Annotated in this window: 31 protein-coding genes and 1 pseudogene; 15 read left to right on the plus strand and 17 right to left on the minus strand. The window is 48.3% G+C overall.

The window, feature by feature from the left end:
- Positions 1–828, plus strand: a pseudogene (locus B3A20_RS03075) (biotin attachment protein); the annotation flags it as partial.
- A gap of 128 nt (positions 829–956) precedes the next feature.
- On the opposite strand, the gene B3A20_RS03080 reads toward B3A20_RS03075, so the two are convergent.
- The 4 genes from B3A20_RS03080 to B3A20_RS03095 all read right to left on the minus strand — a co-directional run bounded on the left by B3A20_RS03080 (position 957) and on the right by B3A20_RS03095 (position 6,986).
- Positions 957–1,721, minus strand: coding sequence for a hypothetical protein (locus B3A20_RS03080; RefSeq protein ID WP_290761693.1), 765 nt, complete (start codon positions 1,719–1,721; stop codon positions 957–959).
- Between the two features lie 68 nt (positions 1,722–1,789).
- Complete coding sequence (locus B3A20_RS03085; RefSeq protein WP_290761695.1) at positions 1,790–4,279, minus strand: hypothetical protein; 2,490 nt, start codon at positions 4,277–4,279, stop codon at positions 1,790–1,792.
- Entirely contained in the window at positions 4,279–5,550 is a 1,272-nt protein-coding gene (locus B3A20_RS03090; RefSeq protein ID WP_290761697.1) for a hypothetical protein, read from the minus strand. Before B3A20_RS03090 ends, B3A20_RS03085 begins: the two co-directional genes overlap by 1 nt.
- A gap of 176 nt (positions 5,551–5,726) precedes the next feature.
- Positions 5,727–6,986 (minus strand): sensor histidine kinase, encoded by a 1,260-nt coding sequence (locus tag B3A20_RS03095; RefSeq protein WP_290761699.1) that lies wholly within the window; start codon positions 6,984–6,986, stop codon positions 5,727–5,729.
- A gap of 134 nt (positions 6,987–7,120) precedes the next feature.
- On the opposite strand from B3A20_RS03095, the gene B3A20_RS03100 reads away from it, so the two are divergent.
- The 7 genes from B3A20_RS03100 to B3A20_RS03130 all read left to right on the plus strand — a co-directional run bounded on the left by B3A20_RS03100 (position 7,121) and on the right by B3A20_RS03130 (position 14,789).
- Positions 7,121–7,972, plus strand: coding sequence for a sigma-70 family RNA polymerase sigma factor (locus B3A20_RS03100; RefSeq protein ID WP_290761701.1), 852 nt, complete (start codon positions 7,121–7,123; stop codon positions 7,970–7,972).
- Between the two features lie 117 nt (positions 7,973–8,089).
- A complete protein-coding gene (locus B3A20_RS03105) occupies positions 8,090–9,874 on the plus strand; it encodes a S41 family peptidase (protein ID WP_290761703.1) in 1,785 nt (594 codons plus the stop codon).
- Positions 9,875–9,895: 21 nt separating this feature from the next.
- Positions 9,896–10,669: an MlaE family ABC transporter permease gene (locus tag B3A20_RS03110; RefSeq protein ID WP_290761705.1), complete on the plus strand. Its 774-nt coding sequence runs from the start codon at positions 9,896–9,898 to the stop codon at positions 10,667–10,669.
- A gap of 18 nt (positions 10,670–10,687) precedes the next feature.
- Positions 10,688–11,011, plus strand: coding sequence for a DUF721 domain-containing protein (locus B3A20_RS03115; protein WP_290761707.1), 324 nt, complete (start codon positions 10,688–10,690; stop codon positions 11,009–11,011).
- Positions 11,012–11,032: 21 nt separating this feature from the next.
- A complete protein-coding gene (gyrB, locus tag B3A20_RS03120) occupies positions 11,033–12,973 on the plus strand; it encodes a DNA topoisomerase (ATP-hydrolyzing) subunit B (RefSeq protein WP_173561388.1) in 1,941 nt (646 codons plus the stop codon).
- Positions 12,974–13,978 (plus strand): polyprenyl synthetase family protein, encoded by a 1,005-nt coding sequence (locus B3A20_RS03125; RefSeq protein WP_290761710.1) that lies wholly within the window; start codon positions 12,974–12,976, stop codon positions 13,976–13,978.
- A gap of 124 nt (positions 13,979–14,102) precedes the next feature.
- Positions 14,103–14,789 carry a hypothetical protein gene (locus B3A20_RS03130; RefSeq protein ID WP_290761712.1) on the plus strand — a complete coding sequence of 229 codons (687 nt, stop codon included), beginning with the start codon at positions 14,103–14,105 and terminating at the stop codon, positions 14,787–14,789.
- Between the two features lie 118 nt (positions 14,790–14,907).
- Here the strand turns inward: B3A20_RS03130 and B3A20_RS03135 are convergent, their stop codons facing one another.
- The 4 genes from B3A20_RS03135 to B3A20_RS03150 all read right to left on the minus strand — a co-directional run bounded on the left by B3A20_RS03135 (position 14,908) and on the right by B3A20_RS03150 (position 22,239).
- Positions 14,908–15,840: a magnesium transporter CorA family protein gene (locus tag B3A20_RS03135; RefSeq protein ID WP_173561382.1), complete on the minus strand. Its 933-nt coding sequence runs from the start codon at positions 15,838–15,840 to the stop codon at positions 14,908–14,910.
- Positions 15,841–16,054: 214 nt separating this feature from the next.
- Entirely contained in the window at positions 16,055–18,661 is a 2,607-nt protein-coding gene (gene secD / locus B3A20_RS03140) for a protein translocase subunit SecD (protein WP_290761715.1), read from the minus strand.
- Between the two features lie 254 nt (positions 18,662–18,915).
- Positions 18,916–20,175, minus strand: a complete 1,260-nt coding sequence (locus tag B3A20_RS03145; protein WP_290761717.1) for a glycoside hydrolase family 13 protein — start codon at positions 20,173–20,175, stop codon at positions 18,916–18,918.
- 90 nt (positions 20,176–20,265) lie between these two features.
- Entirely contained in the window at positions 20,266–22,239 is a 1,974-nt protein-coding gene (locus tag B3A20_RS03150; RefSeq protein WP_290761719.1) for a 4-alpha-glucanotransferase, read from the minus strand.
- A 668-nt stretch (positions 22,240–22,907) separates the two neighbouring features.
- Between B3A20_RS03150 and B3A20_RS03155 the strand changes: the two genes are divergently transcribed.
- Together B3A20_RS03155 and B3A20_RS03160 are read left to right on the plus strand one after the other, a co-directional pair.
- Positions 22,908–24,725: a BatD family protein gene (locus B3A20_RS03155; protein ID WP_290761721.1), complete on the plus strand. Its 1,818-nt coding sequence runs from the start codon at positions 22,908–22,910 to the stop codon at positions 24,723–24,725.
- Positions 24,726–24,835: 110 nt separating this feature from the next.
- Entirely contained in the window at positions 24,836–25,606 is a 771-nt protein-coding gene (locus B3A20_RS03160; RefSeq protein WP_290761723.1) for a tetratricopeptide repeat protein, read from the plus strand.
- On the opposite strand, the gene B3A20_RS03165 is transcribed toward B3A20_RS03160, so the two are convergent.
- From B3A20_RS03165 to B3A20_RS03180, 4 genes are all read right to left on the minus strand, one after another.
- Positions 25,607–26,020: a hypothetical protein gene (locus B3A20_RS03165; RefSeq protein ID WP_290761725.1), complete on the minus strand. Its 414-nt coding sequence runs from the start codon at positions 26,018–26,020 to the stop codon at positions 25,607–25,609.
- 86 nt (positions 26,021–26,106) lie between these two features.
- The gene (gene mnmA, locus B3A20_RS03170; protein ID WP_290761727.1) at positions 26,107–27,174 is read right to left on the minus strand and encodes a tRNA 2-thiouridine(34) synthase MnmA; all 1,068 of its coding nucleotides are present in this window, start codon (positions 27,172–27,174) and stop codon (positions 26,107–26,109) included.
- Positions 27,175–27,187: 13 nt separating this feature from the next.
- Positions 27,188–34,393 carry a cell surface protein SprA gene (sprA, locus tag B3A20_RS03175; RefSeq protein ID WP_290761729.1) on the minus strand — a complete coding sequence of 2,402 codons (7,206 nt, stop codon included), beginning with the start codon at positions 34,391–34,393 and terminating at the stop codon, positions 27,188–27,190.
- Positions 34,394–34,515: 122 nt separating this feature from the next.
- Positions 34,516–36,408 carry an AIPR family protein gene (locus B3A20_RS03180; RefSeq protein ID WP_290761731.1) on the minus strand — a complete coding sequence of 631 codons (1,893 nt, stop codon included), beginning with the start codon at positions 36,406–36,408 and terminating at the stop codon, positions 34,516–34,518.
- Between the two features lie 253 nt (positions 36,409–36,661).
- On the opposite strand from B3A20_RS03180, the gene B3A20_RS03185 reads away from it, so the two are divergent.
- From B3A20_RS03185 to B3A20_RS03195, 3 genes are all read left to right on the plus strand, one after another.
- A complete protein-coding gene (locus B3A20_RS03185) occupies positions 36,662–37,414 on the plus strand; it encodes a leucine-rich repeat domain-containing protein (protein WP_290761733.1) in 753 nt (250 codons plus the stop codon).
- Between the two features lie 127 nt (positions 37,415–37,541).
- Positions 37,542–38,870 carry a S41 family peptidase gene (locus tag B3A20_RS03190; protein ID WP_290761735.1) on the plus strand — a complete coding sequence of 443 codons (1,329 nt, stop codon included), beginning with the start codon at positions 37,542–37,544 and terminating at the stop codon, positions 38,868–38,870.
- Complete coding sequence (locus B3A20_RS03195) at positions 38,819–40,225, plus strand: S41 family peptidase (protein WP_290761737.1); 1,407 nt, start codon at positions 38,819–38,821, stop codon at positions 40,223–40,225. Before B3A20_RS03190 ends, B3A20_RS03195 begins: the two co-directional genes overlap by 52 nt.
- A gap of 10 nt (positions 40,226–40,235) precedes the next feature.
- Here the strand turns inward: B3A20_RS03195 and B3A20_RS03200 are convergent, their stop codons facing one another.
- Positions 40,236–41,543, minus strand: coding sequence for a M23 family metallopeptidase (locus B3A20_RS03200; RefSeq protein ID WP_290761739.1), 1,308 nt, complete (start codon positions 41,541–41,543; stop codon positions 40,236–40,238).
- Between the two features lie 192 nt (positions 41,544–41,735).
- Positions 41,736–42,548 carry an FKBP-type peptidyl-prolyl cis-trans isomerase gene (locus tag B3A20_RS03205; RefSeq protein ID WP_290761742.1) on the minus strand — a complete coding sequence of 271 codons (813 nt, stop codon included), beginning with the start codon at positions 42,546–42,548 and terminating at the stop codon, positions 41,736–41,738.
- 128 nt (positions 42,549–42,676) lie between these two features.
- On the opposite strand from B3A20_RS03205, the gene glmS reads away from it, so the two are divergent.
- The gene (gene glmS, locus B3A20_RS03210) at positions 42,677–44,506 is read left to right on the plus strand and encodes a glutamine--fructose-6-phosphate transaminase (isomerizing) (RefSeq protein WP_290761744.1); all 1,830 of its coding nucleotides are present in this window, start codon (positions 42,677–42,679) and stop codon (positions 44,504–44,506) included.
- A 169-nt stretch (positions 44,507–44,675) separates the two neighbouring features.
- Here glmS and B3A20_RS03215 read toward each other — a convergent pair whose 3' ends face one another.
- The 3 genes from B3A20_RS03215 to B3A20_RS03225 form a co-directional block, all read right to left on the minus strand.
- On the minus strand, positions 44,676–45,266 hold the full coding sequence (locus B3A20_RS03215; RefSeq protein WP_290761747.1) for a hypothetical protein: 591 nt from the start codon (positions 45,264–45,266) through the stop codon (positions 44,676–44,678).
- 366 nt (positions 45,267–45,632) lie between these two features.
- Positions 45,633–47,057: an MBOAT family O-acyltransferase gene (locus tag B3A20_RS03220; RefSeq protein WP_290761748.1), complete on the minus strand. Its 1,425-nt coding sequence runs from the start codon at positions 47,055–47,057 to the stop codon at positions 45,633–45,635.
- 2 nt (positions 47,058–47,059) lie between these two features.
- Positions 47,060–48,076, minus strand: a complete 1,017-nt coding sequence (locus B3A20_RS03225; protein ID WP_290761750.1) for a hypothetical protein — start codon at positions 48,074–48,076, stop codon at positions 47,060–47,062.
- Positions 48,077–48,507: 431 nt separating this feature from the next.
- On the opposite strand from B3A20_RS03225, the gene rhuM reads away from it, so the two are divergent.
- The gene (gene rhuM / locus B3A20_RS03230) at positions 48,508–49,452 is read left to right on the plus strand and encodes a RhuM family protein (RefSeq protein WP_290761752.1); all 945 of its coding nucleotides are present in this window, start codon (positions 48,508–48,510) and stop codon (positions 49,450–49,452) included.
- Positions 49,453–49,558: the final 106 nt, after the last annotated feature.

Consider the following 49,558-nt stretch of genomic DNA (forward strand, 5'->3'; position numbering starts at 1 on the left):
CAGCCGGACCTCTTCTCCATGTTCCACGCCCTCAAGGGTACGGAATACAAGCTCGCCCTCGGTGAAGACAGCATCGTCGACGATCACATTCCGGAACTCATGGAAGCAAACAACGTCGCTGTTGAATGCCTCAAGGACTACAACTTCCCGCCTGAAGCACGTCAGATCACGACCGACGTTATCTTCAGCCCGATGCCGGGTGGCGCTCTCACGGCCAACACGCTCATGATGCGCGAAACCAAGACCTTCCACCTCTTCCCGAAGGTTATCGAAAACATGAGTGAATGCGTCCGCCGCGGTGGTTTCGCATCCTCTGTGACGCCGGTTTCTCAGTTCTACTTCCAGCAGGCTTACATGAACACCTTGAACCAGGCTGCAGGCCGCGGTACTTGGTTCAAGATGACCGAAGGCTACGGCAAGATGCTCCTCGGTTACCAGGGCAAGACTCCTTGCGAACCGGATCCGGAACTCGTGAAGATTGCTGCCGACCAGTTCAACATGAAGCCGTTCAAGGAAGCCTATCCGGGCGTCCAGTGCGCAGAAGAAATCCTCGAACCGGGCATTCCGAAGGCCAAGGCTCTCCTCGAAGAAAATGGTCTGCCGGTTACCGACGAAACCATCTTCATCACGGGCTGCCTCCAGACGAAGGCTGGCAACAAGGGTATCGAATTCCTCAAGGGCAACCGCCACATTGGCGTTCCCAAGAAGGACCCGAACGCAGCACCTGCTGTCGACACCAAGAACATGAAGGCTGGCGCTGCAAGCACCTACCGCATCGCCCTCGGCAACCAGAGCTGGGACGTTCAGGTTCAGACCCTCAGCAAGTAAGCTTTCGCGAAAGTCAAAAGACTTCGCCCCAAGCACTGAAAAGGCTTCGAGCATCCGCTCGAAGCCTTTTTTACACCATTCAAACAAAGCTCACAAACCAGCCGAAGGGAGCATTTTCTCTCTACAGACTAGAAGCTAAACGTCTTGCCGAAGTTCACACCGAAGCCGACTTTGTCAGCAGCAAAGACGCCACCATGGAATCCGGAAGGATGATAGTAATTCAGCATCACGCCGATGTTCAATGTCTTGAGCCACATGAAATCTGTATTGAGCGCAATTACACCATTTTGTCCGAGCCTAGCTCCAACGCGCGCCGAAGAATAAAGTTTGACACCATAACCTTCATCGTCGTTATCTGCAAGACTCTTTCCAAGATAGTCACGCATATCGTCAAAATCGCCACCACCTTCAAAAATTTGGACGCCGAAGCCAAGGCCCAAAATAACAGGACCTACGTTAAAGTCAGCGCCCAATGCGATGCGTTCCTGCAAGCTCCAAAATGAATATTTTTCCTTTCCAGCCTTACTTCCCAGCCAGACGAGGTAGCCGTCATTGCACTTGCTCGCTTCAGTGCAGTCAAACGAAGCCTGCCCGCCCTTGCCACCAAAGGCTGCTTCCACGTAGAATGGATTCGAGAATCCAAACGGCCTGTAATTCAAGGCCGCCGTTCCACCTGCAGCAAACCCATCATCAATACTACGGCCAAACATTTTAGCGCCGCCAAAAGCATCGACAGACAAGGTCATAGAAGAGGAATCCCCGTTAACAGCGAGTCTCGGCTGGTGAGCGACAATCATCTGAGAAGCGCCCATCGAGCTTAAGTGTGGATTAATACAGCCACACAAAGTCAAAAAAGCCACAGATATAATACTGAAAAGAATTGATTTTTTCATTTTGTTCTCCTTCATGTTTTCAATGCTCCTTTAATATACCATAAAACGTCCATTACAACAAGGTGCCGTCACTGCAACGTAATTGATTTGACAACACAGCGTTCATTGGGCACAACAGACTGCAAATTCAAGCGGCGAGCGGACTTTGAGCCATGCGGAGTAACATCCGTATCTATAATTTCACTCAAAGGTAAAATTTTACGTACAAATCCATTTTGCAATCTACCGTTATCAAGGTTCGCGTCGGTCAACTTTTTCGAGTCAAAATAGGCAATCGTCCGCTGGCATGTTCCCGGCCAATAATCCACAACAAGATTGCTGTAATCGTCCATCGAAACAGCATTCCCAAAGTCAAAATGAACACCACGACGAGCCTTGTCAAACGCAAACTCAAGACCTGCCCCCAGTTCATCCACGTAAGGTGTTCCACGAACTTCATTCGTCCACGGGAAAAACTCATAACGTCCCGGATAAATGCTTGCAGAGCCTATATTTGGCGGGACCATCTGGTCACTTTGCGTGTTCAAGATGAGGGACACGTCTGACACAGTCACATCGCCACCATCCGAATTCAGCACTAGACGGAACCAGTGCATTCCGTTAAGCGCGCCATCATTGGCAGGCATCTGCCAACGCAACGTATGCTTTTTGCCATCGACAGGGACAGAATATTCATTCAACTGCAAATGTCCGGAACAACCCTTCAGGCGGCACACAAGAAGTTCGGCCTTCATCCAGTTGCCCTTCGGATTATCAACCTTGACACTCACTTCAAATGAAGTATTCGGCTGGATGTTTTCACCATAGTTCCAAGTAGCGACCTTCTTCCAGCCAGCCGGAACGCTAAACTTCACAGAAGTTTCTCGCTCAGTCGCATCGATATTGTAGTCGTATCGCGCATAGGCAAACGGCACCTTTCTATAAAGCCCCACATTATTGATAATGTCCGGCATCTTGGAAGCATCCATACATGATGTATTCGGTGCAAAATATCCGATAAGCTTCGGATTTCGGAACTGCCCTAATTCATAATCGTAATCATGCTTCGCAACCTCGCACAAGATGCGCCACAAATCATACTTCATGCCATCAAGCACGGACTTTCCCACCGTTGATTCTAAAGGCAACTCGATATGGCGACCGCTTATGGCTTCTGCATAGCGCGGGTGAGACGGATCTACCGCAAAAGCAGCCGTTGCAGTACTCCTATTCCCCGGATTTTCAAACGGGAATCCAACGGAAGACTGCGTAAAGCCACAATCTGAACGAATCGCCAAGTCTCCATTGCACTTCATGTCCATAGCGCTAACAGTCGGGATGAACGTACTACGGTCCTGCGTCAGCTCATCCGCACCCCAATATGTATTCAGCTTAATACTGAAAAGGAACACTTTTTCTTTCATGTTCGTGGGCATAGCATCATAAAAGCCTTCACGAAGTGAATTGTAGATAGTCGCCGCAAACGGATATGTTGAGCCTTGAATAAAGTCATACTTGGACACGCCCTTGTAATCGTCAAGCACAGCGTCATCCGTCGTCTCCTTTTTACGATTACGAGCAACCGTACCATTATTTTCAGAATAGTGCATACGGCTTACTGCAGATCCCAGCGTAAGTGGTCCCTTTTCAACATGGCGCTCCAAGTGGTAATAATTATTCTTGTGCTCAGGGCTAAAGCCCTTCAACTGTCCTTGAGAAACAAGCACTGTCGGGAATCCCTTATATTCAGCGGCCTTGCGGTAATCTTCAAAAAGGAACCTCCCCTTCGTATTCACATCAGACTTGCACGAAGCCCCATCGCACTTGTTTTCGTAAACAAGCAAATCCGCCGCCCCCTTCGAAAGCAAAATATCCTTAAACATTTGCGCCGACGACGAGCCGTTATTGGCCCAAAAGGCAACCGTATTGAAAAGGCCCATCGGCATAACAGCGCCCTGATGCGGAGAATCCAGCGACGAGAACAAGCGAATCGGAGCATCAATGGACCCACGATGCGTATCGTACAGGTAAGCTCCATAGCGTCCAATAACGCCGCCCTGGCTAATCCCCATCACGACAAAGCCATCTTCTCTCGCCCCAGGAAACGGCAAATACCGGTTATGGTTCAAGAACGAAAACAGTTGGCTCAGTACCTTGGAGTTTTCCTGAAGCGACGTCCTAACCGTTTCCGTGAACTGCACCAAGATTGGCGTATATCCTAGATTCTTAAGCAGAACCGGGAGCCACACCTGATTGATTTCATTATGCAAGTCGGTCAAAGTCTTCTTTTCTACAGGGTCTAGGTTGATCCCATCAATAATCAAGAACGGGCGTTCCAGATAGATTCCAGTCGTCGAGCTTTCATCTGCAGGAGCATCGATTATGCGGATTCGAACGGATTCTACTTTACCCGAACACGGGTTTCCATCATTATCAAACCCAACCGGGCCCAAGAGCATCTTGCCATACTCCATACAAAGTCTATCCGCATCGTTTACAAAGAACGAATAATCCTTATATGCGGCCATAACATTAGACGAAAAAAATGCCAAAAGGGCAAGCCACAATAAACGCATCATTATTTTACCTCCACAAAGAGTTTCTGTTCAACATTTCGTCCATCGCTTTTCAACTTGACGACAATAACCTGCAACCCCGATGACGGGAACTCAAGCTCCAGCCGTTCTTTTGGCGCAATCGGTTTACACGTTCCTGAAACGCATACAGAAATGGAGGGCAATTCACGCTGCTTTGTCACAACAAAATACGGGTCTAGCACGATGCTTATCTTAGAGCCACGTACAAACGATGTCGGAAGTCCAGCTGTAAGCAAATGCGCATTTTCATTTCGCATGGTCGCACATTCAGAATCGGCGCACATAGTGTATTCATATTCCAAATCCGCAACAAGCAAAGGAATAACCGTATAATCAGACCGTGCGGCGATTGCCTCCGCTTCGAAATAAAGCTGTTTCGGATTTGCCACGATGTTTTCGCGCAGCCTGTTACGAACAACAGTGTACAAATTATCATACCATGCCAACCGCGATTTTTTAGCCGTCATTTCAGTAGCGCCAATGCTGTTCGCAATTTTCAAGTGATCCAGCATGCCCACAATAAAATCCGCATCCGTTGTCGACGCAAGAGCGTTTCTCTTTTGCGCCGAATAAGCGGCACTGAATTCCGGTTCCAACGCAGGCAAAAGTCGCGGTTCACGATTCGCTGACCATGATTCCGTATTGGGAAATTCATACGTCCACGGTCCCTCCGCAACAAATTCAGAAGATGACGATTCCGAGCTTCCAGAACTTTTCACACAGCTAAACCCAATATCGTCAATAAAGAGAGTCGTATACTGGTTTTGCGGCACCTGGAAAAGTCCAATACCGATATTCGCGACATCAAATATGCCGTTCACGCCCAAATTTGCAAGCGGGATATCCAATGATTGCGTTTTATTCGCCGTCAAGTTCACGTAGTAGACGCGACTCTCCGACGAACTTTCCTTCAGCCAGACACCGAACTTTGCATTCTGTGTAGCACGGACTTTCAGCCGCAGCGCACCTCCTTCAACCCGCACCGGAAACGACGGGAACGAAAGCAATCCCTTCCAGTCACCCTCTACATTTTTAATGCCAGAAAGACGGATGTACGGAGCTTCCATTCCATCGAAATTTCCCCAGTTCGCCTTCCACTCCGGCGACTCCGGGAACGTCCTCCCCGCTTCAACCATTTGACCATTATCGCTACCGTCAGTGTACAGCGCGACGCCCTTACATTCATCGGCAAAGCCTTCAAGAGCAAACATCGCTCCCGCCAAGGCAATACCCTTAAACATCCTACAAATCATAGGATTTCCTTTATATTGACTTTGAGAATAAACAGGCCTATTCAGCCGTAACGGATTTATTTAACGATGTAAGGAATGAATATAAATAATGATATAGCAAAACGCCCCGACTAAATCGAAGCGTCAAATAAACTACAATATTTTTTTTATTGTGTAAAGGGGTCCGCTAAAAAATTTTATGAATTTTCTTTTTTCAGGTGAATGGTCAAATCACTTATATATACATCATCGACAATATTCACAGAGTACTCGTATGCTCCCGAGTAAATCATGTCCAGGCGCTTTTCGAATGTCGAAAGCCCAAGTCCGCCATTTTTGCGGTTCGACTTCCGAGGAAAATTGGAATTTTCGGAGTGGAAGTGGACTTCGTCACCCGTTTGCGCTATCAAGACATGTGCAAAACTTTTTCCGTTCGGGTTCACACAATGCTTCATCGCATTTTCCATCAAAGGCATCATCAGCAACGGCTCTATCATCATGTTCGGATTATCAAGTTTTACATCAAAGACAAAATCAAAACTTTCATCGAGACGGAGCTTTTCCAAATCGGCGTACTTTTGCAAGATATCCACATCTTCTTGCAATGTAATGTACTTGTCCTTGACTTGGTACAACATCACACGCAAAAGTTGTGAAAGTTTGTTCATAGAACTTTCGGCACGTTTCGGGTCAATTTGAATCAAAGCCGATATATTGTTCAAAGTATTGAAGAGAAAATGCGGGCTTAACTGATTTTTTAAAAAATCCAGTTCATACTGGAGGCCCATGCGTTTTTGCTCACGCAAAATAAAAGCTCGCATAATCTGACGAAGCGTCAGGTGGTAAAAGACGCAAATCAGGCAAACTAGGCTCACCAGCATTACAAAAGTTGCCACAGTACCAAAGCTAAAATGACCCTTAAGCGAAGAAAAGCAATAGGCATCAAAAAAATAAGAGACGCCATCGTCCGGAGTCCGTTCCATCACAAACAACATCACTTCACGCAAGAACAGCGTAGCAAACACCAAGACCGAGTTGCTAAGGAAATACAAGCCGTAACGTTTTTTAAAGATACAAAGCGGGACCAAGTACCTCTGGTTCAGCATAAAGATAAGCAATGTACAAAGTAACGGAAAATAGAAAGTAAGGAGACCATTTAAATTGACGCTAGAGGCGTTTGAGGGGTCCATGATAAACACCAGCGGGAACAGAAGCATAAACAGCCAAATAAGGAGCGCCGGCAAAAAAAAGGGAATCGGGAACCGAATAAATTCACGGTCGTCCTCCAGAATCTTACGAACCTTTTCTTCATTACGTTCAAAGTCCATCTCTTGCAAGACCGAGAGGAAGTTTCGCATTTTCTGGATAAAGCCAGCACTTTTTTCATTACAAAATGTAGAGCGATTGTCATTCATAGCAAAAAATGTAGTTATTTGACCACCTTTTTGACCAGTCATGACAATTTCGTGACAAAAATCACGATTTTTTTTAACAAAAACTCAATTTAACTTTTGCACGCAGCATTCTAAGTAATGACACAAGGAACTTAAAACGGAGGTAAATTTGAAAATGTAAAAATGAGGAGGTCACCATGAAAACCCTTAACAATCGAGATCAAAAAGACATTTACATGCAATACCTGAACGACATTTCTCGTTACCCGTTGCTCACAAGAGAACAGGAAACAGTATTGCTTAAGAAGTCCGCCGAAGGCAACAAGGCTGCCTTGGACATGTTGGTCAACTCCAACCTCCGCTTTGTCGTAAACATCGCTAACCTCTACAAGGGTCGCGGTCTCGACATCATGGAACTGATCAACGAAGGGAACATGGGACTCATTGAAGCGGCTCGCCGTTTTGACCGCTCCCTGAAAATCAAGTTTATCAGCTACGCCGTGTGGTGGATTCGCCAGAACATCACCCGCGCGCTCTCCGAAAAAGGCCGCATGATCCGCATTAGCGCCGAAAAGGAACTGATGCTCCGCCGTTTCAACCGCCATGCCAAGGATGTCCAGCAGGTGATTGGCGGGACCTACACGGTCAACGCCCAGTCTCTCGAAGGTCTTTCCAAGTACAAGGCCGACGAAATCGAAAAGATTCTCATGATGGGCAATTCCACATCTTCGCTCGATACTCCGGTCAATGAAGACGGAGACGCAACGCTTGGCGATACCATTTTCGATTCCGAGAGCCGCACCGATGAACTCGCCGACAACAACAACCGCGCCGAAGTGTTCGACAAGGTGATGGACAAAAACCTCTCTAACCAGGAAAAGGAAATCATCAAGCTCTATTACGGTTTCAAGATGGATTCCGACCTGAACCTGAAGGAAATCGCTCCGATGGTAGGTCTCTCCAAGGAACGCGTGCGCCAGCTCAAGGAAAACGCTTTGAACAAGCTCCGCGATGCCGAAGTTGAACGCCTCCTCTGCGAAGCTGCATAACACTTTATTGCTCCTAACAAGTTTCATACTCTCTCCTTTCGTAAAAAAACCGGCTATTCATAGCCGGTTTTTCCTTATAAGGTGGTGATTTTTTATAGGAAATTGTATTTTTAGAGCATGATGTTTAAATCTTTTTGTTTCCGCTCTGTATTCATGGCAACGCTGTCCGCGCTTTGCATCGCGAACGCCGCTACCGACAAGAAAACTCCTCCCGGAGATTTTTACGACGAAGTTTCACGATTGAACAAGGTGCTTTCCGAAGTCAACCGCAAGTACGTAGAAAACGTCAACCCGACGGAACTCACGGACGCCGCCATCAATGGCATCAGAAACATTCTCGACCCGCACACAACCGTTTTCGCTCCAAAGGATTACGAAAGCCTTCGCGTCTCGATGGAAGGTAAGTTCGGTGGAGTTGGCATCACGATTAGCCTTCGCGACAATATCCTCACAGTTATTTCGCCGCTCTCCGGCACTCCGGCATTCAAGCTCGGCATCCGTGCAGGCGACCGCATCCGCAAAATTGACGGTAAAGAAACAAAAGGCATGTCGCTCGATGACGCGGTCAACAAGCTCCGTGGTAAAATCGGCACAGACGTGACGGTCGCCATTGAACGCGAAGGCGTTCCCGACCTCATGGACTACACCATCACCAGAGCAGAAATTATCGTTCACGCCGTCCCGTATTACGGCATGGTCACTCCGGAAATCGGCTACATCAAGCTTGCCACCTTTAGCGATAAGACGACAAGTGATGTTGAAAACGCCCTCCGCAGCCTCCAGAAGCAGGGCATGAAGAAGCTCATCCTCGACATGCGCTACAATCCGGGTGGACTTCTGAACCAGGCGATTGAAATCAGCGAACTGTTCCTCAAGCCGGGTAACGTCATCGTTAGCACCCGTGGCCGCACCCAGAAGACCGAAAGTGCAGCCCGCAGAACCCCGCTCGTAAAGCCGGAAGTTCCGATGGTCGTCCTTGTGAACCAGGGTTCCGCAAGCGCTGCAGAAATTGTTTCTGGCGCACTGCAAGACTGGGACCGCGCCTTGATCGTCGGTAAGACTTCGTTTGGTAAGGGCTCTGTGCAGACAATCTTCCCGCTCGACAACCAGGGGAACGCCCTCAAGCTCACAACGGCATTCTACTACCTCCCCTTCGGTCGTTGCATCAACAAGCCTGAAAACGGCATCAAGGGCCTCGCCCTGCAAGACGAAGAATACGAAGATGAAGAAAAAGACGTTGCCAAGACTGATTCTATCAAGGCAGACACTGCCAAGCGCGACACGTTCTATACGAACAACGGCCGTATGATGTTCGGCGGTGGCGGCATCAAGCCAGACGTCGATGTGGAACTTGACCCGATGCCGTGGGTTGTCCAAGTCCAGGAACGCATGGCCATGTACTTCAAGTTCGCCGTCAAGATTCGCCCGAGCCTCGAAAAAGCCGGCGTCAAGGTGAACTCCGAATGGGCCGTGCCTGATTCTCTCTTCACGCAGTTTAAGGCATTCTGCAAGAAAGACACAAACTTCATGAAGGTCAAGAGCAACGCTCTCGTCGGCGTGGACCAGCTCGAAAAGAGCATCATCCGTGAACAGAACTACATGGGCGACAGCGCCAAGACCATTTCTGATTCTACGCTCGTGAAGCGTATCAGCGAAATGCGCAAGGCTCTTGAAGACAACCGAGATGCCCAGTTCGAAGCCAACAAGGACTACATCAAGGATGCCATCAAGCGCGAACTCCTCACGGCATTCGTGAACGACTCCGTCAGCACAGCCTTCTCGCTCAAGCGCGACAAGCAGCTGAACGAAGCCATCAAGTACCTGAGCGACATGCAGCTTTACAAGAAAGCCATCAGCGCTCCGCCGAAACAGAAGAAGAACGCCGCAAAGCCCAAGAAGTAACGGTTCAACTTGATTTCGTTAATGAACAAAATGGCCGAAGGCCTTGGACGAGCCGTAAGACGCTTCCTGAATAAGGTGGTGGGTTACGTGCTTTTCATCTGGGAACTGTTCAAGAATATTCCCGGAGCCTTCACCAACTTGCATACAACAGTCGAACAGATGTACCATGTGGGCATCACGAGCATTCCCGTGGTGTTCGCCGCATCGCTTGCAACAGGCGCCATTATGTCCTGGCAGCTCGCTTACCAGTTTGGCGACATGATTCCCATGATGTTTGTCGGTATGGCCGTCGGCAAATCCGTGATGGTGGAACTTTGCCCAATCCTTACGGCGATGGTGCTTGCAGGGCGCATTGGAGCTTCGATGTGTTCGGAACTTGGCACAATGGCTGTCACAGAACAGCTTGATGCATACAAAGTATTAGGACTTAACCCTTATAAATATTTGCTTGCACCAAGACTCATAGCAACAGTCATCATGCTTCCGGTGCTCACTATCTTGAGCATTTTCATCGGTATTGTCGGCGGTTACGAAGTCGCGCACTTGTACAAGGAAGTTTCGTTCTCGGTGTTTTTTTACGGCGTACGCATGTTCTATCAAAACTGGGACTTGGTCGTGGGCCTTATCAAAGCAACGCTTTACGGATTCTTCATTTCGAGTTACGCTTGCTTCTTCGGTTTCTTTACCCATAGCGGTGCAGAAGGCGTGGGCAAGAGCACCAAGGCAACCGTGGTTGCCGGCATGACTAGCATCCTTATTGGCGGGTTCACCCTCTCCAAATTGTTGCTTGTTTAACGCGATAAATTTGTACAAATGTTCGAAACAAAACGCACAAGCAACAAGAGCTACACGGGGAACAAAGTTCAGGACATTCAAGTTCTTTTAGAACGCGTTCTCCAGAAGAACCATATCACCGAAGATATGAACTTCAAGACCATTTCGGAGCGGTTTTCGGAGGTGGTTGGTCCCCTCCTAGTGGAGCATGTAAAGCCCGAAAAAATCGACAAAAATATATTGGTGCTTAAGGTCGCTAACTCGGTGCTAAAGTTCGAGTTAAACCTCCAAAAAAAAGCTATTATTGGTAAATGTAATACCCTCTTAGGGAAGCCTTTTATACAAGGCATACGATTCGTCTAAGAGGGGTTTAATAGAGGAATTATGGCAGAAGAAACAGAAGAAGTAAAGAAGGCGGAAGCAGATTATAGCGGTTCAAGCATTACCGTTCTCGAAGGTCTAGAAGCAGTTCGTGTCCGCCCTGCAATGTACATTGGTTCTACCGATATTCGCGGGCTCCACCACCTCGTTTGGGAAGTGGTCGACAACTCCGTGGACGAAGCTTTGGCTGGCTTCTGCAACCATATCGAAATTTCGATTTTACCGGGTAACGGCATCCGCGTCACCGACAACGGACGCGGCATTCCGACCGACATCCACCCGAAAGAAAAGGTGGGCACCATCCAGGTCGTGATGACCAAGCTCCACGCCGGTGGCAAGTTCAACAACAGCTCTTATAAAGTTTCCGCCGGTTTGCACGGCGTGGGCGTGAGCTGCGTGAATGCACTTTCTAACAAGCTTATCGTGACCGTGCGCCGCAATGGCCGCATTGTCCGTCAGGAATTTGCACGCGGTATTCCGTGCGGTCCGCAGGTCGACATTGGAGAATCTGACGGAACGACCGGTACGACTGTTGAGTTCTATCCGGACGATACAATTTTCTCCGAAACCGTCTACGTGTATGACACGCTCGCCACGCGTTTCCGCGAACTCGCATTCCTCATGAGTGGGCTGCGCTTGACGCTCACGGACGAACGCGATCCAGAACACAAGCAGACCGACACGTTCTGCTTCCCTGGTGGCGTTTCTGAATTTGTGCGCTATGTGGACGAACACCGCACACCGCTTTTTGCAGAACCGATCCACTTGGTTCTCCCCGATGGCCAGTACCCCTTGGAAGTTGCCATGTGGTACAATGACGGTTATCAGGAAAACTTCTTCAGTTTCGTCAACAACGTAAATACTTACGATGGCGGTACGCACGTGACGGGCTTCAAGACGGCCCTCACCCGTGTTATCAGTAAGTTCGCACAAGACATGCCGAAGGGCAAGAAAGAAGCGCAGATTACCTCGGACGACATCCGTGAAGGTCTTACCGCAGTTATCGCTATTAAGGTCTCACAACCGCAGTTCGAAGGCCAGACCAAGCGCAAGCTCGGCAACTCCGAAATCGCAGGCTATGTAGCTTCTGCATTCGGTGCCAAGCTCGAAGAATACTTCCAGGAAAATCCGGCTGCCGTCAAGATTATCTTGGATAAAGTTTATAACGCCGCTGTGGCTCGTGAAGCAGCCCACCGCGCACGTACACTCGCCCGCCGCAAGAACGTTCTTGAAAGTGGCGGCCTTCCGGGCAAGCTCGCCGACTGCTCCAGCCGCGACCCGAAGGAATGCGAAATGTTCATCGTGGAAGGAGACTCTGCAGGTGGTTCTGCAAAGATGGGTCGTAGCCGTGAATTCCAGGCCATTCTCCCTATCCGCGGTAAGATTTTGAACGTCGAAAAGGCAAGCCTCCACCGCGTGCTCGATACCGAAGAAATCCAGAACCTGGTGAACGCCATCGGTACCGGCATCGGCACGGAATTCAAAATTGAAAAGCTCCGCTACGACAAAATCATCATCATGACCGATGCTGATGTGGACGGCTCTCACATCCAGACGCTTCTCCTCACGTTCTTCTTCCGCTACATGCGCCCGCTCATTGACGCTGGGCACATTTTCCTTGCCATGCCGCCTCTGTACAAGTTAAAGATTGGCCAGAAAGAACGCTACCTGTTCGACGAAAACGAAAAGGACAAGGTCATGGCCGAAATCGAAGACAAGAAGAATGTCGCGATTACCCGATTCAAAGGTCTGGGCGAAATGTCGCCGGAACAGCTGAACGACACGACCATGAACCCGAAGACACGATTCCTCAAGCAGTGCCATGTGGAAGACAGCGTCCTTGCTGACCAGATTTTCAGCATGCTCATGGGCGAAGACGTGGAACCGCGCCGCAAGTTCATCGAAACGAACGCATATAAAGTCTTGAACGATTTGGATATTTAAATGAGTCCGACGAAAGCCGACTTCAAAGCCGTTTTATCCCAAGCTCGCGACTTGGTAAAAGTGGAGTTAGACAAGACAGAACAGGTCATTATGCAGGTGGCAAAGAATGCCCCCGCAGGGATTAGTGACCGCCTTGTAACGCTATTTAGTCGCAAAGGCAAGCGCATCCGTTCGACGCTCCTTTGCCTGCTCGCAAACTGCGGCTCGCAAAAGCCGGATATCGACCGTGTAGCACACGCCTGCGCAGCCGTAGAACTTTTGCACCTCGCAAGCCTCGTGCACGACGATATCATTGACGGCACGGACGTCCGCCGCGGGCAAAAGACTGCCCATCGCGAATGGGGTACGCAAGTGGCCGTGTTGATTGGCGACTATGTGCTTTCGCAGTCCATGCGTTGCGTCATTGACGAAAAAGTTCGTAACGTACCGCTGATTATTTCGGATGCAGCCGACAAACTGATTGTCGGTGAAATTCTGGAGCTCGACCATTGCGGTGACATGGGACTTTCTCGCAAGGCTTACAACGAAATCATCGATGGAAAGACCGCAGCGCTCATTGACGCTGCAGCACGCATCGGTGGCATTTTGGCTGGTTTCGACCAACCGATGGTCGAGGAATGCGCCAAGATGGGCACACACTTTGGAATCGCTTTCCAGATTATCGATGACCTGCTGGACTACGGCTATGGTTCCGTGAACATGGACAAGGCGAAGTTCACCGATCTCTCGAACGGCCTCATCACATTGCCGCTCCTCTATTACTTTGAGGACTGCACCGTAGAAGAACGCCACGAAATGGAAGGCTTTATCGCAAAGGCTTCTGCAGAAGGCATTCCTGAAAAGATTCAGGACCGTCTGTTTGCAAAGAAGAGCTTTGCGAAGGCAAAGGCCGAAGCCCAGGATCACTTGGAACAAGCGCTAGCCATTGCCGACAAATTTCCGAAGAGCAACTTCACCGAAGAAATTACCGCCATGTTCTCGAGCATGAGCGATCGCGGGAACTAAAACGGCGATACATTCTTAGAATAAGTTTATAATTAGTCAAGCCTACGAGATAATCGCAGGCTTTTTCTTTTTTTATTTTATGCTATATTTTGAGCACAAATAAATCCAAAAAGGAGAAAATGGAATGAAACTCAAACTGATTTTGCTCGCCGCAATTGCATTGATTTTTGCAGGTTGCGCCAAGAAAGCCCCCACATTTTCGGTCGCACAAACATGGACCGAAAAGCCGACAAAGCTCACGGTAGTCTTCACGGAACCTGTTGTTGAAAACCAGGACGATCTCAAGGACGACATCGAAGAATACGCAAACAACTTTGGTGAATGGTTCAAGCAGGAACTCAAGAAGGACTACGAAATGTACATTAAGGATGCCATTGCTTTGGACTATCAAAAGGTCGATTCCGCATCCATGATTATCGAAACGGATCACGTTGACTCCACAGAATTCAAGACCCCGAAGCCAGCTTCTATGGAACAGGGTAACGGGTACTACTTGGCAATCTCCAATGTACTCTTTAGCCGCAGAGAAGATGCTCACGCCAATCAAGCCTATTATTCTTCAGGTGCTGCATTTGGCGCAAACGTAAATCCGGGACAAAACAGCATGGCATTCGCAGGCGAAACGATTGTTGAAAAAGGCCTTTGGATTTACGCAGACTACGCCATCTACAACCAGTCCGGCGAACGCGTCGCCTTCGGTCACGAAGAAATCCGCAGCAAATTCGCATACGCCATGACACGCTCCGACTGGGAAAAGTGTGTTTTGGCATTCGTCAAGAGAAGCATCGCCAGAACGCCAATCCTGAAATAATCGAAAAAATACTGCCAATCTGTGAGGGTAAAACATCCCATTTAAACGAAAAGCGCGACCACAACGGTCGCGTTTTCTTGTATTTTCTTATAAATAGGAACTTGCGCGAGACGCAAAATTATTTCTTGCGCATCCAAATGGCAAGGAATGCAAACACGGACAAGAAGCAAATTACAATGATAATCCAGAACGCCACCGGAGAGCCAACAGTCGCATCGCCGTTCATGCCAAAGGGGAGCTTCACGTTCATGCCAAACAAGCTTGCGAAGAACGTCGGGAGCGATATAGAAATCGTCACGATAGTGAGGTTCTTCATGAGTTGGTTCACGTTATTGTTGATAACGCTTGCGCGCGCATCCATCATGGATGTCAAAATGTTGGCGTAAATGTTAGCCTGTTGCAGGCTCTGCCCATTTTCAATCTGAATATCTTCAAGGAGTTCGCGTTCAGCTTCGGTCCAGTTGAGGCTGCGGCCAAGCTGCAATTTGCGAAGCAGCGTATCGTTACTGTTCAAGGCGCTCACGTAGTAAATCAAGCCCTTGTTGAGGCTGAACATCGAAAGCAAATACTTGTTTTCCATCGACGTATTGAGACGGAGTTCCAAGTCATCGTTGATGCGGTTGATAATCTTCAAGTGTTCATTGAAGTGTGCAATAGCAAAGCTCAGCACGCGAAGCACAAACGTATTCAGGCTGTCAATTTTCGAGAACTTGCGTTCATCCATCACTGGAATGTCGCTGTCCGTAAGGAGCAAGACCCAGTCCTTGAAAATGAAAATTCCAAAAGATTCCACACGGAACTGGAAATTATCCTCGGCAGAATAATTCTTGGGCTTCTTAAACACGATGGTCGTAAAATCGTCATCGTATTCGATACGGGAAAGTTCGTCGGAGTCAAATGCGGATGCAATCGTATGCTCAGTGATTTCGTACTCTTTGACCAGGACGCTGCGCTGTTCCTGGCTTAACGAACCCATCATAACGATGTCTGCAGCTTCCTCGTTCGGAGCTACTGCGAGACGACCGGATTCGATTTTGTAATACTTGAGCATAGGCGCCCCCTTTATCGAACAGGCACAATATAGTAAATAGTGGGCAGTAGGAAGTAGGCAGTAGGAAGAAAAGCCAATAAAAAAAAGCTGATAATAGTAAAAGCCCCGGCTTTCGCCGAGGCAAATCCTATTTAACTGTAAGTCACTTCGACAAGCTCAGTGACCTTAAACACTCTCGTCTGTAGCGAGCAACGCGAGCGTTCTTTCATCTAACTTACACACCCTTCTTGAACTTCTTGCTCCACCAGAGAACGATCGGAGAGCAGATGCACACAGAAGAGTAAGTACCGATAAGGATACCGAAGCACTGAACGAGACCGAAGTCGCGGATGGAAGAGCCGCCCTTAACAGCGAGAACCACGCAAACGAAGAGCGTCGTAAGAGAGGTAATCACCGTACGGCTGAAGCACTGGTTCAAAGAGCTATTGATGGTCTGTTCGTACTTGGCAGAACCGAAGAGAGCGGTATTTTCACGGATACGGTCGAAGTTCACGATGGTATCGTTGACAGAGTAACCAATCATCGTGAGGAGCGAAGCAATCAAGGCGCCGTCGAAAGAAAGGCTGAATGCCGAGATGAAGCCGAGCGTGATGATGGTATCGTGAATAAGGCCAAGCACAGCAGCAACGCCGAAGCCAAGGCCGAGCTTACCGAATCGGAACCACACGTAGAGAGCGATGCCGAGCCATGCGAGAATCACAGACAAAATAGCATTGAAGCGGAGTTCCTTACCGATGGTCGGACCGACAGCGTCCTTAGCCACGATTTCGCACTTCTGGTTAGCGGCTTCGAAAGCCTTAGCCATGGCGAGTTCGAAGCTCGTGTCATCACCGCGAACGCTGATCTGATAGGAATTAGCAGACGTACCGCCGAGAGAGCGGACGCGAGCACCCTGGATGCCAGCCTTGCTCAAAGCCTTGTTCAAGTCGGTTTCGTGCTTAGCGTCATCCTGATACTGGATCGTATAGACCTGACCACCCGTGAAGTCGATACTGAAGTCAAAGCCCTTCACAGCGATGCAAGCGATACTTGCAATGATGAGAATCCAGGAGAGAACCTTGAACTTGCCACGGTTCTTCATAATCTGAAGGTTCGCATTGTTCAAAGTCTTGAAACCAGAACCGATAGAGAGCGTCGTCCTGTCGCGCTTAGCAAGTCTCCAGTCGAACACGGCTCGGGAAACCGTAATAGCGCAGAAGAGAGACGTGAGGATACCGATTGTAAGCGTAAGACCGAAACCCTTGACAGAACCTGTACCGATTTTGTACAAAATAAGACCCGTCAAAACAGTCGTCAAGTTGGAGTCCAAGATGGCGCTGAATGCACGTTCGTAACCCTTAGCGACAGCGGCGCGAGCTGTGAGGCCGTTCTTGAGCTCTTCACGAATACGTTCGAAAATAATCACGTTCGCGTCGAGAGACATACCGACGACGAGGATGAAACCAGCAATACCCGGGAGAGTAAGCGTGGCGTTAAACACGGACATCACAGCGGCAGTCACGAGGGCGTTGATCATCACACCGATACTCGCGATGAAACCACCGAGACGGTAGTAGGCCACCATGAACACCAAGCAGAGCAAGAGGCCGATAGCACCGGAACCGAAGCCCTGGACAATGTTTTCTTCACCGAGAGTTGCACCAACGCTACGGCTTTCGATGATTTGCATCGGAGCTTTGAGGGCGCCAGCCTTGAGCACAACAGCGAGGCGGTTTGCTTCAGCCATGTCATCGAGACCCGTAATCTGAGCTTCGCCGTTCGGGATACGGTCGCGAATGACCGGAGCGGAGATGACCTGGTTATCGAGAACGATGGCCATCTGCTTACCGACGTTAGCAGCAGTAACAGCAGAGAACTTCTTAGGACCGATGCCACCGAACTTGAGGTTCACGGCAACTTCACCAGCGCTCATACCATCGCTTACGCGGTACGGGCGAGCATCCGTGATATCGTCACCGCCCATTTCTGCACGGCGCTTGAGGAGGTAAAGACGCTTGGCCTTGATATTTGCATCACGGCGGAGCTTTTCAAGACCGCTACCGAAAGCAAATGCAACATCGCGCGGGATGAGCTTCTGCACACCTTCCGTAGCGAGGAGCTTCTTCACCTTTTCGACGCTTTCTTCAGCAATGAAACCGCCATTGCCAAAAGAGAGGAAGAAAGAAGAAAGGGACTGTCCGACCACGTCTGCCGGAGCGGCTTCTGCAGCAGCGGTATCCTTCTTTTCTTCAGCCTTTGCAACACCACCAGCAAGGAGTTCGTCATCCGACAAGGTTTCCTTCTTCACAGAATCAGTCTTGACGGAGTCCGTCTTAGCGGAATCAGCAATGATGTCGGTCGTCTGGCGAGTGAGGTACTGGTCGATAAGGCCAACAACCTGCGTAAACTTTTCAGATTCGGCGAGGATCTTGAATTCGAGCTTAGCCGTAGAACCCACGAGAGCCTTAGCCGTAGAGTCATCCACACCAGCCAGTTCAACGACAATGCGGTCGTCGCCAGTCGGAGAAATCTGCGGTTCAGAAAGGCCGTACTGGTCAACACGGTTACGAATAATTTCAAGAGACTGTGCCTGGATGTCCTTAATATCTTCGCCATCCTTGAGGCTAGACTTGTCGATCTGGAGAGTGATGCTCGTACCACCGGCAAGGTCCAAGCCGAAGTTGATGGACTTAGAGCCCAGTTTCGGATTTTCCTTGAGGAAGGTCTGCTTGGCTTCACCCTTCTTGGAGTGAACCTGAATAGAAGGCCATACAGTGTAGGCCGAAAGAATGATGACTGCGAGAATGATGAATTCTCGGAAGCCGAATTTATGTTTATTCATTTGTAATCCCTTAATAAGGCATTATACATACTAGTTGCGGGGTCAAATTTAGAAAAGTAGGAAGTAGGAAGTAGGAAGTAGGAAGTAATTTTAGGCATAAAAAAGGGGGAATCAAGCAGTAGAAAGTAGACGGTAGCACGAACTGTCATTTCCGCGGAGGCGGGAATCTCCTGTCCAGAACGTAACAGATAAAACCTAAAGAGATACGAACAGTAAACGATAAGCCGCGATTATAGACCTAAAACCTGAAAAACTCAACAAATTTCAAACAACGGATCCGGCTTCGCCTCGGTAATCGTAAGCGTCATTTTCTTTTTGCCAAGGGTTCGGACAATTTCCAGGCGGCCCGCGCTATAAGCAATCTCAAGCACACCGTCACGCAGCACACTTTCCCTGTTACGGAGCGCAATCAAGCCCTTCAAATACTCAAAGACAGGCGCTTTCTGCATTTCCGCAAATTTATCCCAAGGGAATGACCTGCGATTGTCCGGATCTTTACCGCCCAACATGCCGATTTCGTCACCATAATATATACAGGGAGCGCCCGGCAAAAAGAACAGAATCGCAAGCGCAAGCTTCACGCGCTGCAAATTTGAGCACGGAAGTGACGCAAGCCGAATCGTATCGTGACTCCCGAGCAAGTTCATCGGCACGCCGAAACGCCCCTTCGGGAACGCTTCACGCAAACGCTTTGCAAACTCGGCAAGTGCAATCGACTTTTCATCAAAGAGATAAGCGAGCACCGCCTTGCGCAAGGGGTAATTCATCACGCCATCAAACTGGTCGCCCTGCAACCAACGCGAAGGCTCGTCCCAAATTTCACCGACAATATAGGCATCCGGGTTAATCGCCTTGATGCGGCGGCGGAATTCCTGCCAGAAGCTATCGTCATCAATCTCGTTCGGAACATCGAGGCGCCAGCCGTCAATGCCGCGCTTCATCCAATATTCGCCCACCGAGAAAAGGTAATCGCGCACGTCGGGATTGTCGGTATTGAACTTCGGGAGCGCGGGGTAACCCCACCAGCAATCGTAATTGGGCTTGCCCGAATACGCGTGAAGCGGCCAGCCATGCACATGGAACCAGTCCACATACGGGGAATTCTTGCCGAGTTCCATCAAGCTGTTGAACTGGAAAAATCCGCGTGAGCAATGGTTGAACACGCCATCCAGAATCACGCGAAGCCCAAGCTTGTGCGCCTTTTTGACAAGCTTGTCAAAATCCCTGAGCGTCCCTAAAACCGGGTCAATTTCAAAATAATCAACCGTATGGTAACGGTGATTCGAATTGCTCTTGAAAATCGGGCAAAGATAAACGGCATTCACGCCGAGCGACGCAATGTATTCAAGTTTTTCGCAAATGCCCGCAAGGTTCCCGCCAAACATGTTTTCACGGGTTGGGAGCGTATCCCAATCCACAAACTTTCCGACCGCCTTGTACTTTGCACTACGGCAAAAGCGGTCCGGAAAAATCTGATAGAAAACAGCGTCCTTGGTCCAATTGGGAAATGTCATAGGAATTGTAAGAACTTAGAACTTAGTTGGCAGAACTTAGAATACTGCATTTTCTAAGTTCTAAGAGCGAAGCGGTCTAAGATCTACCAACTATATTTTCCAAAGGGCACGGGACTTACGTTCTTCGACAAGTTTGTTAATCTCCGAAATCAAGCCCGAATTGGCGAGCAAGTCCTCAACACTGCACGGTGTGCGATATGTCCAGTTCTTGCCACCGACCGTTCCCGGAATGTTGACGCGTTCTTCCTTCGGGTCGCAATCAGAAAGCGAAGCAGAAAGTGCAAAGTAGTCCTGGATCGGCGGAATGCAGAACAAACTATTTGCAGTAAACACATGCGACAAGATGTCGTGCACCACCGGCGGCGTAAGCTTTTCAGGGGCAACGCCCGGCAAGCCCGCATGAGACCAGTAGAAGGCCCTATCAAAGTCAGGCTCTTCCCAAAGACCGCGGAGCGTCGAAGTGTCGTGGCAGCTCGTTGTGCAAACGGAGAGACGCGGGTATTCGTCCATGCTGTAGTACGGAGAATACGGAACATTCCAGTTGCGGGCCCAGCGTTCAATGCGCAGCGACATGATGTCGAGTTTCTTGAGCACGGTCGGCACGCACGGCGGCACGGCGCCAAGGTCTTCGGCGCAAACGAGCATATCCGTTTCGTTGGCGAGTACAGACAAAAGTTTCATGGCATTCTGTTCCCAGAGTGCGTTCTGAGCCTGTTCATTTTGGCCAATCAAGTCATGCAATTTATCTTGTTCGTTCTGCGGGAGCGTAAAGAGCACCGGCTGGTTGTACCAGTACCAGTACGGGTAGAACGTATTTTCATCACCCGTCGGGATAAATACGCGATTCCAGTAGACGCGGAGCATGGAATCCTTAACTTCTTGCGGTTCGTCAAGCGAAAGAATTGCGCGTTCCGACAAGTATTCCGGTTTGATGACAAAGCGGTCGAACTTTCCCGGCAAGTTTTCGAAATACAGAGAAATAAGTCTGTCCGTTTCAGCGCCGAGGAATTCGCGCAACTGGTCCACAGAGTAGTTCGGACGGCGCAAATATTCAAGTGTTTCACGGTAGAATCCCGCATTGCGGAGCACTTCCCACGTGAGCGGGATAGACGGCTGGAAGCGACCCAAAATGCCCGTCGATTCCTGTTCGGGAATCGCCCAAATACGGAAGAACCCGAGCACGTGGTCAATGCGGTACGCGTGATAGAACTTGCTTGCCTGCGCCAAACGGCGACGCCACCAGCCAAAGTCATCGGCTTCAAGCACGTCCCAGCGGTAAGTCGGGAAGCCCCAGTTCTGGCCACCGTAGCTGAACATGTCAGGAGGAGCGCCCGCGCGGTCAGCAAGCGAGAAGTACTTGCGGTCAAACCACACGTCGGCGCTGTCTTCGTTGATGAGGATAGGAACATCGCCCTTGAGGCGGAGTCCGAGCTTAGAAACTTCGTTCACGGCAGCGGTAAACTGACCTTCGGCAGTGTACTGCATCCAGGCTTGGAACAGCACGTCCCTGTAGTTTTTCATCCAGAGCTTATCGACATCGGCAGCGGAGGGATTCTGGAACTTTTTCCAGTCCTTCCAGCTAGCTTCGTTGTTCTGGGCCTTGAGCGTGCAATAGACGCAGTACGACTTGACCCAGGAATTCTTGTCAATCCAGGCAAGGAGCCTCTTCGAAGTCTTCAGGACGTCATACTGGTTATCAAAAATCTTGCGGAGGATGGCGCGCTTCCATGTGGTAATGCGGTAATAGTCCACACGTTCAATGTTAGCGAACTGTTCACGAGCCTTTTCGATTTCATGTTCAAGGACTGTAGCGCCATCAACAGACTGCACATTGATGAACACCGGATTCAAGGCAAATGCACTGCGGGCACTGTAAGGGCTCGGCTCGGTTCCGGTATCGTTTACCGGCAAAAGCTGAATGATATTGAACCCGCAGAACTTGGCCCACTGGGCGAACGGAATCAAGTCCAGAAATTCGCCAATGCCGATGCTGTGTTTGCTGTGAAGACTGAAAAGGGGAACGGCTACGCCGGTTTGAAAGGAAGTTAAATCACCATATCGCATGCTTCAAATATAACTCTAATTTTGTAAAAGAATCTTTTAAATTGCTAGCAAATAAAAAAAGGCTCGGAAACCCGAGACCAATTTTCATCTATCCTGATCAGTTTTTTTATTAAGCGCGCTTAGCGTACTTCTTAAAGCTCTTGATCAAGAGGGCGGCGAGAATGCAATACATTTAGACTCCTTGTTTTTGACGGCGCCAATATTAACAAAGTTTTACTAACACGTCAAGGTATTTTAGTATATATTTCGGCAACTTTTTTGGACATTTCGTCCATAACAAAATGCCACCCGACACTTGTCGCCCCCTAAAACAGCAAAGCCACGGAAAACCGTGGCATCGCGTTCGTTAGTTGGAGAGAGAGTAAACTTTTTTCGATTAAGCGCGCTTTGCGTATTTCCTAAAGCTCTTAATCAAGAGGGCAGCGAGAATGCAGTACATTGTTTTGACTCCTTGTTTTTGACGGCGCCAATATTAACAAAATTTTACTAACGTTTCAAGGGGGAAAAATATAAATTTCGCGAAAATTTTTCGAAACCGACGCAAATGGTTCACATCTTCAACATTGTCATGCCGGACACCGTTCCGGCATCGCCATTGACACGAACAAATCCGCGATTTCACCAATATATTGCAATCTCCGGGGTGGAAATTTGGTAAATTATGGGCTATGAAACGATTTTTGCTTTTATGTCTCGGTTTAACAGCATTTGTAAACGCAAAGCCATCTCTTCAAGTCGATAGCGACCGCATCGAAGCGGGTCAGACATTCAATTTGCAGTTCGTTGTTCCGATTCAGGAACTCCCGCAGGACAGAGGTGCGCTCCGCCTCGAAACACGCAACAATTTCAAGTTTCTCGGGCTCGACAGTGCCGACCAGGTGATGCGCCCGGACATGGACGATATTTTCAACTCGTTTTTCGGCGGAGGCGGAAGGCCTTACAAGGCTCGCGTCTATTCTTTTAAAGTCAGAGCCCCGAAGAAGACTGGTACGCAGGACCTCGGAACGCTCACATGGATGATTGGCGGTGAAGCCAATGTCGTGAGCAGCAAAATCCCGGTCAGCGTTCAACGTTCCTATAGCGACGACGCACTCGCCGTAAGCCTTACCCCGAGCAAAAAGTCCATTTACGAAGGTGAACAGTTCAGCGTCACCCTCAGTCTCCACACTTTTGAGCACTTCCAGGGCGGCCTCCAGGCGACCGACATGAGCACCGGTAACGATTTCATCGTCCACCGCAACGACCTCTCGAATCTGGATTTCAAGCCGGTCGAAGGTGCCCGCCGCGAAATGAAGGCATCCGCAAAATTTGCATGGCTTAGCCCGACCAAGAGCGGCACGCTCCAAATTCCGCCATTCAAGTTCAAGTACACCAAGCTCGGCGAACCCAAAGTTGTCGAAGAAAAGAAGCAAATGGGCGGCATGTCGTTCTCTAGCAGAAGCGTCAAACAGGAATCCATCGAAACGGAAACCTCCACCGCCCCGCTTTCTATTACCGTTCTCCCGCTCCCGACCGAAGGCAAGCCCAACGACTTTTCGGGCATGGTCGGTAACTACAGCTTTAGCGCTAATTTTGACCGCACAAACCTCAAGGTTGGCGAAGCATTGACGCTCGCGATCAGCATCAAGGGCGACGGCACTCCGGGCACCATCACAGACCCGAAGCTCCCCGACTTTAGCGAATTCCGCTCGGTGCCCCCCGAAAACAGCATCGACAAGAAAGTCAAGGGCAACAAGGTTGTCACCACGAAAAACATCAAGGTGTTCCTCTACCCGAAGAAAAAGGGAACCTTTGAAATACCTGCCATTACATATTCCTGGTTCAACCCCGCTAAAAAGAAGTACGAAACAGCATCGGCAGGCCCGTGGACCATCGAAGTTGAAAAGAGCGACGCCCCCGCAGAACCCGTTTATCAAGCTCCGGTTTCCGCAGGCACAGGCACTTCGACGCCAGCCGTCCAAAAGCAAGAAATTGAATTCCTCGGCAGCGACATCCGCTTTATTCACCCGATTACGGACAAGTCCGAAACGGCAGCCCCGCATAGGAGCGTGCTCTTCTGGATTCTTTTCCTCGCAGCCATTCCATTCTACCTGATTGCAAACTTTGCCATCACGCGAAGCCGCAAGCGCAACAGCAACACGGCGCTCGTCCGCAAGGGTAAGGCAAACAAGTTGCTCAAGGAAAAGTTCGCAAACGCCCGTGCGGCCCTCAAGAGCGGCGACGGCAAGGCATTCTACGCCGCCCTCGAAAACGGTCTTATCGATTACCTCAGCAATTTGACGAACGTCGAATTCAAGGGCATGACCCGCCCGCAGATGAAGCAGGAACTTGCAAAGCGCGGCGTCAAGGAAGAAACGATTAGCGACATTGACAGTTGGCTTGAAAAATGCTCGTTTGTACGATTCGCCCCAGTCACAGCTTCAACCGAAGAACAGTCCCAAATGCTCGCAGATGTCGAAAAGCTTTGTGAGGCGCTGAAACTATAAAAACATTGAACATGTCATTCCCGAAACAAGCTGTCATTCCCGCGAAAGCGGGAATCTCCAGCAAAAGAAAAACCCGAACAAGTCGGGTATGGCATTAGAAGGAAGATTTTATGAAACTGAATAGAATTTTTTTGACAATCGCGACAGCTCTTTTAATCATGGCAACAGCAAGTGCTGCCTCCGAAAAATGCGCAGGCATTGACGCCGGCACCAAAGCATATAACGAAAACGACTTTGAACGAGCGATTGACGAATGGCGCACATGCGTTGACGAAGGCATCGTCAATGCAGACCTCTATTACAATCTGGGTAACGCCTACTACCGCAGCGGAAAACTCGGCTTTGCGATTTTCTACTACAAGTCCGCCCTACGTTTGCATCCAAGCGATGACGACATCCAGCACAACCTGAATTTCGCACAGACCAAGACCCGCGACAAGGAAGGCGACGAAGAAGAGAACCCGATTCTCGAAGGACTCATGAACTTGCACCATGCGATTTCGCTCAAGAGCCAGATGAACATTTCGCTCGTTCTCTTTTGGGCAATTGCACTCGTGATTCTCGCCCGCCGCTTCGTAAACGGCAGTCGCGGCAAGAACATCTGCACAGGCGTTGTATTCGGTATGAGCGTCATCCTCTGTACGATTGGAGCAAGCGCCCTCTACAAGATGTACACGCTTGAAACGGACATCACGGGCGTCGTAACAGCATCAAGCGCCGACGTGACAAGCGCCCCGAGCGACAAATCTCAAACGCTTAACACGCTTAGCGAAGGTACCAGCTTCGAAGTCATCGGCGAACAAGGCAACTTTGCCGAAATCCGCCTTGGCGAAAAAATCCGCGGATTCGTAAAGCTCAGCGAAGTCGGGATTGTGAAGTAATTACTTGAAGGGTTTGTCCCAGGGGCTAACCCATGCAGAATCCATTCGCGTAATAGGAATGGTGACTTCTGTAGGGAATTTTCCAGATTCCCTCGTTGGAACAACAGCTGTAACGACAGCTACAGGAAGCGCAATCATATCCAAAAACAACATAGTCACTGCAACGCTACCGTGACCTCTACCATCTGAAAAGAACGGCCAATAGCGCAACAAGCCTGCGCTAAAATGATACGAGGATTCGCCGCGATTTACCCACAAGTTGCCGTAAACAATTTCATCTTTGCGGGCTTCCAGATAAATCGCATCTTCACTTGTTGAAGATTTAAATCGGCAATAATCGCTTGTCGGACAAACCTGTTTTCCATCGCAATAAATGGAATAATCTCCTTTGCCATCGGATACGGAGACCCACATTTCGTAACTAGATGCGCATCCGACTAAAAGTAAAGCCGTTGCCAATATTAAAACAACATATCAAAACATATCGCGTCTAAAAAAAATTACACAATCTGGCCGCCGCCGAGGACCATGTCGCCATCGTAAAAGACGGCGCACTGTCCGGGCGTCACAGCAAAGAGCGGTTCGTCAAAGACAGCGACCGCCTTATTTGTATCGACAATGGTAATTTCGCAGCCCACCGCCCGCTGGCGGTAACGCACCATGCCTTCGGCGCGGAACGTCGTCCCGACCTCCCGCGCACCGCCGTGCCATTCGCAGTTCACCATTTCCACGCGGTCAAAACAGACCGACGACTTGTCGCCCGTCACCAGAATGTCACCCGTTTCGGGGTCCACATGCTTCACGAACGCAGGCACGCCAATCGCCACGCCCAGACCTTTGCGCTGACCGACCGTGTACTTATGGAACCCATTGTGCGTATTCCACACCTTGCCCTTTTCATCCACAAAGCGGCCCGGGCGCGTCATTTCGCCAAAGCGATCTTTCAAAAATTCAGTGTACTGCGAACCGTAAATGTCAAAGCAAATGTCCTGGCTGTCGCCCGTCTTGGCATTCACAAAGCCGTTCTGTTCGGCGATTTCGCGCACTTCGCTTTTCACGTACGTTCCAAGCGGCGTAAGCACGTGATTGCGACGTTCATCGGGAACCCAGAACAAAAAATAGCTCTGGTCCTTGCCCGGATCGCGACCGCGCAAAAGCCTGCGCACACCATCCACTTCTTCGATGCGCACATAATGCCCTGTCGCCAAGAATTCCGCGCCGAGCGATTTGGCGTAATCCATCATCCAGCCGAACTTGATAAAACGATTGCAATAGCAGCAAGGATTCGGCGTACGCGCCTGCGAAAAATCCGCATGGCAGCGTTTCAAAACTTCACCCGTAAAAGCATCGGAGCAGTTCGCCACATGATGCTCGATGCCAAGCTTTTCGGCAATCATCTTCGCACGGACTACACCCGGATCATTTTCAACATCGAAGGCGCCGTCGACATCGGGCAAAACGCGGAGCGTCACGCCCACGACTTCGTAACCCTGCTGTTGCAAAAGAAGAGCGGCCACAGACGAATCCACGCCACCACTCATGCCGACTGCGACTCTAGTTTTAGACATGGCGCAAGCGCTCCTAGTCAAATCTCAGCATCAGTGCAAGTTCGAACTGGAGAATCTGGCGCATGTGGGCCGTTTCGTCATCCAGCTTTTCATAAATCTGCCTGTATTCGATATACGAACTCAGCGAAGCCATCTTGTTGAACGTGTAAGAAGCGCTCGGACGGATAAACCATTCATGCGTTCTCGACGGAACCGTACGATAGTTCAGTTCCAGCTTAGGCTTGTACGCGACAAAAGGCTTCACACCGGAATCATACTGATAACGCACAAATACGCCATCCGTACCCGATTCCTCGTTCATCATGTCATAGCCATCCACCGGTTTGTATTCCTTACGGATAGTCTTCCTGTAATCATAACCGGCGGTAAGCTTCAAGTCAATATTGTTCTTGAGCTTAAAGAACCACTTCCAAAGCTGGAATCCCTTATCGAGCTTGAGCGGGTACGAAATCGAGAAGTCATCGCCAACGTTAATGGCAAAGTCATTGTAAAGCCAAGTCGGAATCCACGGCGTTTCAAGGAAGTACTTTGTGGTATCCGTACAAATTTCCTCGGACTCGTCTGGCCAGCACGGATTAGAGATAACCTCTTCCTTCGGGCGACGGTTTGTCGATTCAATCTTCATACGCACGCTATTTTCGATGCGCATGTTGTTCTGCAAGAGGAACGTCACACGGATAAGCGGATTAAAGTTCCAAACGCGGACCCAGGAATCTTCGGCGCTCTGGAACGGACGGCTCGTCATTGTGCGGTTATAGTCAAAGCGGCTGTTCAAGCTCACACTGCGGAATCTGTTCAGGAACGAAACCTTCTGCGCAATGTTCGGAATAGAAAGCCCTATGCCAAACTTCGGGAACGTCGTCGTCGTGTCAATATACAGCGGATATTCGCGCGACTGCGAGAAGTCCTCTTTCCACTGGAAATCCGTCGACAAGGAAATATCCCAGATCGGCAAGGTAAAACCTGTAGAAATCTGCAACGAACGTGACACGGAATTGCGGAAGCTGCCCTGATAGACTAGCGTGTCTACATTCTTATTCCTGTACTGGGCAAATCCAGTAAAGTCGTCGCGGCTAGTCATGCCCATGTTACCCGTCATGATATTCCAAAGGCCACGGCCGCCATGACCATCCCCAAGGCCAAGGCCATAGAGGTAATACTGGAACGGCGTCACACCCTGTTCTTCGTACAGTTGGGCAAGTGTAAAGTTTTCACCAATTGTGTTCGTGCTTGCATTCCAGTTGAACTTGACTTCACGCCACTTGAGTTTGTTGAAAAATCCCGAGACGGCATTATCCTTACCGAACAAGTTTGCAAGTTCAATAACCCTCAAAGAAGGCGTAAACTCGAAGCGGTTCGTCTGTGAAATCGTCCAGTAGTTTTTCTCGACACTGGAGGGGTCAAGGAAACTAAAATCATCCGGAATGCTCTTCTGCTGGTTGAAATCCGAGGAGAACTGCATGTTGAACGGTATAAACGGAATCAGCTTGGGATTGAAGTTTATCCTAAACTGCTGGTTTCTAGAACGTTCGTTACGAAGAATGCCATAAGCACGGCCATACTGGCGATGTCCAACGCTATCCACTTTGTAGAATGCAGTCGTGTCATAGCGAATTTCATAGGAATCCGGATTCTGCATGTCAATCGGGAGCTGCTTACCGCTAGCATCGGTCCTTGCCACCGTATCCACCGGAATAACCACCAAGCTGTCGCGAGAAACGTAGACCTTCCTGTCGGAATGATCATGGTCAAAGATATAGCCACTTGCAAAGAGGCCGCCCTTGTCAAACGTAAAGAAGTTTTCCTTAGTGAACCCTTCACGGTCGCCACCGCCAAACATATCGCGCTTGATATTAATGGAATAGCTCGTCGTAAGGAACGAAAGGATGTTCCAACGCAAATTCAATTTGTGGTTAAGTTCCGCAGTATAGGTCACGACCTTATCGACCTGCGGTTCCACAAAGTCCGGATCACGCGTTTGGTTCACATAGCGTACATAGTTAAAGTCGAACAGGGTCACGTCGAAAGTCTGCGGCCATGGTTCAAATTCAGTCTTTGCGAGGTCCTTGAGCCAGGAATACTTGGCAAGGCCTTCGAACGGTTTGAACTTGAACATGCTAAACGTACCCAACTTGTATTCGAACAATGTGTGGTAAGAATACGTAGAATCCGCCGACGTCGTTGAGCGCCCTTCGGACTGGTGGTAAGAATAGCTGAGCGCAGGACGTTCGAGGAATGCCTGCGAGAAGAATTCACCAAGCTTGGATTCTCGAGCCTTGTAATCCTTGTGGTAGCTCACGCTGAAGCCCAAGTCCTGCACATAGGATTCATAGCCCTTCGATTCGGCATTGTCCCTCAGCTTGTTTTCTTCGTCGTCCGATTCAACAGCAAGGTCGCCTTGGAACATATCCCCCGTCAAATCCACAAAGCTGCTCTTCTTGAGCATCATGTCATCCGTGGGCTTCATGTACGGGCGTTTTGTCGAACTGTGGTAGCTAAACGACATCGGAATGTGGTAACCGAGCGAATCGTTCAAGAACTTGTTGAGAGCTATGGAAATGTCAGCAGAAACATCGAGCTGGGATGCAGCCGTTGCAAGGTCCGGCTTCGGAGAGCGGCCCGAATTGGAAAGTGTTGCGAAGTCACCATCCTGATAGCGCACCGCTCCAGAAAGCGAAATAAAGTCTGCAAAGTTCACTTGCCCATTTACACGTGCTGCATAGCCCCATTCCGTATCCATATCGGAAAGGCGCAAGTCATTCACCCAGAACGTACCTTTGAGGTCATTGCGCGATGCCGTAGAATCCGCAATAATTACAAAGCGAATCCAGTCCACCTTCGTAATCGACGGATTACCCACGAGGCGCAACACTTCTTCACGGTCGCCGCCGATCTTTTTCACGACAGGTTCCAAATACGGCGGGTGGCGTCCACGCTTGAGGTCCGAGAAATCGGACAGGTCCATCGCAAAGGCATTGTCGATCCAGTTCTGCTCATGGCAATCCTGCACGCGATCAGGAGTGCAAACCGACATATCCAAATCCTTCGGGCGGAAACTCCATTCGTAATAATCCCTGGAGCCATCAATCGTCCCTTCACCGAACTGCAAGGCAAAGCGAACAGGCGGTTTGTCGGCCTTCGTTTCACCACCATTTTCGTAATGGATTTCCATCTTCAACGACTTGTAAGCCGAGAAATTCTTGGTATCCGATTCGAAAAGTCTCGTAACGCCCACTTCCTGGCCAGGGCTCATGTCGTGGTATTCCAAGACAAGCGCAGTTTCCTTGAGCGGGGCATTCGAATCCGCATCACGTTCCGTCACCGTATTCGGGGACTTGAAATACTTCTTGGCATTTTCACGATTGTTGATTGTAGAGACCTTGATATACGTCGTATCCGAAGAAACCGATTCCGTGACAGTGTTCTCGACACCGTTCACTTCGACAATTTGCGAATTTTCATTCGTCGAGGTCCGGTAAAGCTTAGCGACAGTGTTTTCTTCCCATGCATTTCCCAGGACGCCAAGGCTTACCACCTGCACCTTAGCCTCGGAAACGCCCGGGCCAAGACGGCCAAGCCACATACGGGTAAACTGAGCTTCCGCCAAAATTTCCTTATAGCCGCTGCCCATCGGAGAGACTATCGTATCGTACAGGTTCAGCGGGATGCGCCATCTGCGCCAGCCATTTTTCAGTTCTTCAAATTCAATCTTATCCGTGCTAGAAAGGTCGATTCGGTAACGGACAAAACTAATGTCCGTATCAAAGGAACCGTTCCTGTTGATGTCTTCGGTATCGTAAGCGCGTTCACCCAAGTTGTTTTCAGTTCCGTTAATGCTCCTCGGCGGATCGCTTTCTTCATCCAGGTCCTTGAAATCATCGCCGGCAACATCCCTCGTCGAAGGGTCGATGTTCCCTCTAGAAGCACTTAAGGTATCTGCCTTACAGACAGAATAACGGCAATCCCAGACGACCCGACTTTCATCATTTCCAGTAAGTTCATCAAGACCTCTATCGTGCCTTGCAGTCGTCATACCAAGCTGGTTTTCGCCATTGTAGATGCCGTTAGGCGCATAGCCGTTGATCGAGACGTCTTCGCTGATAAGACCCAGGTCAATGAAAATGGAGCCGGAATTACCGCGAGCCACCACTTCGAGATACTTCATCTCGCTCAGGTCCTGATAATACGAGCTGTTCGCGCGCATGATACCGCCCCAGGAATTGCCCATAAGGTTATCGTTCGGGCGTAGCGTCATCTTGAGCACGGTCAAGTGCTGGTTGTCAACATCGGAGTTGCCTACGTTATCATAAATGTACTTGTAAAGTTCTGTATTGTTGCTATGCCAAATAAATTCACCCTGATGGCGATAGTCCAGGTCTTCAATGTATGTCGACCGGAACGGAAGGGAGTCTATACCGCCCGGAGGCGATGCCGGATACCAGGACTGTCTGGAAAGCGGATACACAAGACCAGTCGAGGTCGATTCAAAATCTTCGACAAGAGCAGTCTGCGTATTGCTCGTGTTCGCATTGTGCCGACTGCTAGCAAATTCAGCTTCAACGCGCCAATTCGAAGACGCGGTTGTCTGGATACCCGGAATCGCATTGACCAAGTCCGTGAGCGCCTGTACAGAATCCTGCAAGCGAATGTTAAAGCCCCACAAGAAGCTGGAATACGGTTCGTTTCCAAGAGTCGGGACTTCAGCCGTCGTGCTCTGGCTCTTGTAAAGGGCTGTAACACCAAAGACAGACCCGGCTCCAAAGCCATACAAGTCCAAAGGCAATTCGGCACGCGCACCTAAAAGCAACTTGTTATCAATTTCGAACATGGGTTCGCATTCAAACTTGACCTTGATTTCTTTGTTCGGGTCAAGAGCGCGTTCACTTAAAAGTTCAATCTGTCCAAGTTCATAGTTGACTTCGTAGTCCGTTCCGCGGATAAGCGTTGTAGAACCGGCGGTCACTTTTTCAGACCCCGGAGAAATATCCATGCAGCTACCGCTATTCACGGAATAGCTTGAATTCGGGTCACGCACGCTAAGCGTAGAATTGCGGCGCTTGCCCACAGATTCAAAATAGAACAGGCTTGTATATCGGTTCAGGTTGTAGACCGGCAAGTTATAAAGCTGGGCCATGGCCGCCGTCGTATCCAAATTGCGAAGCGGTTCCAAGCAGTTCTGGCTGGCCAGTTCAATTGCATCAGCACGCCCGCTATAAGTTGAATCATCAAAGCGCTTACAAGGCAACCACATTTCACCGGTAAAACTGCCTAACGAATCTTTTTTGAAGATAGTTGCGTCATTGACCAAAGGCGTTCCGTTCGTGGCATCCGCAAGTCCAAGAGTCTTCAAGTAGTTGCCAGAAATGCCAGCCTTGTTCTTCATGCGAAGTACAAAGTTATTGGCGCTTGCATCGGAAATGCCAATCGAATAAACGTTACGCAACATCAGCTTATCAATATCAGTAAGTTCACTGAGCGTTGCATCCCATTGGATGAGCACGCCTTCACCACCATTGCGCAAATCAGTGCCAGAGCGCTTTTCAGTACTATAATTCGCGACAATAAGCGTATTGCGGTTGACCCCGTTAATCTTCAAGATGCCGGTCTTGGAATCGTACTTATAATCAGAACGTGGAATTTCGACCATACGGTCCACCGTTTTCGTAATCTGCGTTCCCTGGCGCGTCGTATAGACAACCTTCACGTTCTTGATAACATCATCAGACGTATTCAAGGCGCTTCTCTTATAAAGTTTTAGCTCCGACACCTTGTAGTTCGAAGTCGTACGACCCTTGATAGCCTCTTTGATATAGGCGTCCCTCGCTTCGTGGTTCAAGAAGTAATAGCGGTAAGCAAGAAACTGCTTGTCTGTCACCTGGAATTCCGTTGTCGATTCGCTTGCCTTAAGGGAATATTCCTCTTGTTGGCCGCCATCCTGAGAGGCAATCGTCGTAAGTCTCCAGTCGCCAAGCTTCCATTCAGCCTTGATACCGAAAAGTCCCTGGTGATTTTCTGAATAACCCGTAAATTCAGTACCGGCCAAAGACAAATTTGTCGTACCCGCTTCGACGCGTTGCAAGATGTAGTCTTCGAATTCGCCCTTGAACGATTCCTCGTAAACGACGCGGACTTCGTTCTGCGAACCGAGACCTTCATCCACATTCTTAATTTCGACAGTAATGTACGGACCAATCTTACCTTCGACCATGAAGCTCGGGTTGTAGTCCAAGGACGGAGACGGCCAGAGGCTCGTCTTGGTGCTACCCTCGGCATCGTCCTTTTCGCCATAGCCCTTGAAGCGCACGTCCATCGAACCTTTGAGCATGAGCTTCGGCTTGTTAAAACCAAAGTCCTTCATCCACGCAGGCATGTTCACCGGGATAGTAATATCAAAGACGGAACCCGTTTCTGGCGCTTCGTAGCCGCCATCGCTCTGACCGACTAGGCCATTGAGCCACAAACGCTTACGGCCCACATCGTACATGTCCGAGACGTAATCCGCAAGCTCCGGATAATGCGATGTCCAGAGCACGGTTGTATCGGAGCGAGAAACCGAATTCACACGCTTCTCAGTCACATCGATTTCGCGAGTAGCGACGTCGATATCGTGAGAGAAAACCTGGCCCTTAGACGTATTCATGAGCCCAGGGCGCATGCCAATGCCGCCCAGCGGGAGAAGACCATCAAGCGGGGATGTCGACTTCGGAACCGGGATGTACTTGATAGCAGGCTGCCATTCATCCGCCGAGACTTCGGTAACAGAATCTTCTGGCATTTCAGCACTTGCAACTGTATGTTGCTCAACCTCAGACTTTGGAGCAAGCACCACAGACGACGAAGACATTACTGCTGCAGAAGACGATATCGGCTTTGCGACAGAAGAAGATGGCGGAACTTCGACACTTGACGAAGACGATTTAGGCGCCACTGCACTAGATGCAGGTTCAGCCGCAGACGAAACCGCCACAGACGGTTGAGACATCTTGGCCGGCGCCGCACTTGAAGCAGGTGCTACGGCACTCGATGCAGGAGCTGCACTCGAAGACGACGCTACAGAAGCCGTCGATTTCGGAGCAGGCACATCCTGGAAAAGTTCATCGTCAAAAAGAGATTCATACGAGCTAAGCGTTCCATCCTGAGACCAGACGGAACCCACAGCCACAATGCTGCTTGCAGCAAAACCCCAAAGGGCGGATTTTAAAAACTTTCTAAAACGCAACGGTGTACAAAATACAAAAACGGGACGTTCAAAATTACCACCGATAACATAGAAAAAAAGAAACGCCCCCATTTAACGGGAGCGTTCCAAAACCGGATTCTAGACCCTAATTAAAGGATAAACTAGAGGAATACTTCAATACCGCCACGGCACTTTTCCCAAGCCGGATTCTTCTTGCACAAGAGTTCAATCATCTTGTCGTAAGTAGCCGTATTGGAGAAGCCCTTCCACAAGCGACGTTCCACAGATTCACCGGAATCCTTGTCGATTGTCGTAATGGTGTCGTAGTAGGCGGTGTTGTCCTTGAATTCAGAAATCAAGATATTCTTCAAGTCGTCCGTGTAAATGCGGGATGCATACTTGAGGATGGAATCGTTGAAGTTGAGTTCGTTTTCGACGAGCCATTCAAAGTCCTGGATCGGATTGCCGTAGATGAGCCAGTGACGGAGCGCAAGAGCAACCACGAGGTCCTTCACTGCACTGCGGAAGATGAACTTGTCTTCGAGGCGGCCGTTCCACGTGATGCGGGTCAGCGGGTTATCGTCGTTCGCTTCGATGGACACGCCCTTACCCGGAGTGACCTTGCGGATCTTGATCGGGAGGCGGCTAAGAAGCTGCCAAGCCTTCGTGAAGGCGATAGTCTTACGGACGAAGTCCTTTTCCTTTTCAGGAGCAACGCGCACAAACGCACCGAAGCAACGCTGATAGAGCGTTTCCTTGTCAAAGATGCAGTCGCTGGAGCGGCATTCGCTGAGCTTGCCATCCATCATAAAGAGGGTCTTTGCAAGTTCCGGACGCATGCGGACTTCGAGTTTGCGGGTACGTGCCTTAAGGCGGACACCGTCCTTGTATACGTAGGTAAAGCCTTCTTCCTGGTAACGCTGCCAAATGAAGAACTGCAGGTCATCGGCTGCACGCAGATGGTAGCTGAACACCGGGTTCTGGCGGTTGTTAGCCATGGTCACCTGGTTCAAGAAGTTGTCGGCGCCCTGATACGGCACAACGACCTTCACGAGCACCTGCGGGTTCACCGGGTGCTTGCTCTTCTTGGCATACTGTTCGTACGTGAAGAGGGACTGGGCACCGTTGATGATCTTCGGACGTTCAATGAAAAGCACCTTCTTGCCATCGCGTTCCTTGAGGCGCAGGTCATCACCCGTAAGGGTCATGCCGTTGTGGAGGAACGGAAAGTCATCGACGTTCACGTTCTTGTCGTCATTCCTTTCCATCGTCTGGAAGGCGTCGATAAGAGCTGCGTTCGTATGAGTGAGGTTACCGAGGTAAGTACGGATGTTAGAGCTAACGATAGCCATGTTGTGCTTGGTCTTGAGGCGCTTACCAAGGGCAACGTGGTAATCAAAAATAGTACGGATCGGGCAGAAACCGAGGAAAAGTTCGCCATGATCGGACGTGAGGTGGAGCGGTTCGGAGTCCATCTCGATTTCAAGCTTGTCGTCTGCGCTGCGGAAGTCGCGGGTAAGGTCGTCATGTTCTGCAATGATTTCGAGTTTCGCCTTGACATCAGCCTTCCAGAGCGAGAGCTTTCTGCGCATGTCCTTCAGGGTACGTTCAAGTTCGGAGTCCGTGATGTCGCGGCTTGCGCGAGTACGGAGCACGGTGATTTCGAGCGTTTCCATGTACGGACGGCTGGCCGGGGCGTTTTCGTCCTCTTCGGTCTCTTCGTCTGTAATCTTATTGACGGCCCACGGGTCAGCTTCTTCGCGGAGCGAGAGGAAGAACGGATTGGTCGGATCGCTAGTACGGAACACGGCTATCTGGAGTTGCTTCAGGTCGGCATTCAGATGTGCCACAACCTTTTCGAGCGGTGTATCTTCGTCCAGGAAGATGAAGAATTCCATAAAGCCCTGAGAATACTGGAAGCCGTGGAAGCATCCATTTTCATCTAGGTTCAGATGCCGGAGTGCCTTGATTCTATCGTTCGGGTCGTTAGGGTTCAAGCTCAAGAGGCTAGCGACAAATGCTAAGCGGCGTTCCTGCGATTTTGTTAGTTCCATTTTTTCCTCAATAATTACACTGAAAACCAATATACAATATTATTATATATTGGATTATTCGTAATTTGCACACTAAAAATAGTTTCAAATCATAACATTTGCGTGCAAAAAAGATAAAACATTTAATTTTTTTTTATAATCTAGCAATTTTTAGGTGCACAGATGTGTAAAATTCTCATTTTTTACATTTTTTTTTGCCAACTCAACGTTTTTTCTAGCAAAAAAGCTATGATTTAAACATTAGGAGCTTTTTATGAATTTACTAGATATCATTGCCAAGGCAAAACAGGAAAAGGCAAAAACGCTCGACCTTTCCCAGAAGGGTCTGCGTCTCTTGCCACCGGAACTTTTTGAAATCGAATCCCTCGAGGAACTCAACCTCGACCGCAACTTGCTCGTTGAAATTCCGGACGATATCGGGCTTTTGAAGAACCTGAAGAGCCTCTCCGTGAGCGAAAACGACCTCATGGAACTGCCGGAATCCATCGGCGAACTCACAAAACTTGAAAACCTCTACCTCGGGTACAACAGCCTTTCGGACCTCCCGGAATCTGTAGGCAAGCTCGTGAACCTCCAGACGGTGAACATCGCCAAAAACCAGCTCCTGGACCTGCCGCTCGAAATCGGCAACTGGCAGAAGGTGGTCAAGCTTTCGCTCCACGACAACATGCTCTCCGAAATTCCGGCAACCATCGGCAAGATGAAGAGCCTCGTGAAGCTGTACCTCGACAACAACGAACTTTCTACAATCCCAGCAACGCTCTCGCACCTCGAGAACCTCGAAATTTTCATGGTCTCGGGCAACCGCCTGGGCGCCATTCCGTCGGAGTTCAGCAACCTCAAGAGCCTCCGCGAACTCGTGCTCGACGCAAACCAGCTCGCGACCCTCCCGGAAAGCCTCGCCGAATGCGAAAGCCTCCAGACAATCTCCGTCATCGAAAACCCGCTCGAAGGTGGTATCCCGCGCGTGCTTCTTGACAAGAAGGGACTGAGCATCGACCAGTAGCAGCTACGTTGCAGTTACTAGTTACTAGTCACTAGTCCTTAGTTACTAGAAGATTGTCATTCCCGGCATAGACCGGGAATCTCCTTTTTAGGAGCTATCACAATTCCAACATTCAAAGGATAAAGTCATGTTTCTCCGAATAATTCTAGCTGCGACGCTTTTGTGCCTGCTCGGATGCTCAGACTTTATCCATCCGGTCAAAAGCACACCGGAACCGACAGAGTATTCCTTTAACTACTGGCTCCTACAAAAAATATACCTGTACGAAGACGAGCTTCCGAACTTGTCCGAAGAAGGGGATTCCGCAAAGGACCTCTACGCGACACTCAAGGACCCGTTTACAACTTACACGCCCCCCGCCAAAAGCGAAGAACGAGCAACGCAAATCAGCACTAGCAAAATCATCGGCGGTGATATCGGCCTTCGCTACTACAACATTACAGACGCGGCATATCCCATATACATCGCACGCGTGTATCCCCAAAGCCCCGCCGGGAGCGCAGGCATTCCAAGGTTCGGGAACATCCTTAGGGCTAATGGCATCGAACTGAACGGAGAACGCGCATTCGCAACTTACGACTCTATCCGCAACTACAGCAAGAACATTGACCTCGTTGTTGCCTACAAGAAAGACACCACCTTATACAAGCTGGAAAAAGAAATCGTCTATGCACCGACCGTATTTGTCGATACGCTATTTGACGATTCAACAAATGGATACCCAGGCATTGTGTTTGTTTCCATCGAAGGCTTCAAGGATTCCACAGCGGATAGGAAAAACGGAACATACGGAGAGCTTAAAAGCTACCTGGACTCCACGATTTCGGACAAGCGCGTCCGAGTACTCGACTTGCGCAACAACCCCGGTGGACTTGTTAGGCAATGCTTAAAGATGGCAGACCTTTTTGTCAGCAAGGGAACTCTTTCGACGAGGCATTCCCGTTCGCTAGACGCCGACGGAGAGACATACCACATAAGAACGTCTGAAATCGCAAAGTCCGGTGATGTCGGCGAATCCGGCAAGTTCATCATCCTGGCCAATAGAGGTTCGGCGAGCGCTTCTGAAATTTTCATTGCGGCCGTCACCGAAACAACAGACATTCCGTTTGTCGGGAACACAACTTACGGAAAGGGCGTTGGGCAGACAACATTTTTCACATACAACGGAGCACTTGCCACAATTACAAATTTTGAATTTTTGACACCCAAGGGCAACTCCTACCACAAAGAGGGAATCCACCCCAAGTATGAATGCAGTGCCACCGTCTACGAAAATTGCGCTGCCCAAATTGCAAACAAGATTTACGGAGTCCAGATACCCAATCAAAACGAATCCTTAGCAAAGAAGTCCGCAGAAATTTCAGAACAAAATACGAGCTCAGAATCAAAGGGAGAAGCTTTTATATGGGCAGATTCAGACTTTTACTTAAAACACTTCCAAAAATCTCTTCGTTAGTTTTTTCAGCCACTTCGATTTTAACGACAAGCGCTGCGTTAAGTCTTGTCGCATGTTCTTCGGATGATAGCACCTCACCAAGACTTTCCTACACCCCAACAGCATTCACCAAGGAATTTTTGCTCAACTACGAACTTTTAAAATACCTCTATATTGACCAGGAAACTTATCTAGAAAAACCGGAAGTATACATCAACAGAGTCGATGTTCAAAAACTTGTTGATGAGGGCTACCCTTGGGATTATCACGATATTTATTACTTGTACGGCAAAATGAACGACCCGTTCACCTATTACATAGACCCGTCTCGTTCAAGCGAAATGTTACGTTCATGGAGAATGTCCGATACAAAAATGGATGCTGGTCTGGTACTAGATTCGACATTCCTTCCACAGAAATATGTTGTCGGGAGTGTCGCAAAAAACTCACCTATTGATAAGGCGGGAATTAAGCCAGGTGATGAAATAACCGAAATTGAAGGCATTGCTCTGACAAACAAAGTTCTATATGACCGCCTGTCATCAGTGTATGAAGGCGATACCATCACTTACACCATCAAGCGCGACACGGCTACCTTTACAATTCCAGTTGAAATAGTTCCTTATCTCTCACCAACCGTCGAGCTTACATTCAAGGATTCCATCCCCGTCATCAAGATAAATGAATTCACCGCAATTACATCTAACGATTCAGGAACGTATGGAGAATTCCTAGCCTACCTCCATGAAACCGAAAAGTACAAAACGACAATTATTGACCTGCGCAACAACGGCGGCGGGGAAATTGGACAATGCCTTCCCATGGCACAGGAACTCCTTTCTAAAGGGGATACGGCCATGGGCTTCATTTATGCCTACAAGGATTCCGTCCACCAAAGACAAGCTTTTGACACGGTTTTCTTCATCAACGAAGCAAACGGAATTGCAAAGGACCGGTATTTCACAATCCTTGCAAATGGGAGAACGGCAAGTTGTTCAGAACTCATGATTGCAGCTATCACCGCCTACAAGAAGGTCCCCGTCGTCGGCACGACTACATACGGAAAGGGAATTGGGCAAAAGCGTGATTTTACGCCATCGCTTTCAATCTATTCCATTACAAACATGAAGGTCATAGACAAGAACGGAGTTTCATACCACAGATACGGAATTGCCCCGGACTTTACAATACAGGACGATGACTTTGCCCTCAACAAGGCTCTAGCTCTTGCAAAAGAACAAAGCTATGTACGTGTCGCCGGTTATGGAACCGAGAACACGGGCCACTTCGCCAAAAGCGCAGTCGAGCCGGATACAATGCCGGGATTCTCCTACTACCCCGGCGATAAAAACAGCAAGATAAAATTTAGGTACTGAGCGCCCAAAGCTACTTCAGCACGCGCATACGGACCATGACGTCCGTGTCGTTCGCCTTGACGGCAGGCGATGCAAGCGTGAGTTCGATTTCCTTACGGATATCAGCCACCTGCTTTTTGAGGCGAGCAAGGCGGTTGCCTTCGAGCTTCGGCGTTGCAATCATCGTCTTCTTGGCCGGGTTCATCCAGTTGCCGCGATTGTCCTTGAAGCCCAAGTGCAAGTGCGGCCCCGTGCTGCGGCCTGTAGAACCCACCTTACCGATGACCTGACGCGGAGAAACCTTCGTACCGACATTCACGCCACGCACTGAAAGATGCATGTACCAGCTTTCAGTATTGTCCCTGTGGCGGATGGCAATCTTATTACCGCTCAAATCATCGTAACCAGAAACAGTCACAACACCTGCGGCGACAGCGTAAACCGGAGAACCCTTGGGGCTACCATAGTCAATGCCATGGTGCACCGTGCGGCGTCCCGTAATCGGATGGATGCGGGTACCATACGGACTCGTGACATGTAAACGGTCAAGCGGGTAGCGGAGTCCCTCAAAAATGAGCGCTTCGCCTTTTTCGGTATAGTGAGCGTTGAAGGTACTCTTCGGATCCGGGTCCTCGTAGCGGAACGCTTCATGGTGTCCGACCGTATGGCCGTCGAATTCAGCGTAAAGCACCTTGCCGCTAATCCAGATGGAATCCTGATAGAACTTTTCTTCGAGCAAAATGCGGAACCTGTCGCCCGGACGCGCGAGTTGGAACGAGACCTTACACTGCAACACGGCGCTTACGACGCCCACCATGCGCCCAGGAATACCAACCTTATGCAAAATGCCGCTTAACGTGCTTCCGTTTTCAAGAGCGCCTTCGAAGACTGACTGGCGGACAGTCACCGGCTTATCGATACGGCTATAGTCAAATCCGGAATCAACCTTGCTCAGCATGTGAACGGTCGCTGGGTTCGGCGCAAAGCGGAAACGCTGAACATCGCCGGCAGAATCAAGAGCGACATAGAACACCTGCCCCACGCGGAGCGCCGAAAGTTCAACGGAATCCTGCAAGGCAAGCACAATCTTGCCGCGTTCCTTTTCATTGATGTTCATGCGATAAAGCACCTGGAAAAGTCCATCGCCGGCACGGACTGTATCGTTTTTCACAATCCACTTCGAACCTTCGCCCTGAGCCTTGACGATCAGGGCCTTAAGCGAATCCGCAGCCGCTTCGAGCTTTGCGTTCTCTTGCTTCAAGGCATCAATTTTTTCTTGTTCGTTACATCCGGTAAGCGCAATCGCAACAACACACAGTAAAAAGAAAATTCTGGACATAAACACCCGCTCTTAAAATTTCAAAAGCAAAGATAAAATTTTTACGCCAATAGCGAAACGGCGATCCACACCAAACGTATCCAATGAAAAGTAATGGTTCCTATCGCCTTCGGCTCTAGGATGACAGAGCAATAAAAATACCCCGCGCAGGTGTTGCGCGAGGCATCTAAATTCAAGCAATTTGCTTAAAGATTACTGCTGAGCAGCGGCCTTCTTGGCAGCCTTAGCAGGCTTAGCCGGCTTTGCAGCAGGCTTAGCTTCTTCAGCCGGCTTTTCCGGAGCGATCACTTCGAGAAGTTCCATTTCGAACTTGAGGACGGAGTTACCCGGAATAGCGCGGTTGCCACGCGGACCGTAAGCGAGGTCGCTCGGGATCCAAGCGGTGACCTTTTCGCCAACCTTCATGAGCTTGAGCATTTCGGTCCAGCCCGGAATCACGGCTGTCACCGGGAATTCGAGCGGCTGGCCACGATCGACAGAGCTATCGAACTTGGTGCCATCGAGGAGCGTACCGGTGTAGTGGACCTTGACCTTGTCTTCGTCCGTCGGAGTTGCACCCTGACCTTCGGTAATAATCTTGTACTGGAGACCGCTCTGTGTGGTCACAACACCTTCAGCAGTCTTGTTCTGAGCGAGGAAAGCTTCGCCTTCGGCCTTGTTCTTTTCGGCAGCAAGGCTGTCCTTCTTCATCTTTTCGGCCTGGCGGTCTGCAGAAAGCTTGTTAAGCGTTTCCATGATGACAGAGTCGTTCATCAAGAACTTTGCAGAATCGCTATTGTAGCGTTCCTTGAAAGCCTGGATAAAGAGGTCGAGGTCGAGATCGATGGAATCGCGAGTCACGAGCTGGAAGCGAGCCTGGTTACCGAAATGAGCACCGAGAGCGTAGCTGTACTTGTCCTTTTCGGTCACAAGCGAGGTCTTTTCGGTAGAAGCAGATTTGCACGGTTCACAACCCGTCATAAGCATGGCAAGAGCGCCTGCTGCAATAAGCATTTTAGTCTTCATTTTTATCCTCTATGAAAAATAGACGTTCTTAAAATAGTAAAACAAACCACATAAAGCTTACAATAATTTTCTTTTTACCTTTACATTTAGTATATTTTCCGCTGACAATTTAAATATCAGGAAATATTATGTGCGGAATTATCGGATATAATGGAAAAGGGGAAGCTTTGCCAGTCCTCATCGAAGGACTTAAGAAAATGGAATACCGAGGCTATGATAGCTCAGGTGTTGCCGTCATTGAAAACGGTCAAATAAAAGTTGTCCGTGCATCTGGAAAAATCAAGGCTCTCGAAGACAAATTAAAGAACGCACCGCTCAAAGGTTCTATAGGCATTGCGCACACCCGTTGGGCAACTCACGGCGCCCCGACCGAGACAAACGCCCACCCGCACACAAGCTATGATGGAAAGATTTCGATAGTCCACAACGGCATCATCGAAAACTACGCAAGCCTCAAGGCAAAGCTCATCTCCGAAGGTATCGAATTCAAGTCCGAAACCGATACCGAAGTCGTAGCCCACCTCATCGCCCGCTATTACAATGGCGACCTCAAGTCCGCCGTGCTCAAGACTCTCAAGCAAATCGAAGGTACTTTTGGACTTGGTGTTGTCTGCAGCGATGAGCCGAATGTTTTGATTGGTGCCCGCCGCGGAAGCCCGCTCATTTTGGGCATTGGAAACGATGGTGACTTTTACCTCGCCAGTGACGTTTCCGCCATCATCAACCACACGCAGAAAGTTGTTTACCTCGATGACAACGACGTTGTCCAAATCAAGGACGGCGGTTACTCCATCGTGAACATGAGTAGCCACGAAGTGCAGCGCGAAGTCCAGGACGTGGAATTTGATGCCGATGCCGTTGCCAAGGGCGGATTCCCGCACTTCATGCTCAAGGAAATTTTCGAACAGCCCGAAGTGCTCCGCAATACAATGCGCGGTCGTTTGCTCACCGCCGAAGGCAACGCAAAGCTCGCCGGCCTCGACACGAACATCAAGGAACTCCGAAACATCAACCGCATCATCATCACCGCCTGCGGCACGAGCTACTATGCAGGCATGGTCGGCGAATACATGATCGAAGACTTGGCCGGCGTCCCGGTCGAAGTCGAATACGCTTCAGAATTCCGCTACAGAAACCCGATTATCAAGCCGGGTACTCTCGTCATTGCCATCAGCCAGTCCGGTGAAACTGCAGACACGCTCGCCGCTCTCCGCGAAGCCCAGCAAAAAGGCGCGACCGCGCTCGCCATCTGTAACGGTGTCGGTTCGACAATTGCACGTACAAGTGATGGCGGCGTTTACCTGCACGCAGGCCCGGAAATCGGCGTGGCCAGCACCAAGGCGTTCACAAGCCAGGTCACCGTGCTCGCCATGATAGCCCTTTTGCTCGGCCGCCAGCGCAGACTCAGCTTTGAAACAGGCGCCGACATCGTAAAGGATCTTTTGGAACTCCCGGATCTTGTCACGGAAACGCTCAAGCTCTCCGACAGCATCGCTGAAATTGCAAAGACGCTCTGCAAGGCAAACAACTTCTTGTACCTCGGTCGCCACTTCTGCTACCCGGTCGCCATGGAAGGCGCTTTGAAGCTTAAGGAAATCAGCTACATTCACGCTGAAGGCTACCCCGCTGCAGAAATGAAGCACGGTCCGATAGCCCTTATCGACGAAAACATGCCGGTCGTGGTCATCGCCCCGAAGGATTCGCTCTTCGACAAGATTATCAGCAACATCCGCGAAATCAAGGCCCGCGGTGGCAAGGTCATTGCCGTCACGACGGAAGATTGCCACCCGCTCGACGAAATCGCAGACCACATCATCACGGTCCCGAAGACCCGCCCGATGCTCATGCCGATCCTCACCTGCATTCCGCTCCAGTTGCTCGCCTACCACATCGCCGTATTGCGCGGAAACGACGTGGACCAGCCGAGAAACCTCGCCAAGAGCGTGACGGTGGAATAAGGCATTGGCCTTCGGCCAGTTACTAGTTAGTAGTTCTTAGTTACTAGTAATAACTTTATCTCCCCTGCACTGTCACGGAGCGATAATAAACAATTAAACATTCCCTCCCGATGGGAGGGTATTTTCGTCACGTATAAACTCTAAAAACATACGTTAAAAGAACACTAGTTCAATATCGGGGCAAGAAAAATCCCTTTATACACTTCTTATTACGAACACACACTTGGATATGATTCTTATCTCCAAATTGAGTTCCCGGATAAGCTGGAGCTCCTTCAGTAAATGCACCGCGAGCAGTATCAAAATAAGGAATATCTTCGGCAATATCCCTTAAAGAATGCAAATGTTCTATCAAAAAACAATCCAAATACCTTAGAACTCCACTAGGATTTGGTTTTCCTTTTAAATCCGTATTTTGTGGTATAGGCGCCCCCATTCGCTTTAGATCTATGAGAAATTCAGGATAATCTTTAAAAAGCAATTCAATAAAATGCTTGTCTGTCAAATCAAGACATTTTTCCAGCGTATAGACAACGCCAATTGCAAACGGTTCCTTAAATTTCGGATAATGATTACTCGCCCAATCTAAAGCTCTATCGTAGTTATTTTCCCACACATAGAATCCATGACCAAGCCATTCATAATCATGAGCACTCATGTGAATGCGATTAGGATGAAGAATTAAATCTATCCCCACTTTTTTTTCGCAACCATGAAATCCAATATATAAATTAGGACGGTCCAAGTAGATATCGTCCATAAAAAGGTCTATCCTTTAGGCGTTTGAGCCTGGATACACCTACGATAAAGAGCAGTCATTCTGCCCGTTTTAGTAAGGATACCCGCTCTTTGCAACCGTCGAAGAGCGGCCTCCCTTGAGTGATCCATCGTTTCGATGGCATGTAAAGTGTCTTTTATCAAATTTTCAGTCATAATTATACCTCTATACCATAAATATACAATAAGAGCAAATTGGTAGTCAAGAGGGCGCAATTTCGAGGAAAAAGCGCTCACATCACTGAAAAAACACACATTTAGAGAGTTATACCGCAAAAAAGTGCTTATAATTCTCTAAATCTCATATTTTTTTGGCACATTTAGAGAATTATCGCGAGGTTTTTGCCGTTTAATACTGCCCGTAAATAAACGGACTTCCCCCTGTATACGCCCAGCATAAAATTAGGCCAATTTCGACAAAGAATAAAACCAAATGCCAAAAACGTGATAAATCAAGAATAGGATAAAAACCTTCAATAGCACTCATATTCGCTTTTATCGCTACAAGTTTTCTACGCTTCGATGAAATATAAGCACAGCAGCTAGCGACAAGAACAAATACAATTGCAATAAAGAACCACATATAAGGTTGCTCCAGCCCTGTTTCAAAACTACCGATCCGTTTTATAATTATCAAAGCATCCGTTACCGAGTCCGCTCTAAAGAAAATCCAACAAAAAGAAGTGAATGCGAATGTCAATACAATTGAAAATGCCGTTACAACGGAGTTCGGTTTTTTGTTTGGGCTCCCAGTAACCGTCATCCATGCCTTATGAACGGCAAGAGCGCAACCATGCAGCAATCCCCATATAACATAGGTCCAATTTGCACCATGCCATAAACCGCCCAAAAGCATCGTTACGATTAAGTTGATATAGGTTCGAATTTTTCCCTTACGATTACCACCAAGCGATATATACAAATAATCCAACAACCAAGAAGAAAGCGATATGTGCCAACGTTTCCACAGTTCTGTTACATTATGCGACAAATAAGGAAGATTGAAGTTCCTCGGAAGATTAAATCCCAATATTTTCGCTATTCCTATAGCCATATCGGAATAGCCTGAAAAATCAAGATAAATTTGCAAAGAATACGCAAAAACCGCAAGTAATACTGTTGCGCTACCAAAGGCATTGGGAGTATCGTAGACTTGATTTACAAAAACAGACAATCTATCTGCAAGAACAATTTTTTTGAATAAACCAAAGACGAAAATCTGAACACCACTGGAAAATGAAATCCAGCCTATTTCGCGTTTTTGGTCCATTTGTTCAAAGAAGTCTCCACTTCTTTGAATCGGTCCCGAAACCAATTTTGGGAAAAAAGCCAAATATAGGGAAACATCCCTAAAGTTCCGACTAGCAACTTTTCCTTTTTGTACATCAACTACATAGCTAATCGCACTAAAAGTAAAGAATGACATTCCTATAGGTAGAATAATATCCAAGGTTCTGCAATCAAAATTGAAAATATTCGCAAATGATTCGATAAAGAAATTGGTGTACTTGAAATAGGAAAGTGCCAGTAAAGGCAAGAGTATCCCCATAAAAGTCCATTTTTCTTGTTTTGCAAAAAACCATGTTGATAAACTTACCGCAAATAAAACAAGAGCAAAACGAAAATCAGCATAAATAACAAATAAGTAGCTACTTAGAAGCAGAATCCACTGTGTGCAAATAATACTCTTATTTTCAAAGAAACGGTTGCAAAAATAGATTAGCCCAAAGACTACAGCAACAAGAGCAAATAAAATAAAACTGGTCATCGACATATTTAGTTTTCCTTTTCAAGTTCCTTAATGGATTTATACACAGCCTTAGCCATACATTCATGGCCATATCGGTTTAAATGTCCTGAACCAATTTTTCCCGTAACAAAACCATGTGCAACATGATGTTCTTCATAAAACATTTTTTCAAAATCATCTGTTAAATCAACAAATGTAATCCCATACTCTTTAGATATTCGGCTAAATAAATTTTTCCTTTCCGAAAATTTAAATTCAATGGAGCCATCTTTTTGTATTTTCCCTGTCGGATGGTAAGCTATTATAATTTGAGTTCCGTATTCTTTTTCAAGATTTCTGAGATATTCAAATAATTGATGATATGGTTTTGGATCAATTACATCATCCTTACTTTGAGCAAACTTTTTCTTTTCCCTATTTGGAGCGAAAATTTTCAACAGACCACCATCATATTGAAAATAAACCAATCGAAAATAAGGTACTTTCTGTAATGTACCTATAATTCCTGAATCATAGCTCTTGGTATGTTTTACCGTTTTATTTTTAATATCATCAATATTCTTTTCTGAAACATTAACAGTACTCATTTCAATTACAACATATTTGGGCGATTTGGAAAACAAGCTCAAATTTTTATGAAGATATTGGCAAGTCTTAAAGAAATGATGTCCTGATATTCCCATATTATAAACGGAATATTTTTCTTTTAAAAGTTCTTTCAATATATATGTGGCATTTTCAGTCTGCAAAACATTTGTTGCTTCCATATGAGAAGATCCAAGTATAAGTATATCTGGGTTTTCAATAACATTCTCGTTATTAAATCCCTGTGCATCGTATTGACCAAAGGCTATTCCCTCCGTAGCTTTTATCCAAATAGAATTTGGCGTCCAAACATAATCGGTGTTCCCTTTGGTATTTTCTACATGAACAGGTGTAACGCTATAGAGCAGCAATAATAAAGAAAGGATTACAGCCGATACAATCCAAGCAGCAACAACCTTCCCCACCCCTCTAGCAACACAAGCTATTTTTTTAATCATTTGGTCCTCAATTCGGATAGACTCCAGATTCAAGAGTCAACTTCTTGACGACCGATCCAAATAAAAAAGGCGTGGAGTCGTATCGTATACTTATCACTACTGCGGGCTACCACACCCTTCCATACAATAAGCACAAAACGACCCACGCCCCAATAGGGACGTGAGTGTTCGTCTTATTCTTGTATGGTTTGAAAGTGGTAGTTTCAGTAGTAAGAATAAGAGTCGAAACTCAAAAAATCCGGTCGCCCCGAACCATTCGATACGGGGCTATGTCAATGGAAATTTAGTAAAAAATTCCATCACTTGTTTTTCCACACCGCTTTTTGTATATTCTCCAATAGTCAAGCTATAGTGGCAGGATAAACCTGCGACAAGCCGTATTTCTTATATCTAAAGGAATACGGCTTTTGTTGTTATAAGGAGAAAAAAAAATGACAGAAAACGAAAAGAAGGGAGAAATCGTAATTTACCAGCCGGAAGGCGAAATTCGATTAGAAGTACGAGTAGAAAACGAAACGGTATGGCTCACACAAGCTCAAATAGCAGAGTTGTTTCTAAAAGATCAATCTGTAATTGCAAGACATATAAAAAATGTGTTTAAAGAAGGTGAACTTACGCAAGAAAGTAATATGCAAATTTTGCATAATACTCTTTCAAAATTTAAGCCAACAACAATTTATTCTCTCGATGTTATCATATCCGTTGGTTATCGGGTAAAATCTTTACGTGGAACGCAATTTCGCCGTTGGGCAAACCAAGTTTTAAAAGACTTCATGCTCAAGGGCTACGCCATAAACCAGAGAAAGATAGCAACAGACCTACAAATTGCGGACCGTCTACATGAACACCAACAACTAATCAATAGGCAGAATGCTGAAATTGCGGATTTTAAAGATAAGACCGAAAAGCGACTTTCCACGGTCGAACAACATATAGACTTTTTTGTGAAAGCGGTACAAACACCTACTGGTGGGATTCTTGCAACAGGAACTCAGTTTGATGGACTTGTGTTAATCACCGATCTCGTAAAATCAGCAAAACTCTCTGTCGTATTCATCGATCCTTTTGCAACCACTGATGTATTGAAATTCGCCACAGCACGAGCAAAAGGGGTAACCGCAATCATATACACTCCTCGCATTACTCCAGAATTTAAAGAAGCGGCAAGGCTGCACAACATTCAATATCCAGGGCTAGAACTAAAAACAATGCGTACAATTCATGACCGTTTTTTACTTATTGACGATACTGTTTACCATTTCGGAGCTAGTTTTAAGGATATGGGAAACGAAATGACGGTATTTAGTGTTCTCGATTTCATCACACCCCAAGAAGTCATCAAAAAAGTCGAAGATTGCACTAAAGGTAAAAAATGACAAAAAAGTCCAAAATACAGTTGTACATTTCTATTATGGCGCATGGCGATTCGCTAAAATTCTCTCGTCTTATTTCTATATTGTAGTTCAATGGTTGATTCCGAAG

It is taken from the genome of Fibrobacter sp. UBA4297 (assembly GCF_002394865.1).
Lineage (GTDB): Bacteria > Fibrobacterota > Fibrobacteria > Fibrobacterales > Fibrobacteraceae > Fibrobacter.

Bases quoted from the DNA above. Each gene is read 5' to 3' on its own strand.
- B3A20_RS03190 (WP_290761735.1), top strand. From the start codon at position 37,542: ATGTTTCTCCGAATAATTCTAGCTGCGACGCTTTTGTGCCTGCTCGGA.
- B3A20_RS03100 (WP_290761701.1), top strand. From the start codon at position 7,121: ATGAAAACCCTTAACAATCGAGATCAAAAAGACATTTACATGCAATAC.
- B3A20_RS03205 (WP_290761742.1), bottom strand. From the start codon at position 42,548: ATGAAGACTAAAATGCTTATTGCAGCAGGCGCTCTTGCCATGCTTATG.
- B3A20_RS03155 (WP_290761721.1), top strand. From the start codon at position 22,908: ATGAAACGATTTTTGCTTTTATGTCTCGGTTTAACAGCATTTGTAAAC.
- B3A20_RS03150 (WP_290761719.1), bottom strand. From the start codon at position 22,239: ATGCGATATGGTGATTTAACTTCCTTTCAAACCGGCGTAGCCGTTCCC.
- B3A20_RS03130 (WP_290761712.1), top strand. From the start codon at position 14,103: ATGAAACTCAAACTGATTTTGCTCGCCGCAATTGCATTGATTTTTGCA.
- B3A20_RS03200 (WP_290761739.1), bottom strand. From the start codon at position 41,543: ATGTCCAGAATTTTCTTTTTACTGTGTGTTGTTGCGATTGCGCTTACC.
- B3A20_RS03135 (WP_173561382.1), bottom strand. From the start codon at position 15,840: ATGCTCAAGTATTACAAAATCGAATCCGGTCGTCTCGCAGTAGCTCCG.
- B3A20_RS03215 (WP_290761747.1), bottom strand. From the start codon at position 45,266: ATGGACGATATCTACTTGGACCGTCCTAATTTATATATTGGATTTCAT.
- B3A20_RS03105 (WP_290761703.1), top strand. From the start codon at position 8,090: ATGATGTTTAAATCTTTTTGTTTCCGCTCTGTATTCATGGCAACGCTG.
- B3A20_RS03085 (WP_290761695.1), bottom strand. From the start codon at position 4,279: ATGATGCGTTTATTGTGGCTTGCCCTTTTGGCATTTTTTTCGTCTAAT.
- B3A20_RS03160 (WP_290761723.1), top strand. From the start codon at position 24,836: ATGAAACTGAATAGAATTTTTTTGACAATCGCGACAGCTCTTTTAATC.
- B3A20_RS03095 (WP_290761699.1), bottom strand. From the start codon at position 6,986: ATGACTGGTCAAAAAGGTGGTCAAATAACTACATTTTTTGCTATGAAT.
- B3A20_RS03090 (WP_290761697.1), bottom strand. From the start codon at position 5,550: ATGATTTGTAGGATGTTTAAGGGTATTGCCTTGGCGGGAGCGATGTTT.
- B3A20_RS03125 (WP_290761710.1), top strand. From the start codon at position 12,974: ATGAGTCCGACGAAAGCCGACTTCAAAGCCGTTTTATCCCAAGCTCGC.
- B3A20_RS03165 (WP_290761725.1), bottom strand. From the start codon at position 26,020: ATGTGGGTCTCCGTATCCGATGGCAAAGGAGATTATTCCATTTATTGC.
- B3A20_RS03195 (WP_290761737.1), top strand. From the start codon at position 38,819: ATGGGCAGATTCAGACTTTTACTTAAAACACTTCCAAAAATCTCTTCG.
- glmS (WP_290761744.1), top strand. From the start codon at position 42,677: ATGTGCGGAATTATCGGATATAATGGAAAAGGGGAAGCTTTGCCAGTC.
- gyrB (WP_173561388.1), top strand. From the start codon at position 11,033: ATGGCAGAAGAAACAGAAGAAGTAAAGAAGGCGGAAGCAGATTATAGC.
- B3A20_RS03185 (WP_290761733.1), top strand. From the start codon at position 36,662: ATGAATTTACTAGATATCATTGCCAAGGCAAAACAGGAAAAGGCAAAA.
- B3A20_RS03180 (WP_290761731.1), bottom strand. From the start codon at position 36,408: ATGGAACTAACAAAATCGCAGGAACGCCGCTTAGCATTTGTCGCTAGC.
- B3A20_RS03110 (WP_290761705.1), top strand. From the start codon at position 9,896: ATGAACAAAATGGCCGAAGGCCTTGGACGAGCCGTAAGACGCTTCCTG.
- mnmA (WP_290761727.1), bottom strand. From the start codon at position 27,174: ATGTCTAAAACTAGAGTCGCAGTCGGCATGAGTGGTGGCGTGGATTCG.
- secD (WP_290761715.1), bottom strand. From the start codon at position 18,661: ATGAATAAACATAAATTCGGCTTCCGAGAATTCATCATTCTCGCAGTC.
- rhuM (WP_290761752.1), top strand. From the start codon at position 48,508: ATGACAGAAAACGAAAAGAAGGGAGAAATCGTAATTTACCAGCCGGAA.
- B3A20_RS03225 (WP_290761750.1), bottom strand. From the start codon at position 48,076: ATGATTAAAAAAATAGCTTGTGTTGCTAGAGGGGTGGGGAAGGTTGTT.
- B3A20_RS03115 (WP_290761707.1), top strand. From the start codon at position 10,688: ATGTTCGAAACAAAACGCACAAGCAACAAGAGCTACACGGGGAACAAA.
- B3A20_RS03080 (WP_290761693.1), bottom strand. From the start codon at position 1,721: ATGAAAAAATCAATTCTTTTCAGTATTATATCTGTGGCTTTTTTGACT.
- B3A20_RS03220 (WP_290761748.1), bottom strand. From the start codon at position 47,057: ATGTCGATGACCAGTTTTATTTTATTTGCTCTTGTTGCTGTAGTCTTT.
- B3A20_RS03145 (WP_290761717.1), bottom strand. From the start codon at position 20,175: ATGACATTTCCCAATTGGACCAAGGACGCTGTTTTCTATCAGATTTTT.